Source organism: Natronomonas gomsonensis (genome assembly GCF_024300825.1).
Classification (GTDB): domain Archaea; phylum Halobacteriota; class Halobacteria; order Halobacteriales; family Haloarculaceae; genus Natronomonas; species Natronomonas gomsonensis.
In genome coordinates, this window is record NZ_CP101323.1 from 1,380,102 (window position 1) to 1,434,502 (window position 54,401).

At 63.9% G+C, this 54,401-nt stretch carries 60 protein-coding genes and 1 tRNA gene (2 of these 61 cut by a window edge); 23 read left to right on the plus strand and 38 right to left on the minus strand.

The window, feature by feature from the left end; all coding sequences use genetic code 11:
• From NMP98_RS07560 to cyoE, 5 genes are all read right to left on the minus strand, one after another.
• Positions 1–369, minus strand: partial view of an ABC transporter permease gene (locus NMP98_RS07560; protein WP_254860912.1) — the 5' end (the start) only. Its footprint begins 420 nt before the window's first position; 369 of the gene's 789 nt are visible here — the first part of the coding sequence; the start codon lies at positions 367–369; the stop codon falls past the left edge of the window.
• Entirely contained in the window at positions 366–1,286 is a 921-nt protein-coding gene (locus NMP98_RS07565; protein WP_254860913.1) for an ABC transporter ATP-binding protein, read from the minus strand. The genes NMP98_RS07560 and NMP98_RS07565 overlap by 4 nt, the downstream gene beginning before the upstream one ends.
• A 51-nt stretch (positions 1,287–1,337) precedes the next feature.
• Complete coding sequence (locus NMP98_RS07570) at positions 1,338–1,568, minus strand: Rdx family protein (RefSeq protein ID WP_254860914.1); 231 nt, start codon at positions 1,566–1,568, stop codon at positions 1,338–1,340.
• 69 nt (positions 1,569–1,637) lie between these two features.
• The gene (locus tag NMP98_RS07575) at positions 1,638–2,321 is read right to left on the minus strand and encodes a DUF7546 family protein (protein WP_254860915.1); all 684 of its coding nucleotides are present in this window, start codon (positions 2,319–2,321) and stop codon (positions 1,638–1,640) included.
• A gap of 1 nt (position 2,322) precedes the next feature.
• Positions 2,323–3,690 carry a heme o synthase gene (cyoE, locus tag NMP98_RS07580; RefSeq protein ID WP_254860916.1) on the minus strand — a complete coding sequence of 456 codons (1,368 nt, stop codon included), beginning with the start codon at positions 3,688–3,690 and terminating at the stop codon, positions 2,323–2,325.
• Positions 3,691–3,788: 98 nt separating this feature from the next.
• Between cyoE and coxB the strand changes: the two genes are divergently transcribed.
• From coxB to NMP98_RS07625, 9 genes are all read left to right on the plus strand, one after another.
• Positions 3,789–4,547, plus strand: a complete 759-nt coding sequence (gene coxB, locus NMP98_RS07585) for a cytochrome c oxidase subunit II (RefSeq protein WP_254860917.1) — start codon at positions 3,789–3,791, stop codon at positions 4,545–4,547.
• Positions 4,548–4,665: 118 nt separating this feature from the next.
• On the plus strand, positions 4,666–5,541 hold the full coding sequence (locus NMP98_RS07590) for a cytochrome c oxidase subunit 3 (protein ID WP_254860918.1): 876 nt from the start codon (positions 4,666–4,668) through the stop codon (positions 5,539–5,541).
• A gap of 298 nt (positions 5,542–5,839) precedes the next feature.
• A complete protein-coding gene (locus NMP98_RS07595) occupies positions 5,840–7,207 on the plus strand; it encodes a hypothetical protein (RefSeq protein WP_254860919.1) in 1,368 nt (455 codons plus the stop codon).
• Between the two features lie 3 nt (positions 7,208–7,210).
• Entirely contained in the window at positions 7,211–7,489 is a 279-nt protein-coding gene (locus NMP98_RS07600) for a DUF7410 domain-containing protein (protein ID WP_254860920.1), read from the plus strand.
• 52 nt (positions 7,490–7,541) lie between these two features.
• Complete coding sequence (locus NMP98_RS07605; RefSeq protein ID WP_254860921.1) at positions 7,542–7,949, plus strand: DUF7541 family protein; 408 nt, start codon at positions 7,542–7,544, stop codon at positions 7,947–7,949.
• Between the two features lie 32 nt (positions 7,950–7,981).
• Positions 7,982–8,290, plus strand: coding sequence for a DUF6684 family protein (locus tag NMP98_RS07610; RefSeq protein WP_254860922.1), 309 nt, complete (start codon positions 7,982–7,984; stop codon positions 8,288–8,290).
• A 136-nt stretch (positions 8,291–8,426) separates the two neighbouring features.
• On the plus strand, positions 8,427–10,226 hold the full coding sequence (ctaD, locus tag NMP98_RS07615; protein ID WP_254860923.1) for a cytochrome c oxidase subunit I: 1,800 nt from the start codon (positions 8,427–8,429) through the stop codon (positions 10,224–10,226).
• A 246-nt stretch (positions 10,227–10,472) separates the two neighbouring features.
• Positions 10,473–10,742 (plus strand): DUF7520 family protein, encoded by a 270-nt coding sequence (locus tag NMP98_RS07620; RefSeq protein ID WP_254860924.1) that lies wholly within the window; start codon positions 10,473–10,475, stop codon positions 10,740–10,742.
• Positions 10,743–10,801: 59 nt separating this feature from the next.
• Positions 10,802–11,197: a universal stress protein gene (locus NMP98_RS07625; RefSeq protein ID WP_254860925.1), complete on the plus strand. Its 396-nt coding sequence runs from the start codon at positions 10,802–10,804 to the stop codon at positions 11,195–11,197.
• Positions 11,198–11,204: 7 nt separating this feature from the next.
• Here the strand turns inward: NMP98_RS07625 and NMP98_RS07630 are convergent, their stop codons facing one another.
• From NMP98_RS07630 to NMP98_RS07680, 11 genes are all read right to left on the minus strand, one after another.
• Entirely contained in the window at positions 11,205–12,815 is a 1,611-nt protein-coding gene (locus tag NMP98_RS07630) for a long-chain-fatty-acid--CoA ligase (protein WP_254860926.1), read from the minus strand.
• Between the two features lie 80 nt (positions 12,816–12,895).
• Entirely contained in the window at positions 12,896–14,593 is a 1,698-nt protein-coding gene (locus NMP98_RS07635) for an acyl-CoA mutase large subunit family protein (RefSeq protein WP_254860927.1), read from the minus strand.
• 57 nt (positions 14,594–14,650) lie between these two features.
• Positions 14,651–15,469, minus strand: coding sequence for a CBS pair associated ParBc domain-containing protein (locus tag NMP98_RS07640; RefSeq protein ID WP_156709593.1), 819 nt, complete (start codon positions 15,467–15,469; stop codon positions 14,651–14,653).
• A gap of 33 nt (positions 15,470–15,502) precedes the next feature.
• The gene (locus NMP98_RS07645) at positions 15,503–16,960 is read right to left on the minus strand and encodes a DHHA1 domain-containing protein (RefSeq protein WP_254860928.1); all 1,458 of its coding nucleotides are present in this window, start codon (positions 16,958–16,960) and stop codon (positions 15,503–15,505) included.
• 64 nt (positions 16,961–17,024) lie between these two features.
• Positions 17,025–18,506 (minus strand): NADH-quinone oxidoreductase subunit N, encoded by a 1,482-nt coding sequence (locus NMP98_RS07650; RefSeq protein WP_254860929.1) that lies wholly within the window; start codon positions 18,504–18,506, stop codon positions 17,025–17,027.
• Positions 18,506–20,038 carry a complex I subunit 4 family protein gene (locus tag NMP98_RS07655; protein ID WP_254860930.1) on the minus strand — a complete coding sequence of 511 codons (1,533 nt, stop codon included), beginning with the start codon at positions 20,036–20,038 and terminating at the stop codon, positions 18,506–18,508. The genes NMP98_RS07650 and NMP98_RS07655 overlap by 1 nt, the downstream gene beginning before the upstream one ends.
• Entirely contained in the window at positions 20,039–22,081 is a 2,043-nt protein-coding gene (nuoL, locus tag NMP98_RS07660; protein ID WP_254860931.1) for an NADH-quinone oxidoreductase subunit L, read from the minus strand. It abuts the gene before it with no gap.
• Between the two features lie 2 nt (positions 22,082–22,083).
• On the minus strand, positions 22,084–22,398 hold the full coding sequence (gene nuoK, locus NMP98_RS07665) for an NADH-quinone oxidoreductase subunit NuoK (protein WP_156709589.1): 315 nt from the start codon (positions 22,396–22,398) through the stop codon (positions 22,084–22,086).
• Positions 22,398–22,691: a hypothetical protein gene (locus tag NMP98_RS07670; protein ID WP_254860932.1), complete on the minus strand. Its 294-nt coding sequence runs from the start codon at positions 22,689–22,691 to the stop codon at positions 22,398–22,400. The genes nuoK and NMP98_RS07670 overlap by 1 nt, the downstream gene beginning before the upstream one ends.
• A complete protein-coding gene (locus NMP98_RS07675; RefSeq protein ID WP_178916554.1) occupies positions 22,688–22,969 on the minus strand; it encodes an NADH-quinone oxidoreductase subunit J in 282 nt (93 codons plus the stop codon). Before NMP98_RS07675 ends, NMP98_RS07670 begins: the two co-directional genes overlap by 4 nt.
• 132 nt (positions 22,970–23,101) lie before the next feature.
• Positions 23,102–23,554, minus strand: a complete 453-nt coding sequence (locus tag NMP98_RS07680; protein WP_156709586.1) for a cupin domain-containing protein — start codon at positions 23,552–23,554, stop codon at positions 23,102–23,104.
• Between the two features lie 391 nt (positions 23,555–23,945).
• On the opposite strand from NMP98_RS07680, the gene NMP98_RS07685 reads away from it, so the two are divergent.
• Positions 23,946–24,638, plus strand: a complete 693-nt coding sequence (locus NMP98_RS07685; RefSeq protein ID WP_254860933.1) for a hypothetical protein — start codon at positions 23,946–23,948, stop codon at positions 24,636–24,638.
• Positions 24,635–24,826 carry a hypothetical protein gene (locus NMP98_RS07690; protein WP_254860934.1) on the plus strand — a complete coding sequence of 64 codons (192 nt, stop codon included), beginning with the start codon at positions 24,635–24,637 and terminating at the stop codon, positions 24,824–24,826. Before NMP98_RS07685 ends, NMP98_RS07690 begins: the two co-directional genes overlap by 4 nt.
• A gap of 309 nt (positions 24,827–25,135) precedes the next feature.
• Here NMP98_RS07690 and NMP98_RS07695 read toward each other — a convergent pair whose 3' ends face one another.
• The 6 genes from NMP98_RS07695 to purE form a co-directional block, all read right to left on the minus strand.
• A complete protein-coding gene (locus NMP98_RS07695; RefSeq protein WP_156709584.1) occupies positions 25,136–25,597 on the minus strand; it encodes a NuoI/complex I 23 kDa subunit family protein in 462 nt (153 codons plus the stop codon).
• 2 nt (positions 25,598–25,599) lie between these two features.
• Positions 25,600–26,667 carry a complex I subunit 1/NuoH family protein gene (locus NMP98_RS07700; protein WP_411911613.1) on the minus strand — a complete coding sequence of 356 codons (1,068 nt, stop codon included), beginning with the start codon at positions 26,665–26,667 and terminating at the stop codon, positions 25,600–25,602.
• The gene (locus NMP98_RS07705; RefSeq protein ID WP_254860935.1) at positions 26,664–28,343 is read right to left on the minus strand and encodes an NADH-quinone oxidoreductase subunit D; all 1,680 of its coding nucleotides are present in this window, start codon (positions 28,341–28,343) and stop codon (positions 26,664–26,666) included. The genes NMP98_RS07700 and NMP98_RS07705 overlap by 4 nt, the downstream gene beginning before the upstream one ends.
• On the minus strand, positions 28,340–29,026 hold the full coding sequence (locus NMP98_RS07710) for an NADH-quinone oxidoreductase subunit B (protein WP_254860936.1): 687 nt from the start codon (positions 29,024–29,026) through the stop codon (positions 28,340–28,342). The genes NMP98_RS07705 and NMP98_RS07710 overlap by 4 nt, the downstream gene beginning before the upstream one ends.
• The gene (locus NMP98_RS07715) at positions 29,023–29,427 is read right to left on the minus strand and encodes an NADH-quinone oxidoreductase subunit A (protein ID WP_254860937.1); all 405 of its coding nucleotides are present in this window, start codon (positions 29,425–29,427) and stop codon (positions 29,023–29,025) included. Before NMP98_RS07715 ends, NMP98_RS07710 begins: the two co-directional genes overlap by 4 nt.
• Before the next feature lie 70 nt (positions 29,428–29,497).
• Positions 29,498–30,121, minus strand: a complete 624-nt coding sequence (purE, locus tag NMP98_RS07720) for a 5-(carboxyamino)imidazole ribonucleotide mutase (RefSeq protein WP_254860938.1) — start codon at positions 30,119–30,121, stop codon at positions 29,498–29,500.
• 148 nt (positions 30,122–30,269) lie between these two features.
• Between purE and NMP98_RS07725 the strand changes: the two genes are divergently transcribed.
• Positions 30,270–31,580: a S8 family peptidase gene (locus tag NMP98_RS07725; protein ID WP_254860939.1), complete on the plus strand. Its 1,311-nt coding sequence runs from the start codon at positions 30,270–30,272 to the stop codon at positions 31,578–31,580.
• Here the strand turns inward: NMP98_RS07725 and NMP98_RS07730 are convergent, their stop codons facing one another.
• Together NMP98_RS07730 and NMP98_RS07735 are read right to left on the minus strand one after the other, a co-directional pair.
• A complete protein-coding gene (locus tag NMP98_RS07730; RefSeq protein ID WP_254860940.1) occupies positions 31,581–32,732 on the minus strand; it encodes a 5-(carboxyamino)imidazole ribonucleotide synthase in 1,152 nt (383 codons plus the stop codon). It abuts the gene before it with no gap.
• 52 nt (positions 32,733–32,784) lie between these two features.
• Positions 32,785–34,521, minus strand: a complete 1,737-nt coding sequence (locus tag NMP98_RS07735) for a flippase activity-associated protein Agl23 (RefSeq protein ID WP_254860941.1) — start codon at positions 34,519–34,521, stop codon at positions 32,785–32,787.
• A 125-nt stretch (positions 34,522–34,646) separates the two neighbouring features.
• Here NMP98_RS07735 and NMP98_RS07740 point away from each other — a divergent pair, with 125 nt between their 5' ends.
• The 3 genes from NMP98_RS07740 (at position 34,647) to NMP98_RS07750 (ending at position 37,008) form a co-directional block, all read left to right on the plus strand.
• Positions 34,647–35,363: a GNAT family N-acetyltransferase gene (locus NMP98_RS07740; RefSeq protein WP_254860942.1), complete on the plus strand. Its 717-nt coding sequence runs from the start codon at positions 34,647–34,649 to the stop codon at positions 35,361–35,363.
• A gap of 89 nt (positions 35,364–35,452) precedes the next feature.
• Positions 35,453–35,863, plus strand: a complete 411-nt coding sequence (ribH, locus tag NMP98_RS07745) for a 6,7-dimethyl-8-ribityllumazine synthase (protein WP_254860943.1) — start codon at positions 35,453–35,455, stop codon at positions 35,861–35,863.
• On the plus strand, positions 35,860–37,008 hold the full coding sequence (locus NMP98_RS07750; RefSeq protein ID WP_367997252.1) for a pyridoxal phosphate-dependent aminotransferase: 1,149 nt from the start codon (positions 35,860–35,862) through the stop codon (positions 37,006–37,008). The genes ribH and NMP98_RS07750 overlap by 4 nt, the downstream gene beginning before the upstream one ends.
• Positions 37,009–37,254: 246 nt before the next feature.
• Here NMP98_RS07750 and NMP98_RS07755 read toward each other — a convergent pair whose 3' ends face one another.
• The 5 genes from NMP98_RS07755 to NMP98_RS07775 all read right to left on the minus strand — a co-directional run bounded on the left by NMP98_RS07755 (position 37,255) and on the right by NMP98_RS07775 (position 41,471).
• Entirely contained in the window at positions 37,255–38,838 is a 1,584-nt protein-coding gene (locus tag NMP98_RS07755) for a bacterio-opsin activator domain-containing protein (protein WP_254860944.1), read from the minus strand.
• A gap of 62 nt (positions 38,839–38,900) precedes the next feature.
• Positions 38,901–39,335: a hypothetical protein gene (locus NMP98_RS07760; protein ID WP_254860945.1), complete on the minus strand. Its 435-nt coding sequence runs from the start codon at positions 39,333–39,335 to the stop codon at positions 38,901–38,903.
• A 44-nt stretch (positions 39,336–39,379) separates the two neighbouring features.
• Positions 39,380–39,655 (minus strand): DUF8060 family membrane protein, encoded by a 276-nt coding sequence (locus tag NMP98_RS07765; protein ID WP_254860946.1) that lies wholly within the window; start codon positions 39,653–39,655, stop codon positions 39,380–39,382.
• Positions 39,652–40,656, minus strand: a complete 1,005-nt coding sequence (locus NMP98_RS07770; RefSeq protein ID WP_254860947.1) for a DUF7490 domain-containing protein — start codon at positions 40,654–40,656, stop codon at positions 39,652–39,654. The genes NMP98_RS07765 and NMP98_RS07770 overlap by 4 nt, the downstream gene beginning before the upstream one ends.
• 47 nt (positions 40,657–40,703) lie before the next feature.
• Complete coding sequence (locus NMP98_RS07775; protein WP_254860948.1) at positions 40,704–41,471, minus strand: DUF2797 domain-containing protein; 768 nt, start codon at positions 41,469–41,471, stop codon at positions 40,704–40,706.
• Positions 41,472–41,546: 75 nt separating this feature from the next.
• On the opposite strand from NMP98_RS07775, the gene NMP98_RS07780 reads away from it, so the two are divergent.
• Complete coding sequence (locus NMP98_RS07780) at positions 41,547–41,882, plus strand: BsuPI-related putative proteinase inhibitor (protein WP_254860949.1); 336 nt, start codon at positions 41,547–41,549, stop codon at positions 41,880–41,882.
• Here NMP98_RS07780 and NMP98_RS07785 read toward each other — a convergent pair whose 3' ends face one another.
• Positions 41,883–42,818: an NAD-dependent epimerase/dehydratase family protein gene (locus NMP98_RS07785; RefSeq protein ID WP_254860950.1), complete on the minus strand. Its 936-nt coding sequence runs from the start codon at positions 42,816–42,818 to the stop codon at positions 41,883–41,885.
• Positions 42,819–42,905: 87 nt separating this feature from the next.
• Between NMP98_RS07785 and NMP98_RS07790 the strand changes: the two genes are divergently transcribed.
• The 6 genes from NMP98_RS07790 to NMP98_RS07815 all read left to right on the plus strand — a co-directional run bounded on the left by NMP98_RS07790 (position 42,906) and on the right by NMP98_RS07815 (position 47,548).
• Entirely contained in the window at positions 42,906–43,451 is a 546-nt protein-coding gene (locus NMP98_RS07790) for a tRNA (cytidine(56)-2'-O)-methyltransferase (RefSeq protein ID WP_254860951.1), read from the plus strand.
• 48 nt (positions 43,452–43,499) lie between these two features.
• Positions 43,500–44,039 carry a transcription factor E gene (gene tfe / locus NMP98_RS07795; protein ID WP_254860952.1) on the plus strand — a complete coding sequence of 180 codons (540 nt, stop codon included), beginning with the start codon at positions 43,500–43,502 and terminating at the stop codon, positions 44,037–44,039.
• A gap of 3 nt (positions 44,040–44,042) precedes the next feature.
• Entirely contained in the window at positions 44,043–44,720 is a 678-nt protein-coding gene (locus NMP98_RS07800) for a DUF2110 family protein (RefSeq protein WP_254860953.1), read from the plus strand.
• Between the two features lie 3 nt (positions 44,721–44,723).
• On the plus strand, positions 44,724–45,539 hold the full coding sequence (locus NMP98_RS07805) for a DUF5803 family protein (protein WP_254860954.1): 816 nt from the start codon (positions 44,724–44,726) through the stop codon (positions 45,537–45,539).
• Between the two features lie 30 nt (positions 45,540–45,569).
• The gene (locus NMP98_RS07810) at positions 45,570–46,262 is read left to right on the plus strand and encodes a competence/damage-inducible protein A (protein ID WP_254860955.1); all 693 of its coding nucleotides are present in this window, start codon (positions 45,570–45,572) and stop codon (positions 46,260–46,262) included.
• Positions 46,263–46,477: 215 nt separating this feature from the next.
• Complete coding sequence (locus tag NMP98_RS07815) at positions 46,478–47,548, plus strand: ATP-NAD kinase family protein (protein WP_254860956.1); 1,071 nt, start codon at positions 46,478–46,480, stop codon at positions 47,546–47,548.
• A gap of 3 nt (positions 47,549–47,551) precedes the next feature.
• Here NMP98_RS07815 and NMP98_RS07820 read toward each other — a convergent pair whose 3' ends face one another.
• From NMP98_RS07820 to NMP98_RS07840, 5 genes are all read right to left on the minus strand, one after another.
• Entirely contained in the window at positions 47,552–48,541 is a 990-nt protein-coding gene (locus NMP98_RS07820; protein WP_254860957.1) for a hypothetical protein, read from the minus strand.
• A 72-nt stretch (positions 48,542–48,613) separates the two neighbouring features.
• Positions 48,614–48,720, minus strand: a tRNA-Gln gene (locus NMP98_RS07825).
• A gap of 53 nt (positions 48,721–48,773) precedes the next feature.
• Entirely contained in the window at positions 48,774–49,451 is a 678-nt protein-coding gene (locus NMP98_RS19540; protein ID WP_367997253.1) for an HNH endonuclease, read from the minus strand.
• Positions 49,452–49,559: 108 nt separating this feature from the next.
• Positions 49,560–49,997, minus strand: coding sequence for a metal-dependent transcriptional regulator (locus tag NMP98_RS07835; RefSeq protein ID WP_254860958.1), 438 nt, complete (start codon positions 49,995–49,997; stop codon positions 49,560–49,562).
• Positions 49,994–50,479, minus strand: a complete 486-nt coding sequence (locus tag NMP98_RS07840) for a ferritin-like domain-containing protein (protein WP_254860959.1) — start codon at positions 50,477–50,479, stop codon at positions 49,994–49,996. Before NMP98_RS07840 ends, NMP98_RS07835 begins: the two co-directional genes overlap by 4 nt.
• Positions 50,480–50,596: 117 nt before the next feature.
• On the opposite strand from NMP98_RS07840, the gene NMP98_RS07845 reads away from it, so the two are divergent.
• Positions 50,597–51,586 (plus strand): DUF7972 family membrane protein, encoded by a 990-nt coding sequence (locus tag NMP98_RS07845; RefSeq protein ID WP_254860960.1) that lies wholly within the window; start codon positions 50,597–50,599, stop codon positions 51,584–51,586.
• Positions 51,587–51,622: 36 nt separating this feature from the next.
• On the opposite strand, the gene sufD is transcribed toward NMP98_RS07845, so the two are convergent.
• The 3 genes in view from sufD to NMP98_RS07860 are tightly spaced (at most 52 nt apart) and all read right to left on the minus strand, a layout consistent with a single transcriptional unit that may run on beyond the window.
• On the minus strand, positions 51,623–52,840 hold the full coding sequence (sufD, locus tag NMP98_RS07850) for a Fe-S cluster assembly protein SufD (RefSeq protein WP_254860961.1): 1,218 nt from the start codon (positions 52,838–52,840) through the stop codon (positions 51,623–51,625).
• Entirely contained in the window at positions 52,837–54,261 is a 1,425-nt protein-coding gene (sufB, locus tag NMP98_RS07855) for a Fe-S cluster assembly protein SufB (RefSeq protein ID WP_254860962.1), read from the minus strand. Before sufB ends, sufD begins: the two co-directional genes overlap by 4 nt.
• 52 nt (positions 54,262–54,313) lie before the next feature.
• On the minus strand, positions 54,314–54,401 hold the 3' end of the coding sequence (locus tag NMP98_RS07860; protein ID WP_254860963.1) for an ABC transporter ATP-binding protein. It continues 824 nt past the right edge of the window; 88 of the gene's 912 nt are visible here — the last part of the coding sequence; its start codon lies off the right edge, out of view; it ends in the stop codon at positions 54,314–54,316.

A 54,401-nucleotide genomic window follows, 5' to 3' on the forward strand; every position in this document is an offset into this window, starting at 1 on the left:
GAGGATGAGAATCGACGCCAACCCGATGACGACGACGTTGACGAGCGTCTGGGCGAGTAGCCACTCCGCGCGCGTCAGCGGCGTCGTCGCGAGTTTCTCGAAGCGGTTGCCGTCGCGGTGTCTGGCCACCTCGCTGCCGACGCGTGACAGCGGCGTAAAGAGGACGACGACGGCGAGATACCCCGCAATGTAGTAGCCCGCGGGTTCGGCGAACAGCCCCCCGCCGGTCGGTTCTGTCCCGACCAGCGCGCCGAAGATGAGGATGATGATGGCCGGGAAGAAGAACGTGAAGAACACCGCGGTCCGGCGGCGAGTGAAGGCGCGCCACGCCGCGGTCGTCTCGGCGGCGATACGGCCGAGACGGCTCACGACTGACCCTCCGTTATCGGGTCGCCGGTCGCGGTCACGTCAGTTCCCGTCAGGGCGACGTACACGTCGTCGAGACCCGGCTGTCGCCAGAGTAGCCCCTCGTAATCGACGCCGGCGTCGTCGAGGGCGTCGGCAAGGTCGGGGATGTCCCGTGGACCGGCCGCGACGGCGACGTGGGTTTCGTCCGGAAGGAGGTGATAGCCCGCTCGTTCTAAGGCCCGTGTGGCGCCGGCAGGGTCGTCGGCTTCGACGACGAGTCGGCTGTCGCCGCCGTGGCGCTCGATGAGTTCCTCGGGCGACCCGAGTTCGACGAGTTTCCCGTCGGCCAACAGGCCGACGCGGTCGGCCAGCGTCTCGGCTTCCTCCATGTAGTGAGTCGTCAACAGGACGGTCGTTCCGGTGTCGGCGAGCCCCTCGATGAGCGCCCACAGTTCGCGACGACCGTTCGGGTCGATGCCCGTCGTCGGTTCGTCGAGAATCAACACGTCTGGCGCGTTGACGAGGGCAGTGCCGACACAGACGCGTCGTTTCTGCCCGCCCGAGAGGTTCTCGTAGTGAGTGTCCGCACTGTCAGTCAGGCCCACGTCGGCCAAAACCGAGTCGGGGTCTCGCGATTCGTCGTAGAGACCGGCGTAGTAGGCGAGTAACTCGCGGGCGGTGAGCCGTTCGGCCGGCGAGAACTCCTGTGGCAGGAGGCCGATGCGGTGGCGGGCGGCGTCTTCGGGGGCGCCGCCCAACAGTTCGACGGTTCCCTCGGCTTGGGTCGTCCCCGTCAGCGCACGGATGAGCGTCGTCTTGCCGGCGCCGTTCGGCCCGATGAGGGCGAACACCTCGCCGCTCTCGACGGAAAACGAGACGCCGTCCAACGCCACCGTATCGCCGTAGCGGCGGCGGACGTTCTCGGCGCGAATGACCATATCGAGAAGGCGGTCGGCGCGGGCCTAAAGGCTACCCTTCGCCGCCGCCAGTTACATCGCCTCCCGAACGCGACGAGTGATTTCGTCGACATCGTAGTCGTCATCCGCCTTCCGGAATATGGCCTCGCCGTCGACCCGTACCTCGAAGACGCCGTGGTCGCCGGTGACCAACGCGACGCTTTCGAGGTCCGCACCGAACGTCGACAGCAGGTGTTCGGAGAGGTCAGAGGCGCGATTCAGGAAGCCACACGGGACGCAGTACTCGATTTCGACAGCAGACATGGGTGGGAGTAGACCCCGGAGACACAAAACCGTGGTCCGTCCCAAACGGTCATCCGGATGTCGACGGCGTCAGAGCCGCGTTCGGAGCCACACGAGACCCGGACGGTAGACGAGCAGGCCGACGGTAATCACGTACACGACGGTTCCGAGCGCGTAGGTCTGGGCGGAGGCCGCAGCGGCCAGCGCCGCGCCGCCACCGACGACGCCGCTCAACACCGACGCGACCACCGGAAGCGTACACGACACACAGGAGAACAGCCCGAGGACGCCGCCAGCGACGGCACTTTCGGCTTCGATGGCCGTCGCGTAGACGAGATACGACAGGACCGCGTAGCCGATGGCAGTGAAGGGGACGATTGCAAACTGGACGGTCCCACCCCCGTAGAGAACCGCCGGATTCCATCCCGGCGGGAGTTGGGTGAACTGAACGGTCAGCCCGGTTACCGGACCGGTAGCGGGGCCGAACAGGCCGCCGACAAAGCCCAGTATAACGAAGTACCCACCCGCGATGGCTCCGGCGATGAGTTTCGTTCGGCGCTCCGCCGGTGCCGGGTCGGTTCGAAACACCGCCCACGCGGCCGCCGTGAGCCATATCACCGGAAACGCCCAGTAGGTAGTCGGCGTACTGTCGGTGAAGTACGCGTACAGAAGCGAGAGGAGAACGAGGGTGTTCGCCATCGCAACCGTGTAGACGACGGTTCGCTGGCTGTCACCGTCGAGTGCACGGAAGTGCTGCGTTGCGGCGTCGAACATTTCAGATTGCCAGGGCGTCGACGACAACGGCGACGAGGACGAGTCCGAGATAGGCGTTTGAGGCGTGGAACGCCCGGAACGCCGCCGATTCGGTTTGCTCGCGGTGCAGTCGGACGACCGTATACAGGAACAGCGCTCCGAGAGCGACCGTCGTCACACCGTAGAGCCACCCGAGGTCAGCCAACTCAGCAAGGACGCCCGCGCTCAGAAGCGTCGCCCCGAGATACAGGAGGATGTGCTTGCGGGTCTCGGTCTCCCCACGGACGACGGGCATCATCGGGAAGCCGCCACGCTCGTAGTCGTCCTTGTAGGCCAACGCGAGGTTGTAGAAGTGCGCCGGCGTCCACAGGAAGATGACGCCCGCGAGCGTGAGGCCGACGGGGCCGACCGTTCCGGCGACGGCGGCGTAGCCGATAAGCGCCGGAAGCGCGCCGGCAGCGCCACCCAACACCGTGTTCTGGACGGTGTTCGGCTTCAACAGCAGAGTGTACACGACCGAGTAGAACATGATGGCGGCGAGGCCGAGCGCCGCGACCAGCAGATTCACCGAGAGAAACGCCGCCAGCGAGCCAACCGCCAACAGGCCACCGAAGGCCAGTGCGTTCCGGACCGGAACCTCGTGGGTCGCGACCGGTCGGTCGGCGGTCCGCTCCATCCGCTTGTCGATGTCGCGTTCGAGGACGTGATTGAACGTTCCGGAGGCGCCGATGGCGAGGACGCCGCCGCCGAGCGTGGCGAGAACCGTCCGAACGGTCGGCGTGCCCGCAAGCGCCATCCCGGCGCCGGCGACGAGACACAGCAGCCACATCAGCCGCGGTTTCATCAATTCGAAGTACGCCCACGCGGTCGCTTTCAGGCGCTCGACACCGGTCAGCGTCGGCGCGACCGAGCCGTCGTCGATTGGCTCCTCGGCGAGAGACGGTTCGGGCACCGCACCCGGAGCGTCGTCGGTTCCGGTCTCGGCTTCCAGTTGCCACGCCAACGCGAGGACGAGCGCGGCGAAGATACTCATCGCGACGGCGAGGTGGAGGCCGGCGAAGGTACCACCGGTCGCAACGAACGCGCCGACGGCGACCTGTGCCGGATAGAGGAGCAGCGCCACACCGAGGGCGGCCTTCACGCGACGGCCAACACGGTTCCAGCCGAGGACGGCCGAGGTGAGAACGAGCAGTCCGACGACGGCCGCGGCCGCACGGTGCAGCAGCGCGACGAGAACCGCCGGATTCGAGAGGTCGCCACCACAGAGCGGCCACCCAGAACACGCCGCGGCGGAATCGGAGAGTGCCGCCGTCGCGCCGACGACGACGAGGACGTACACACCGACGACCGCCGCCGCGAGCAGCGCGGTAATCGAAGGGCGGCGAATCATACGGGAATCTTGGTGTGGTCGTACTTAGGCCCCGCGCTTCCGGGGCCACGTACAGGAAGTCAGCAACTATTTAATCCGGTGTTCCTAACCGGCCGGTAATGAGAGTCACGCGCACCGTCACGGCGGCGCTCGCCGGGCTCGTGCTACTCGCCATCTCGGCTGACCCCGTGTTCGCACAGAGCCAAGGCGTAGAGCAGATAAACGGCCTCAACACGAAACTGCTCGCGGTGGCCATCCCCATCGCCATCCTCGTTGAGGTAATCCTCATCTACGCAGTTGTGAAGTTCAAGGGCAACGACGACCCCAAGCCGACCCACGAGAACCGCCGGCTGGAGATTACGTGGACGGTGGCGACCGCCATCGTGCTGCTGTTCGTCGGCTTCGCCTCCTACCAAGTGCTCGCCGTCGAGGAAGTCGGGAACCCCATCGACAGCGATGAACGCATCGAACCGCAGGTGTCCCAAGACCTCGAAGGCGCCGTCGGACCGCTGCAGTCCGAACAGAACGAGGCAGTCGAAATCGAAATCGAGGCGTTCCGCTACGGCTGGCGAGCGACCTACGAAGGGACCGACGTAACGACCAACAACGAGATACGCGTCCCAACAGACAGACCGGTGTACTTCCACATCACGTCGACCGACTGGCTCCACATGCTGTCGGTTCCGGACCTCGGTCTGAAGCAGACCGCCTTCCCCGGTGAGTACAACACCATCAAGACGATTCCCACCGAGACCGGTGAACACCAGTTCTACTGTACGGAGTACTGCGGCATCGGTCACTCCCAGATGAACGGGAAGTTCGTCGTCATGGACGGCGACGACTACGACGAGTGGCTGGCGAACCAGCAGTCCGAGTAACGGTCCGCACGTTCTTTTCGGCCCTACCCGGTTTTCCTGTCGATAGCGACCGCCCCAGTTTCAGGGATAGCCGTCGGCTTTGGGAGGGTTTTTACCCCTCGACTCGAATGACCCGCGTATGAGTGTCGACCACGACGACGGACATCACGGTGGCCACGAACACCACCTGCCCGCGGTCGAGGACTGGCCGCGCGGCTTCGGTGAAGCCTCCTGGTGGCCGTTCATCACCGCCCTCGGCGGCGCCGGGTTCTACATCGGCGCGGCCCTGTTCGTCCTTGGACGTCCCGAGTATGGCATCGTACCTTCGACGGTCGGACCGGCCGCCTTCGTCATCAGCACGTTCCTGTTCCTGACAGGCCTGTACGGCTGGCTGTATCACGCCTTCATCGTCAACTTCTGGGAGGGCGAAGCCGACGACTTCGGCTTCCCGCTGAAGCTCACGATGCTGTTGTTCCTCGGGACGGAGGTTGCGACGTTCGGCGCCGGCTTCATCTACTACTTCTTCATCCGCGGTGGCGAAGTGTGGACCGAAGAGGCACTGCCGGAACTCGTCGTCTCGGGTGACGTTCTCAGCTCGCTCGTCATCGTCAACACCCTCATCCTGATTGCCAGTTCGTTCACCATCCACTACGCCCACCACGCACTGCTGAAGGACAACCGCAAGCGCTTCGTTCGACTCCTCGGTGCGACGCTGGTCCTCGGACTCGTGTTCCTCGGCGGCCAGGTGTACGAGTACTACGAGTTCATCGTCCACGAGGGCTTCACCGTCACGCAGGGCGCCTACGGCTCTGCCTTCTACGGACTGACCGGCCTCCACGGCCTGCACGTCTCCCTCGGTGCCGTCCTCATCGGCATCCTCTTCATCCGGGCGCTGTTCGGACACTACTCCTCCGAGAAACACGTCTCGGTGTCGACCGTCTCGATGTACTGGCACTTCGTCGACGTGGTCTGGGTGTTCCTCGTCATCGTGCTGTACGCGGGCGCTATCGTCTAAACAGCGACCTTTTTCTGCGTCGGGTTTCCTCACGCCCTTCGGGCGCTGCGGGAACCGCGTGGCGGCTTCGCCGCCAAGACATATGGTTGCGGGCCATTGGCCCGCAACCCACTCCTTGAAAAACGTCGATGAAAAAAGCGCGAACGCGCCGACGGCGCGTTCGCGTGAACCGCGCTCCCTTCGGTCGCGCGGATGCTCTTTCGACACTGCTCCGGCCTTCTACGAACGCTTTGGTCCATCCATCGAACGACCCGCCGATTCCGGAAGGTTCTCCGGTACCCGACGACTACCGCCGACAATGACCGCCCGTCGTCGTTTGGCGTTCACGCTGTTCGGCGTTCTCCTCGGCGTCGTGGGGACCGCCGGCGCCCACGGTGCTGGATTGGCGAGCGCCTCCGGGCGGAGCCTCAACGTACCGACGTGGCTGTTCTTGCTCACCGGCGGCGGCGTCATCGGCGCGTCGTTTCTGCTCGCCTCGTTCGTCACCGATCGGACGTTCATCCGTCGTATCCACGGGTGGCGCCGCACCTTCTCGATCCCGGCGATTCGAGTGCTTACCGGAATCGGGCGAGTCGTCGGCATCGTCGGCCTCCTGTTCGTTCTGGTGGTCGGCTTCGTCGGACCACAGGAATCGCTGTACAACGCCGCTATCCTCGTCGTCTGGGCGGGGTGGTGGTCGGGGTACGCGATGACCACCTACCTCGTCGGGAACACCTGGCCGATTCTCAATCCGTGGCGCTCGATTGCGGCGGTGCTGCCCTCGTTGGAGCGGCCGTACCCGGACCGACTCGACGCGTGGCCGAGCGTCGTCGGCCTGCTCGCGTTGATTTGGCTGGAGGTCGTCAGCCCCGTCGCCGACCAACCGCGGTTCCTCGCGGGCATCGTCGCCGGCTATACCGTCGTCACGCTGGCCGGTGCGGTCGTCTTCGGCGAAGAGACGTGGTTCGGGATGGTCGACCCGGTGTCGCGGGTGTTCCGATACTTCGGTCGCGTCGCCCCGCTGTACGCCGACGACGGAATCAGCGTTCGGCTGCCTGGGGCGGGGTTGAGCGAGGCGAAACTCGTCACCTCCCGAGCGGAGGTGGGTTTCGTCGTCGCGGTGCTGTGGGTGACGACCTACGACGGCCTCGTCGCGACGCCGCTGTGGCGCCGCTATGCGGTCACAGTCGTCGAAAGCGGCGTCCCGCCAAACCTCCTGTACGCCGCTGCGCTCGTCGTCGGCTATCTCGTCTTCCTCGGTATCTACCGGGCGGCAGCGAAAGAGAGCAAGCGACGCGCCCGGACGTACGTCCCGGTCGAGACTCTCGCCCACCGGTTTGCGCCGCCGCTCGTCGCCATTGCGGCCGGTTACCACGTCGCACACTTCCTGGGATACTTCCTCGAGTTGTCCCCGACGCTGGTCGGGACGCTCCCCGCGCCGCTGTCGCCGCCGGAACCGGTCGCGCTCGTCTTGCCGGCGTGGTTCGGCGGCCTCGAACTGTCGTTCGTCATTCTGGGACATCTGTTGGCCATCTGGGTCGCCCACGCCGCAGCGTACGACGTCTTCCCCGGGAAACTGCAGGCCATCCGAAGCCAGTACCCGACCACCGCGGCGATGGTGTGTTACACCATCGTCAGTCTCTGGATAGTCTCCCAACCGTACGCAGTCCCACCGTACGTCTCCTGACCGATGACCGAACACACCAACCCTCGACAGACGCCACCGTCGGACCCGCCCGAGGAGCCAGCCACCTGTTCGTACTGCGGTGAGAAGTTCGTCGACGAGCAGTTGCTCGCGCTCCACCGCGGCATCGAACACGAGTCACGGCTCTCCGAGGCGGAAGCGGACGCCTATCGTGCGGCCCGCGACACCGAACGCGAGGACATCCGGCTGTTCCGACTGAAAGCACTGGCCGCGCTGCTCGCCATCTACTTCGGGTTCATCTTCGTGTACGCGTTCGTCGTGTAGAGTGCGAGCGAGACACCGACGGCCCTTTGTCTCGGCAGTTCTTACATGGAGTATGGAAGCGGAACCAGAGCCGGAATCGGCGCTCTCCGAGCAGTACGCCAAGTCCAGTCCCTGGCCGGTCGTCGTGGCGCTGGGACTCGTCATCAGCGAGATTGGCATCCTGTTCGGACTGTATCCCGTCGCCATCGCGGGGCTCGTCATGTTCGCCGGCAGCGTCTCGGGAATCGTCCACGAAGCGGGCTACGTGGCGAGCCCGTGGCGCCTGCTGTCCGGGTTGGGCGTCGCGCTCGTCGTCGTCGGGCTGGCCTTGGTCTCGACGCAGGTCGACGGCGGCGTGTCGGCGTACGTCGCACAGGCAAGCGTCGAAAACGGCGTCACGCTTCGCGGGTTCACCATCGCAGCGACGGGCGCCATCGTTGCAGTTGCCGGTATCGTCGTCCCCCGCGTCACGAATCAGTAACCTCTTTGTATCCGTGTTCGAATTCACGCCCAATGAGTAACCGCACGTTCGACCGGGAAACGTTGTTGGACCTGTCGGTCAACGTTATCCCCCTCGCGATACTCGCGTTCTTCGTCATCGTGTACGGCGTTATGGGTAATTATCCCGACGACCCGGTCGTTCTCGTCGTCCAGATGTCCATCATCATCGTCACGGGCATCGCCCTGACGCTGTTGACGTACTTCTCTGGGAAGGCCATCGCCGGCTCCGAAGAGGAAGACGAAATACCGCCGGGATACTCCGCCGAGGACGCGGCGGCCGCACCCGACCCCGAGGCAGAATCCACGGCCGAGGACGTATAGCCACGGTCTCGGTTTCGTTTTCGTCCCCGTCCTCGTTGATTTCCGGAGCTACAGGACCGACAGAAGAACCGACGGCAGTGGCGGCGGCAAGCGCAACCTTTCTTTACCAGTAGTCCTACCGCATTCCTAGAGACACATGGCTGCAGAACAGCTTGCGCTGACGGTTCTCATGGGGGTGCTCCTCATCGGGGTGTTCGCCCTCGTCGCCCGCATGGAGAACTGGCGCACGTACACTCCGCTCGCCAGTGGCGAAGCCGCTGGTGCGGCGGGTCACGGACACAAGCCACCGGGACTGACCCGCTGGCTGACCACGGTCGACCACAAAGACATCGGCATCCTCTACGGCACCTACGGCGTCATCGCGTTCATCTGGGGTGGCGTCGCCGTGATGCTCATGCGCATCGAGTTGACGACGCCGGGAACGGCGTTCCTCGAACCCTCGATGTACAACGCGCTGTTGACGAGTCACGGCATCACGATGCTGTTCCTGTTCGGGACGCCCATCATCGCGGCGTTCTCGAACTACTTCGTGCCGCTGCTCATCGGCGCCGACGACATGGCGTTCCCGCGCATCAACGCAATCGCCTTCTGGCTGTTGCCGCCGGGGGCGTTGCTCATCTGGGCTGGGTTCTTCTTCATCCCGTTCGGTGTCGGTATCGGCCCGGCCGAGACCTCCTGGACGATGTACGCGCCGCTGTCCATCGAACAGACCAACCCCGGCGTCGACCTGATGTTGCTCGGGCTCCACCTCACCGGCGTCTCGGCGACGATGGGGGCTATCAACTTCATCGCGACCATCTTCACCGAGCGTGGTGACGACGTGACGTGGGCGAACCTCGACATCTTCTCGTGGACCATCCTCACGCAGTCGGGGCTCATCCTGTTCGCGTTCCCGCTTCTGGGCAGTGCGCTCATCATGCTGCTGCTCGACCGTAACTTCGGGACGACGTTCTTCGCCATCGAAGGCGGCGGCCCAATCCTCTGGCAGCACCTGTTTTGGTTCTTCGGCCACCCCGAGGTGTACATCCTCGTCCTCCCGATGATGGGTATCGTCTCGTGGGTGCTCCCGAAGTTCGCCGGCCGGAAACTGTTCGGCTTCAAGTTCGTCGTCTACTCGACGCTCGCCATCGGTGTCCTCTCGTTCGGCGTGTGGGCTCACCACATGTTCGGCTCGGGAATGGACCCCCGAATCCGTGCGTCGTTCATGGCGACCTCACTGGCTATCGCGATACCATCGGCGGTGAAGACGTTCAACTGGATTACGACGCTGTGGAACGGTGAGGTGCGACTGACCGCACCGATGCTGTTCTGTCTCGGCTTCGTCTCGAACTTCGTGTTGGGCGGCATCACCGGCGTCTTCCTCGCGGCGATTCCGGTGAACCTCCTGCTTCACGAGACGTACTACGTCGTCGGGCACTTCCACTACGTCGTCATGGGGATGATTGCCTTCGCCGGCTTCGGTGGCGTCTACTACTGGTTCCCCATCGTCACCGGGAAGATGTACCAGCGCACGCTGGCGAAGTGGCACTTCTGGCTGTCGATGATTGGCGTCAACATCACGTTCTTCTCGATGTTGGTGCTCGGTTACCTCGAGATGCCGCGTCGCTACGCGACCTACGAGTTTGACCCCGTGTTGGCGCCGCTGGCACAGGTCCAACTGCTCCACCAGGCCGCGACCGTCGGCGCGTTCCTCATCGCCATCGGGACGGTCATCTGGCTGTGGAACATCGTCCAGTCGTGGCTCGAAGGCCCCGAAGTCACCGACCCCGACCCCTGGAACACCAAGGAGTACGGTCTCCACGGCCGTGAGTTCGCGTGGTTCGAGGACCGACTCTCGACGGAGGGTAAACTCGCGACGACTGACGGCGGCGAAGAAGACGTTGCGGCCGACGGCGGCGAGGACGTCGCCACGGACGGCGGCAGCGTCGACGAGTAACCGAAACGCTCGTTTCTCGAATTACGTTCCTATTCAGTTACTTCTCAGATAGACGTGAGGACGAGGATTAGCCCGGTCACCGCCATCAACACGGCGACACCGACGAGAACGACGAGCAGATACTCCTTTTCCGTGAACCGACGAGATGTTTCAGACATATGCCCACTTGGGAGTAGACCGGCAAAAGGGTTTCAGAAGGGTCGCTGTTTCACAAAACTAATCGCCCGGCCCACCGTATCGGTTCCTGTGACCGACACCGAAGGGGCGAGCCCACGGGGCGGCAACCGAATCATCATCGCGCTGTATCTCATCGTCGTCGCCGTCGCCGGACTGATGGGTGGCGTCATCGGAAGCATCGGGCTTCGGGACCTGGAAGCCGTCTCGTTTCTCGGTTTAGTCACCTTCCAGCCGACGCCGCTCGGACTCGCGCTGTTCGGGATGTTGACCATCGGAACGATGCTCGGCGTGTTGCTGTTGCTCGTCGTCTTCGTCTCCCGGCGCTACGCGGACGGCTGAACGGAGCGACCGATTCGGGAAGGGAAAGCACTTAGTTCAGCACCACCGACCGAAAACCGATGTATCACGTCGTCGTCGGTGTCGCCACGGCGGACGAACAGCTATCGCATAAGGTCGAGGCCGTCACGGAGTTGCCGACCTCGGCCGATGAACTCCGCGTGACGCTCGTCCACGTCCACAACGGCGAGGAGTCGGTTGAGTCGATTCCAGCCGTCGAGGAGGCAGTGGAGTCCTTCGCAACCGCCGGTATCGACGCCGAGATTCACGGCATCGTCGACGACGACGCCCCTCGCGGACTGGTCGAGGCGGCCGCGACGCTGGATGCTGACCTGCTCTGTATCGGTGGTCGGCGCCGCTCGCCGGCCGGAAAACGGCAGTTGAAACCCGGTGCGCAGGAAGTGCTGTTGCACGCCGACCAGCCCGTGGTCGTCGCCGGGCAACTCGGGTCGGAGTAAGGTAGCGTTATCCCTGTCCGACCATCCGGTCTTCGTCGTCCCACTCCTCGGTCCGCAGTTCGTACTTCTGTACCTTTCCGGTCGCCGTCGTCGGGAGTTCCTCGACGAACTCGATTCGACGGACCGTCTTGTAACTCGCGAGGTGTTCGCGAGTGAACGCGACGAGTTCGTCGCTGGTGATACCGGGGTTCTCGGGGTCACCGTTGGCCGGAACGACGAACGCCTTCGGCGTCTCACCCCACTCGTCGCTCGGCGAGGGGATGACGGCCACGTCGTCGACCGCCTCGTGTTCGAACAGCGTGTCCTCCAGTTCGATGCTGGAGATGTTCTCGCCGCCTGAGATGATGATGTCCTTCTTGCGGTCCTGAATCGAAATCATCCCGTGTTCGTCGATGGTGGCGAGGTCACCCATGTGGTAGTACCCCTCGATGCGGTCGGAAAAGGCCTCCTCGGTCGCCTCGGGGTTCTCCCAGTAGCCCTCCATCACCTGATTCCCTCGAACGACGATTTCGCCGATGGAGTTGCCGTCGCGTGCCACGTCGTTGCCGTCCTCGTCGACGACGCGGACTTCGGTGCCGAGATAGCCGATACCCTGTTTCTTCTTCACCGCGAATCGGTCGGCGGAGTCGTCGTCGAACAGTCGCCGGGCGTCGGAGGTGGTGATGAGCGGCCCCGTCTCGGTCGCGCCGTAGACGTGTTTGAGATACCAGCCGAAATCGTCTTCGACGGTCCGGATGGTGGCCTCCGGCGGCGCGCTGCCGGCAGTCGCGACCCGAACGTCGTTTTCGCCGGTCGTCGCGGGGTCGTTTTCCTCGTAATAGCTCATCAGTTGGTTGAGGACAGTCGGTGCCGCACACAGATACGACACGTCCTCGGTCGTGATGGCGTCGAAGATGCCGCCGGCGTCGACGCCGCGCGTACAGACGTGTTTCGCACCGATGCCCGTGACGGCGTAGATGTGCCCCCAGCCGTTGACGTGGAACATCGGCAGCGTCCACAGGTAGATGTCGTCGTCGGTGAGTTCCTGATGGATAGTTATCAGGTGGGCGTGAATCGTCTCCGAGCGGTGGGTTCGCATCACGCCCTTCGGGTCGCCCGTCGTCCCCGAGGTGTAGTTGATGGTGATGACCTCGTCTTCGGCCATCTCCGGGCGGTCGAAGGCGCCGTCGTTGTCGAGCCACGATTCGAAGTCGTCCCACTCGCCGTCGACGGCGTCGGGGTCGTTCGTGACGAACAACTCGGTCGAGACGTCGTCTCGAATCGCCTCGATTTTCTCGGCGTACTCGTAGTCGGCGAACACCGCTTTCACGCCGGCGTCCTCGAGGATGTACTCGAAGTCCGACGGGGTGAGTCGGTAGTTCAGCGGCGTGTGGACTGCCCCGATTTGCATCGACCCGTAGGCCGCCTCCAGATGGAAGTGGGTGTTCGGGTCGAGGACGGCGACGCGGTCGCCCTTCTCGACGCCGCGAGCCTGCAGTGCGGCCGAAAACCGGTCCGCGCGGTCGCCCAGCTCGGCGTAGCTGTAGCGTTCGCCGGTCGTCGCGACCACCGCCTCCTCGTCTGCGTAGTGATTCCGTGCACGGTCGAGAAAGTCCGTCACCAGCAGTGGCTTGTGCATACACAACTCCTTACAACGAGTCGAACGTTAATTGTTCGGTAACTGTCCCACACAGCGGGATTCGGCGTCGTGACCCTCCCTCAGGCGAGGCCGATTTTCTCCTGGTAGGCGCCGTAGTGCTCCTCGAAGACCTCCATAATCTCGCCCATCGTCACGTAGGCTTTCACCGCGTCGATGATGTAGGGCATCACGTTCTCGCCGTCGTCGATAGCATCGGAGAGCGCCTCGAGCGTCGCCTCGACTTCGGCGTCGTCGCGTTCCTCCTTGGTGCGCTCCAGTCGGTCGAGTTGGCGGTCCCGCGTCTCGGGGTCGATTTTCAGGATGTCGGGGTCCGGTTCCTCGTCGATGGTGTACTGATTGACGCCGACGACGACCTCCTCGCCGGCGTCGACGCGTTTCTGGTACTCGTAGGAGGCGTCCTGAATCTCCCGGTGGAAGTACCCCTGCTCGATACCCTCGAGGACGCCGTCGCGCACGGACCCCTCACCGATGTCGCGTATCTCCTCGATGTACTCCATGATTTCGGCCTCCATCTCGTCGGTGAGTGTCTCGATGGCGAAACTGCCGCCCATCGGGTCGACGATGTCGGCGGCGCCCGATTCCTCGGCGATTATCTGCTGGGTCCGAAGTGCCACCCGAACCGCTTCCTCGCTCGGCAGGGCGAGTGCCTCGTCGTAGCTGTTGGTGTGCAGCGACTGGGTGCCGCCGAGGACACCGGCCAGCGCCTGAATCGTCGTCCGGACGACGTTGTTCAGTGGCTGTTGGGCCGTCAGCGATTGCCCCGCCGTCTGGGTGTGGAACTTCAGGCGTTTCGACTCGTCGGCCTCGGCGCCGTACCACTCGGCCATCACGCGGGCGTACACGCGGCGGGAGGCGCGGAACTTCGCGACTTCCTCGAAGATGGAGTTGTGGGAGTTGAAGAAGAAGGAAAGTAGCGGCGCGAACTCGTCGATTTCGAGGCCGCGGTCCAGACAGTCCTCGACGTAGGCGAAGCCGTCTGCGAGCGTGAACGCCGCCTCCTGGGCGGCGGTCGACCCCGCCTCGCGGATGTGATACCCCGACACCGAAATCGGGTGGAACTTCGGCGTCTCCTCGACGGCGAACTCGACGGTGTCGGTGACGACGTCGAGGGAGGGTTCCGGCGGGATGACCCACTCCTTCTGGGCGATGAACTCCTTGAGCATGTCGTTCTGGAGGGTGCCGCGGACCTCCTTTCGGTCGACGCCCTGCTGGTCGGCCAACGCGATGTACATCGCGTAGATAACGGCCGCACTGGGGTTGATAGTGAAACTCGTCGAGATTTCGCTGATGTCGATGCCGTCGAACAGCACCTCCATGTCCCGAAGCGTGTCGACGGCGACACCCTCCTTGCCGACCTCGCCCTCGCTCATCGGGTGGTCCGAATCGATACCCATCAGCGTCGGCATGTCGAAGGCCGTCGACAGGCCCGTCTGGCCCTCGTCGATGAGGTAGTGGAACCGCTCGTTGGTTTCCTCGGCGGTGCCGAAGCCGGCGAACTGCCGCATCGTCCACGTTCGACCGCGGTACATCGTCGGGTATGGCCCTCGGGTGTACGGCGGTTCGCCCGGGTAGCCGAGGTCCTCATCGTAGTCGATGTCCGCGACGTCCTCGGGGGTGTACAGTCGGTCGACCTCGTGGTTGGAGACGGTGACGAACTCGTCTTTCCGCTCTCCCTTCTCCAGGAACGGCTCAAGCGTCTCGGATTCCCAGCGCTCACGCTCGGCGCGTATCTCCGCTAAATCCTCCTCGTCGAACATACACCCGTTTCGGTAGGCGCAAGTATGAAGGTTGGCGTCGAACCGGGGGTCGTCGGCTTACTCCGGTTCCTGGAGTCGCTTCGTCGTCTCGACGAGGGGGTGGTGTGCGTAATCGACCTCCTGGATGTCGGAGATGGAGTTCAGGTTCGACTTCCGTGCGGTTTCGGCCATCCCGAGACTGACGCGTTCGTCCAACACGATGACGTAGGCGTCCATCTCCTCGATGTCGAGGCGGTCGGCTGCCTTCACCCGGTGGTGGCCATCGGCGAGGAGCAGCTGTCCGCCGTTGTCGATGACCACGAGCGGTTCGGCGAGTCCGTTTTCGAGTTCGTAGGACCGACCTTCGAGTTCGTCGGTGTACACCTTCGTCTGTGTCGGCGTCAAGTCGGAGAGTTTCACGGTTCGGCGCTCCTCGCTCGTGCCGACGCCGTGGATGCTTTCCAGCGTCTGCTGGAGTTTGCCGACCTTCTCCGGCGTCGCACGCTCGATTTGGGAGCGGATTACATCCGCATTCGAGATGATGCCGACGAGGTTGCCGGCGTCGTCGACGACCGGAAGCCGCTGAATGCCCGACCGGAGGATGACGCGCGCGGCGTCGGTGATCTTCATCTCCGGATGCGCGACGATGATGTCCTGGGTCATCACCTTGAAAATCGGGTCGGAGTCCCCGGCCAACAGCAAATCGCGCGCACTGATGAACCCCTCGACGTGGCGGCCGTCACACACCGGAAAGCCACTGTGTGCGTCGCTGTCGGCGATTCGTTTCGACACCTCGAGGACCGTATCGTCGGGGGAGACTGTCGCCACGTCGCGAGTCATGTAGTCTTTCACTCGCGGTTTGTCCTGGTACAGCGTGTTCTCGGGGTCATCGGCCATTACCCGGAGTGTGGGGGCGACGACGCAAAAACCTCACTCAAGCCCGTCGACGCCAATGAAGTCGGCGTAGACGGACGCCGCCGCGCGGTTCAGCGAGATACCGAGCGTCTCGAAGAACCGCTCGGAGATGGTCTCCTCGATGACGTCGCCGCGATCGGCCTCGTCGCTTTCCTCCAACAGCATGCCGACGGGAATCTGTGCGCCGGCCATCTCCGCGTGGCCTCCCGCGCTACCGATTTGGCTGAAAGCGTTGCGAAGCACTTCCCCGAGGTCGATATTGTCGTCCCTGGAGCGTGCCGAAACGAACACCATCTCGTCGGTGTAGCCGAAGACGAGCGTCGTCGAGACACCGTTCATCTCAAGCAGTTTGTCCGCAGCCTGTGGTAATGCGTCCCTGTCAGCGAGTTTGCCCACGCAGGACGTGAGAACGTCTTTCTGCCGTCGTCGATTGACGATGGCGTTGGCGATGATGTCCAACGTTTCGCCGGTCGTACTCGGCGATTCGATGCGTTGGATGGCGCTTCCGTCGACGAACTCGACGAGGTGGGCGGCGGCCTCGAAATCCGCTTCGGCCACTTCGCGACTGAACGCCTTCGTGTCGGTCCGGACGCCGTACAGCAATCCCGTGGCGAGCGCCGCGTCGGGGTCGATGTCGAGATGGTCGAGATAGCCGAGTATCAGCGTACTCGTCGAGCCGACATTGCTCCGCAAGTCGACGAACCGCGCCTCGATGGGCGCCCGCGTCGGGTGGTGGTCGACGACGATGTCGATGTCGGTGTCCTCGGGAAGGCCGTCGTTGACACCGGGTCGGGAGTGGTCGACCAGCGCGAAGCCGTCGAACTCCGAGAGGTCCGACTCCGGCGTGAGGTTCCGAAGGTCGTACTCGAGGAGGTTCACGAGCGCTCGGTTCTCCTGGTGGTTGATGTTGCCGTAGTAACACGCTTCGGCGTCGGTGCCGGCGGCCTCCGCGATTCGCTTGAGACCCACCGCCGACGCGATGGCGTCGGGGTCGGGGTTGTCGTGGGCGACGACCGCAAGCGTGCCGTCGATGTTCCGGAGAACGCGCTGGAGTCGGCGTGTCCTGATACCCTCATCGCCGGCACGGTCGAAGAGGAACTCCGTCGTCGGGTCGGTGAACGTCACGACTCGGTCGGCACGCGCCTCGATGGCGTCGGTAGCGTCGTCGGTTGCGTTGGGGCCGACACACGCGAGAACGAACGCCTCCGGGTAGGCAGCCCGAGCGACACCGACGAAGTTCCGGGTCTGCTCGGGGTCGTCGGGCGCGACGATTACCGACTCAACTGCGCCCGCGACGGTCCGAACCGCGTCCGCGTCGGTTGCATCGACGTCTCGGGCGTCGATGCCCCCATCACGGAGCGTCTTCGCGCGGCGCTCGTCGGCGACCAACACCAAAAGCGACCCTGCCCGGTCGAGCAGTCGTTCGACGAGTGAGAGCCCGACCGAGCCACACCCCAACACCAGCCGGTCCATATCGGTGCTGGGTAGCCAACGGTCTAAAGCGTGCTGGGACGACCGCGAAAAAGAGCGACCCGAGTTACAGGAGCGCGGCCGCGGCGTCGAAGGCCGCGTTGTCGAAGATGAGGATACCGGGCAGCAACACCACGGTCACGACGGCGGCCGTGACGACCGCGGCGTACAGCGCCGTGGGGTACCCCTCGATGTCGCGCGGTTCGTCGGGTTCGTCAATCCACATCGCCTTGACGACCCGGCTGTAGTAGAACAGGCTCAAGGCGCTGTTGACGGCACCGACCAACGCGAGCCACCAGAATCCGGCACCGACCGCGCCGGCGAAGAGGTAGTACTTCGAGATAAAGCCCCCGCCGACCGGCAGTCCCGCAAGCGAGAACATGAACACGGTCATGGCGACACACGCCACCGGTGCCTCCTTTGCGAGTCCGTTGTAGTCACGGAAGGTGCGGCCGACATCCCAGTACTCCGCGAGGGCGATGAACAGGAACGCGCCCGTGTTCATGAAGCCGTAGACGAGCAGGTGAATCATCCCCGAGCCGAGGACGAGTCCCTCGGTCCCCGGCGAGAACGCCGCCAGCGCGATGAGGACGTAGCCGGCGTGGCCGATACTCGAGTACGCGAGCATCCGCTTGACGTTCTCCTGTGTCGCGGCCGCGAAGTTACCGAGCGTCATCGTCACGACGGCGAGAATCTGGAATGCGAGCACCCAGTCGACGCTTGCCGCCACCGTGTCGATGGGGAAGGCAACGACGAACACGCGGAACGCGACGACGAACCCAGCGGCTTTCGAAGCCGACGACAGGAACGCCGAAATCGGGGCGGGCGCGCCCTCGTAGGCCTCCGGCGCCCAGAAGTGGAACGGGACGGAGGCGGTCTTGAACGCGAAGCCAGCCAGCACCATCAGGATGCCGACGCCGAAGACGCCGGCGTAGAGGTCGGTCGCCTCGCCTGCGGCCGCGGCGACATCGGGCAACAGCAGGCTCCCGGTCGCGGCGTACACCAGCGAGATACCGTAGGCGAGTATCGACGACGACAGCGCGCCGACGAGGAAGTACTTCAACGCCGCCTCGACGGAGCCACGGTTCGTCTTCAGATACGCCACCAACGCGTACGACGGCAGCGAGGCCAGCTCCAAGGCGACGAACACGACGGCGAGGCTGTTGGCGGAGGCCATCAGCGACATCCCCGTCGCCGCAAGCAGGACGAGCAGGTAGTACTCGGCTTTGTGCGGGAGGTCCTCGATGTAGTCCGCCGAGGCCAGCCCGACCAGTGCGGTCACGCTCCCGAAGATGAACGTGAAGATGAGGCTCATCCCGTCGACGACGAGTTGACCGCCGAACAGTTCGACGCCGGGGTCGGCCACACCCGACAGCAGCAGGGCCGCCGAGACGACCATCGCGACGGTCGCACCCGCCGTCGTGACCGCCGCGAGCAGCGTGTCGTGTTTGCTCTCGGGGTCGAACGAGTCGATGACGAACAACAGCATCGCCGAGACGACGAACGCCCCAGCGGGTGCCAACAGGAGCCAATTACTGACGTGTTCCATCAGATACCACCTCCGAGGGTAGCGACGATGTCAAGCGTTGCGTCCTGAATCGACTCGAAGAACACCATCGGTGCCGAGCCGAGCAGGATGATGAGCAGTACGAGCGTCACGAGCGGCACCACGTCGTGAAGGGCCGCCGGCCCGATTTCGTAGTCGGTTTCGAGCCGGAACGGACCGAACAGCGACCGCTGCATCGCCCACAGCAGGTAGCCGGCGACGATGACGATGCCGAACATCGCAACTGCCGTGAACAGCGGTGCGTACGGGAGCACCGTCGACTCGAAGGCGCCGAGGAAGATGAACAGCTCGGCGGCGAAGCCGGCCATCAGCGGCAGGCCCATGTAGGCGAAGGCACCGGCGACGAACACGCCCGCGGTGACGGGCATCTTCTCGGCCATCCCGGCCATGTCGCCGACCATCCGCGTGTGGGTCGTGTTGTAGATGACGCCGACCGTCATGAACAGCAGCCCCGAGATGAGGCCGTGGGCGACCATCTGGAACGTTGCCCCACCGACGCCGTAGACGGTGTAGGCGATGAGACCCAGGATGACGTAGCCCATCGAGGACACCGACGAGTAAGCGACGATGCGCTTGAGGTCCGACTGTGCCAACGCGAGCAGGGCACCGTAGATGATGGAGATGACCGCGATGACGGCGATGGGAATCGCCAGTATCTCGGCCTGTCCGGGCAGCATCGTGAAGTTGAACCGGAGCAGGGCGTAGGTCCCCATCTTCAGCAGGACGCCAGCCAACATCACCGACGCCGGGGTCGGCGCCTCGACGTGGGCGTCCGGCAGCCACGTGTGGAACGGGACGACCGGCACCTTCACCGCAAACCCGAGGAACATCGCCACGAACGCACCCAACGCGAGTGCGTCCGGGCCGATGATGCCGAGGCTACCGAGTTGGCCGGCCCGCAACGCCTGTGCGATTTCGGGTAGTCCCGTCGAGGACACCGAATCACCCAGTCCGAACACCAGCGCGAAGTAGCCGATGAACATCACGATGGACGCGATGTTGGTGTAGACGAAGAACTTGATAGCGGCGTACTTCCGGCGCGGACCGCCCCAGATGCCGATGAGGAAGTACATCGGGATGAGAACGGCCTCCCAGAAGACGAACCAGAGCAGGAAATCGAGCGCCCCGAAGACGCCGATGAGGCTGGCTTCGAGGAACAACATCAGTCCGTAGAACTGACTCTGCCGTTCGTCGATGGGCGTCCACGCGCTCAGGATGGCCAGCGTCGTCAGAATCGTCGAGAGGACGACCAGCGGCAGCGAGATGCCGTCCAGTCCCATGTGGTAGTTGACCGTGTAGGAGCCCAACTGGAGCCACTGGGCGAACGTCTCGTAGGCGATATCGCCGCCGAGTAAGGCGTTACCGCTGCCATCGAAGGCGAAGTACATGTACAGCGAGATGACCAGCGGCGGGAGGCTGAATCCGACCGCGAGTTTGTGCGCGAATCGGTTGGGGGCGAGGAAGACGACCGCCGCACCAACGAGACACAGCGCGATGAGGGCTTCTATCAGCATCTAGAACCACCCCCCGAGCGCCGCGAAGGCACCCAGAAGCACCAACAGGCTGAGAACGATGAGCGCCGCGTAGTTGGTCACGATACCCGTCTGGAGCCGACGCAGGCGGTCGCCGGAGAACAGACTCACGCTGGAGACGCCGTTGACGACGCCGTCGATGACGCCCTGGTCGAAGGTGTCGGCGGCTCCCGAGAGCCGCAGCGTGAGGCCTTCGGCGAGCCACACCTGGTATTCGTCTTGGTAGTAGTTGTGCATGAGCAGCGTCTGCAGACCGCCGAGTTTCTCGGTGTGTCGAGTCGGTTCTGCCCCACGATACAGCGCGAAGGCGAGTCCCGCACCCAACAGCGCCAAGCCGAGACTGACGCCGGCGCCGGCGAGCATCGTCACCGTCTCGCCGCCACCGATGGTGCCGACCGAGTAGCCGGCGTAGTCGTGTGTGAGGTCGCCGTAGTGGTGTGAGCTCGTCAACAGCGCCTCGGGGCCGGAATCGAGGAACTGATGGAGGAAGTCGACCTCCAGTCCGGTGAGTTTCTTGATCGGAAGCGGGTTCAGGAAGCCGATGACCGCCGCGAGAACGCCCAGCACGGCCAGCGGGAGCTTGACGTTCCAGCGGACGCCGTGGGGGTCTTCGGCGGTATCGGAGCGGGCCTCACCGTGGAAGGTGAGAAGCACCATCCGGATGGTGTAAAAGCCCGTCAGGAAGACGGCTGCCAGCCCCATCGCGTAGGCACCGAGCAACAGGGGACTGCCGCCGAGGCCGTGGACGAGCGCCTCGTACAGCACCTCGTCTTTCGACCAGAAGCCCGAGAACGGGAAGATGCCAGCCAGCGCGAGCGACCCCGAGAGGAACGCGAGGTACGTCACGCGCATGTGGTCTTTGAGGCCGCCCATGTCCCACATGTTCTCGTTGTGGTGCATCGCGATGATGACCGACCCGGCGCCGAGGAACAGCAGCGCCTTGAACACCGCGTGGGTCGTCAGGTGGAAGAACGCGGCGACGTAGCCGCCGGTCCCGAGTGCGAGCATGATGTAGCCGTACTGGCTAATCGTCGAGTACGCCAGCACCTGCTTGATTTCGTTCTTGACGACGCCCATCGTCGCCGCGAACAGCGCGGTGAACCCGCCGACGAAGGCGATGACCGCGAGCACCGTCGGGAGCAGCGCGTAGAAGCCGTACATCCGTGCGACGAGGAAGACGCCGGCGGCGACCATCGTCGCGGCGTGAATCAAAGCCGAGACGGGGGTCGGGCCCTCCATGGCGTCCGGCAGCCACGTGTGGAACGGGAACTGGGCGGATTTGCCCATCACGCCACCCAACACGAGTAGTCCGAGAATCGCGAACCACGTCGCCGGCTCGAAGCCGAAGGTGTTGACCGCTTGGGTCGTCGTTTCGGGGTTCAGGACCGTCTCTGCCAGCGCCGGGAAGCCCTCTTCACCGGCGAACTGTGCGGTGCCGAACGTCGTCAGGACGCCGACGACGGCGACGAGGAAGAAGTAGTCACCGAATCGGGTGACGAGGAACGCCTTCTTGGCCGCCGACGGCGGGCCCGCACGGCGGAACCAGAAGCCGATGAGGAGGTACGAACACAGCCCCACCAGCTCGAAGAACATGAACGCCATCAGCAGGTTATCCGAGAAGACGAAGGCGAGCATGCTCGCGGTGAACAGACCGAGGCTAGCGTAGTACCGTGGCAGCCCCGTCTCGCCCTCGTCGTTCATGTAGCCGAGCGAGAAGACGTGAACGAGGAAGGCGATGAGCGAGACGATGACCAACATCGCCGCCGACAGCGGGTCGAGAAGCAGTCCGAACGTCAACTCGAACGGCACGTCGCCGCCGACGAACGTGTACAGCGTCTCGTTGTACGTCTCGCCGAGGAAAACGGTGACGAGGACGGCAATCGAGAGGCCGAGCGACCCTGCGGTCGCGATGATGCCCGCGAGGGCGCCCTTCTTCGGCATGTACTTGCCTGCCAACAGTGCGACGACGAACGACACGAACGGGAGCGCGGCGATAGCCGGCGCGTATGCGAATACTCCTGCCATAATTACCACTTGAGAGTCGTTGCTTCCGTCACGTCGACGCTATCGAAGTTGCGGTACAACACGAGGATGATGCCGATGCCGATGGCGACCTCGGCGGCGGCTAGCGCCATCACGAACAGTCCGAACACCTGCCCGGTGAGGTTCCCCCAGTAGAACGCGAACGCGATGAGGTTGATGTTCGCCGCGTTGAGCATCAACTCGACGCTCATCAGGAAGATGAGCGCGTTCTCACGGGTCAGGATGCCGAAGATGCCGACACAGAAGACGGCGGCCGACAGCACGAGGTAGTACTCGGCCGGAACGGCTCCGAGCACCATCAGGAATCACCCTCCTCGTCTCTCTTTGCGAGCATGACGGCGCCGTCCAGTGCCGCGTCCAACACGATTGCGATGGTGATGAACGACACGAGGAAGCCCTCGCTGGCGAAGTCACCGGCATCGAGGTTGAACATCGCATAGCCGATGGAGCGAGTTATCGACCCTTCGGCGAACCCGGTAGCGGTGCCGAACCCCGAGGTGAGGAACACCGCTGCGAGGAAGCCGAACAGGGCGACGGCGAGGATGCCGGCGGCCTTGCTCGTTTCGGTGTGGAGCTGTGGGCGCGTCGTCATTGTGCCACCTCCTCGGCTTCGGGAGCGGGGTCCCGACGAACCAACATGACGGCGAAGGTGATCAGGATGAGCACCCCACCGACGTACACGAGCACCTGCATCGCTGCAAGGAACTCGGCGCGTAACATCACGTAGTGGACCGCGACGGATAGCAACGCTACACCCAACAGTAGCGCGGAGTGCCACACGTCACGGACCAACACGACGCCCAGACTCGCTCCGACGGTCAACAGAGCGAACAACAGGAACGCCAGTGTCTCATACGGTACTACAGCCATTGTTTACCTCTGCAGTCGGGTTCCCTTTGAAGATTTCCGTTTCCGCCCACGTATCTCCGTACGAGCGCGCACGCGAGGGGCGAACGAGGTTCTCCGATATCCGTCCTATAAAAAGAGTCGCCGTGGGCCGGCCTACATCTCGACGACGTTACCACAATCCGGACACGTGAGCGTCACGCCCGACTCGTCGACCTCGGTGACGTGGTAGTCGGCGCCGCATTCGGCACACGGGAGCTTCGCGCGCGTCTCCCCCATCCCCTTGGGCGCACCGAGCGCCAGCGCGCGCACCCGGTCGTCGCTCTCGTTGCGACCCTCTTGATACTCGCCGGGGCCGAACCGGACGACCTCGTCGGGGCCGACCTCGTAGTCCTCGTCCGGCGTCTGGAACGTCGCCGTCCCGTCCATCACGTAGAACACCTCCTCTTGGTCCATGTGGGTGTGCATCCCGCCGGAGAAGGACTCTCCCGGCGCCAACTCGTAGTAGTTCAGCGCCATATCCGAGAGCCCGAGGGGCTCGGTGGCGTGTTTCTGTACGTCCGCGACGCGTGGGTCGTTGTCCAGCTCGTCGATGGATACCTTCTCCATTGTGAACGGACGCTGTACATCTTGGATGGTAAGCCTTGACATTTCACGCTGCATTTGCCGCGGTCGCCATCAGGGTACAGTATTACGGCGTTTTCTATGCCGGTCGAGTCCTGAAACTCGCGGCCACTGTAGACTAAGCAGTTATCGGTGTGCATCAGTCTCAGCAGAAAGACGTGGCCGACCGTCTGCTCATGCAACAATCAACGACTCTCGTCAAGCGATGATGCGCGATGGGCATTACGTCAGTATTGAGTGAGTAATTACCCATTGTTGTGGGACGAGAGTAGACGCAGTAATGTTAACTAACAATTAGTAATGTGTTGTGACTTTCTGAACGTCGATTTAACTATCTGCGCGTTATTTATCTTTCAATATTGTAACTAAAATCGGGGTGAGGGCTACAATGACAAAGCCAAAAAATCGCGGCCGGAGAATCAATCGGAGAACTGTACTGAGGGGTGCAGCCACGGGAACCGGTATCGGAGTCGTTGGTCTATCGGGATTCAGTGGCACAGTTGGTGCGAACGGCAGGGGGAAAGCTGCTTCCGAACCGTGTGATGATTGTGGCGCCCTGCTCGCGAAGTACGAGTGGGATGACGGCGAGTTCGTGTTCAAGAAGGGGCGTGAGTCGCTCGATATCGACGGCTCCGACTTCGACCTCACTGTCACGGATGCCAACGACGACGGCGAGCCGCTCGCGTTCGATTGGTCGTCGGACGACGGCATCTACGACGCGACGTGTCTCACTGTCAAAACCGGCGAGGATACGTTCAAGCAGGAGGGTGATTGGCGTACGAGCGGTTCGTTCCACGCCACTGAGTACGACGAGAACAGTCCCGTCCAGGCCATCAGTTACGTCGCTCTCTGTATCGAGTGTGCGTTCTGGCAGGTCGATTTCGGCACAGGAACCGTCCCAACCCTCTACACCGAGGGGAGGAACAACGCGACACGTACGGGAACTCCGACGAACGGACCTTGCTTGCAGCCGCGACACACGGACGGTACGGGGGCGGCTGTGGTTCCGTCAACAAGACGATGTGGGAAGGCCGAAAGCCCCACGTTGTTATCAGTTCCTTCGAGGTGACCCCTGGTGATCAGGCAACCGTCGAGTTCGAGGTAACGGAGACGGAGCACGTTCACTTCGGGGTCTGGGAGATGCCCGGCCCGTTCGACAAGAGCGAAATTCCATGGGGGGTGCGATACGACCTCATCAACGAGGAATCGCTGGAGCCAGGTACGTACAGTTGGAACCTCAGCCTGCCATCGGTGTAACACCCGAGCAACTACATTTTTGACCGAGGTGTAGCACCGAACCAGTTGGAGGCCATCCGCTGGAGTACTGCGCTGCAACAGTGAGTCGAACCACTATCCATCACAAAATTCCTCGGAGTGAGATTCCGATGTAGTCGCCCGAAAAGCACAGTGGGTATTTCGGGATGACCAGAGAGCGACGCACGCTCGAATCACCCATCAGAACTCGACGGTTCCGGAGGACGTCTTTGTCGGTTGTAGAAAACGCCTGTCGAAAAGGGGTCGACAGGTGGAGCAGGTCAAGTACCTCGGGTCAATCCCCGAAGCAGTTCACTGGTAGTCGACTTCCCCTTCGCCTTCCCCAATCCAAGCACCACGGTCGGGTTCGCGCGAGGCGAGCGGGTCGATGTCCTTGAACCACGGGACGTTCTTCAGCTGCTCTTTGTTGTAGGCGAGGTCGTCCTTCGTGTCGCCCGTGAACTCGAAGTTCTGGGTGAGCAAAATGGCGTCGACGGGGCAGACCTCCTCACACAGTCGGCAGTAGATACACTGGCCGATGTGGAGGTTGTACTCCTCGCCGTTGCGCTGGTCGTCCGTGATAATCTGGATGGTGTCGTTCGGACAGACGTTCTCACACTGTCGACACCAGATGCAGCGCTCCTGGGAGAACTTGTGGACGCCGCGGAACCGCGGCGACACGTCGGGGGTCTCCTCGGGGTACTGGACGGTGAACTTCTCGCCGTCCAAGGCGTGTTTCATCGTCGTTGCCATCGATTTGAGCATTCCAATCATGGTTAGGCAATCACCCCCACGATAACGGCGGTGAGGACGAGGTTCGCGAGTGCGAGCACGAGCATGCCCTTCCAGCCCACCTCGATGAGCTGGTCGATTCGGAGCCGCGGCAGCGCCGAGCGCGCCCACTGCGTGAACAGGAAGACGGCCCAGATTTTGATGATGAACCACAGGATGCCCGGCAGCACCGGTCCGGCGGGGCCACCGAGGAACAGCGTCGCGATGATGGCGCCGCCGAGGAAGATGTGGATGAACTCACCGAGGTAGATGAGCACGAAGTACGCACTCGAGTACTCGGTCTGGTAGCCGGCGACGATTTCGGTCGGCGCCTCCGGGATGTCGAAGGGGTTGCGGCCGACCTCCATCAGGTTCGCGACCATGAACAGCACGAACGCGAAGGGGTTGACGAAGACGTACCACGACGGAATCGCGACGCCGCCGAGGGAGACGAGCGTCTCGGCCTGTGCGGCGACGATTTCGCTCATCTGAAGCGAGCCGGCAAAGAGGACGACCGACGCCGCGATGAGCACCAGCGGAATCTCGTAGGCGAGGTTCTGTGCGACCGCGCGCAGACCGCCGAGCATCGAGAACTTGTTGTTCGACGCGTAGCCGGCCATCACCAGACCGACCGAGGCGATGGAGGCGACGGCGAAGACGTAGACCAGTCCCGCTTCGGGGTCAGCGAGGTGGATGCCGTTGCCCATCGGGATGACAGCGAAACCGAGCAGTGCGGAACTCGCGATGACGATGGGTGCGAGGTCCCACGCCGGGCGGTCGACGCCCTCGGGGACGATGAGTTCCTTCGACAGCAGTCGGACCGCGTCGGCGACAATGATGAGCAATCCGGCGGGACCGATGCGATTGACCGCATAGCGGTCCGTGAACGCGGCGGTAATCTTCCGCTTGGCCCACGGGCCGGCCAGTGCCGTCATCGTCAGCATCAGCGTGCCGACGAGCGCCGCGCCGATGAACGACGCGATGAACGTCTCGCCGGGACCCATCTCGGTGCCGAACCCGAGTAGGTCGCCGATGATGTCGGGCAGCGGCGTCTGGGTCTGGGCCGGAATCATCGGTCCACCTCACCCAGGACGATGTCGAGGCTGCCCAGCGACGCGATGAGGTCCGGAATGTACTCGCCTTCGGTCATCTCTCGCAGCGTGTGCAGGTTACAGAAGCACGGACTGCGAATCTTGAACCGGGCGGGCTTGTCGGTGCCGTCCGAGCGCATGTAGATGCCGAGTTCGCCCTTCGCGGCCTCGACGCCGCGGTAAATCTCGGTGTCGGGGTCGGGCTTGAGCGTCCGCGGGACGTTGGCCTGAATCGTCCGTTCCTCTTCGGGCCACTCTTCGAGCAGGTCGACACACTGCTCGATAATCTTCGCGGATTCCTCGACTTCGCGCATCCGGACGAGGACGCGGCTGTAGTTGTCACAGCCGTCCTCGGTGATGACGTCCCAGTCGAGTTCCTCGTAGTAGCCGTAGGGGTCGTCACGGCGCAGGTCGATGTCGACGCCGGAGCCACGGGCGACCGGACCGGTGGCGCCGTACTGTTTTGCGACCTCCGGCGGGAGTTCGCCGGTGTTGACACACCGGAGCTGGAAGATTTCGTTCGACGTGATGAGGTTGTGATACTCCTGGGTCTTCTTCGGGAGCCCGTCGAGGAAGTCACGGACCTTCTCGAAGAACTCCTCTCGGGGTTCGGGAATGTCCCAAGCGACGCCGCCGAGACGGAGGTAGTTGAACATCAGTCGCTGACCGGTGAGGTCTTCGAGGATGTCCTGGACGACCTCGCGGTCGCGGAAGGCATATTGGAAGACGGCCGTGAAGTCACCGAAGACGTCCAGCGCGAACGTCCCCAGCGCGAGCATGTGACTCGCGATTCGGCACAGTTCCGCGGACATCGTCCGGATGACCTGTGCGTACTCCGGCACCTCGATGTCCGCCATGTCCTCGGCCGCGCGGGCGTAGGCCCACTCGTTGAGGATGCCGGCGGAAACGTAGTCCCAGCGGTCGGGGTACGGCATAATCTGGTGCCGATAGGTCGACTGCTGGCACATCTGCTCCTCACAGCGGTGGAGGTAGCCGATGTCGGGTTCCACGTCGGCGATTTGCTCGCCGTCGAGCACCGTCTCGACGTGCAGGACGCCGTGGGTGGCGGGGTGGTGCGGTCCGATGTTGATGAACATCGTATCGGACTCCGCCCCGTCACCGCGCTGGTCCGGCTCTAGGGGATTGGCGTTTTCTCGGAACGGGACGACCTGCGGCTTCTCGGGATTGTAGTCCTTTCCGAGGGGGTGTCCTTGCCAGGTCTCCGGTAGCAGGATGCGGCGCAGGTCGGGGTGGTCGGCGTACTCGATGCCGACGAGGTCGTAGGCCTCCCGCTCGTGCCAGTCGGCCGTTCGGTACACCGCTTCGCCGGACTGACTAATCGGTTCGTCGCGCGTCGTGGGGACGACGACGCCGACCTCCTGTGTCGGGTCGTCGTACTTCTTCAGGTGGTAGATGGACTCATACCGGTCCTCGTACTCCTGGGCAGTGACGCACGAACAGTAGTCGAAGCCCGCCTCCTCGCGGAGCGCACCGAGAGCTTCCTGCACCTCGTCGGGACGGACGACGAACGCCGGCGCGTTGACGTGTTCTTCTCGTCCGATGACGGCGTCGCCGAGCAGCGCCTCGAGTTCGGCGTAGTCGACGGTTCCGTCGGGCGCTTCACCGACGTCCGTGGCTTTTGGTTCTTCCAGACTCATGGTGAATTCGCCCAGTTGTACCGCATGACGAGATCCTCCTCATCGATTTCGTCTGCGAGGTGCTGTACCAACTCGTCGCGTTCGAGGTCGCCGAACTGTTCGAGTTCGTACGGTTTGACCGTCACCGGCGAGGTCTCACCGTTTGCGACTCGCTCCTGCAGTTTGGCGATGCCGTAGATGAGCGCCTCGGGACGCGGCGGACAGCCGGGGACGTGAATGTCGACCGGGATGACCTCCTCTGCACCCTTGATGACGTTGTACCCTTCCTGGAACGGACCGCCGGAGATGGTACACGACCCCATGCCGACGACGAACTTCGGTTCGGGCATCTGGTCGTAGACGCGCTTCATCCGCGGGGCGAACTTCGAGACGATAGTCCCCGGGACGATAATCACGTCGGCCTGTCGCGGGGAGGCCCGCGGCACACCCGCACCGAAGCGGTCGAGGTCGTGCTTGATGGCGTAGGTGTGAATCATCTCGATGCTGCAGCACGCAATACCGAACTGCAGCATGAACATCGACGACCCCCGGACCCAGTTCATGAACTTGTCGAACTTGGTGAGGATGAACGGCGAGGAGCCGAAGGCCTCCCGAAGTTTCGAATTGAACCGGTTGTCGACGCCGTCGCCCATCCGGGCTTCCTGCGTCGAGACTGTGTCGTGGATTTCCTGTTCGCTACTCATAGTTCACTCTTGATTTCCGCACGTCCGCTCTTGACCCAGCGAACGGCACCGTTGCGCCACGCCCACCCGAGTCCGATAACGAGAATCGCGAGGAAGACGAGCATCGGGCCCAACACCGGAGTCAGTCCGAACTCGGCTACTGCGTCGCTGTAAATCAGTGCCCACGGGAAGATGAGCACCGTCTCGATGTCGAAGACGACGAACAGCAGCGCGACCAGGTAGTACTGGATGTTGAACCGAATGCGCGTATCGCCCGTCGGAATCTCGCCGGATTCGTAGGTGGCGCGTTTACCTTGTTCGGGCACGCTCGGCCGGAGGAGACTCGATATCCCGATCATCGAGAGGGGTATCGCGACTCCCACCAACGCCAGCGCCCCGACGGCGATCCATGGATTGCTCATCGCTTCTGTATCGTATGACGGTTAGGAACACCGATACATAAGAGTTGATTTGTCCGCCGGCGGGGCCGGCTCACTGTCGATTTGCGCGGAACATCTCGGTTCCGTCGCGATGGAGCGCCAAAGACACCTCTCCGACACCGTCTTGGAGGTCGTCGTGATACGCTTCCAGTCGGTCTTCGAGTTCGGGGTGTGCACGCGAGAGCGTCTGGACTGCCGACAGCGCCGCGTTGAAGGACTTGCCCGCATCGACAGCGACGATTGGGGCGCCCGTCGGCATCCCGATGACCGAGTCGACGGACTTCTCTTGGACCGGGACGCCGACGACCGGAATCGGGTAGGCGATGGAGGCGGTCATGTTCGGGAGGTCGGCGGACTTCCCGCCCGCACCGGCGATGATGACATCGAGTCCGCGCTCCTTGGCCGTCTCGCCGTAGACGTACATCAGTTCGGGCGTCCGATGAGCGGAGACGACGAACGTCTCGAAGGTGAACCGCGATTCCGGCGGGTCGTCGTAGTCGGTCACTTCCTCGAAGCCGAGTTCCGTTAGGGCCTCGTAGGCCCCGTACATGGTGTCGAGGTCCGAATCCGACCCCATGATGATGCCCACGTCGGGCGTCTCCTCGTCGGAGCGGTCGGCCTCGGCTTCGGCCTCCAGCAGGTCGATGACTTCCTGAACCTCCGTAGAGCGTGTCATGGGTGTGTTCCCGAACGGGTAGCGCTTTGTCGTTGTGGTTGACAGCGGCCCCCGGCAAACCTCATTTGTCAGACCACCGAAAACACAAAAACCGCCACACATCGACGGCGGTAAAATTACGACAGTTGAGCCGCCGAATGCAATCGGAATGCATCGCAGACGGAGGTTTCTGAAAGGCGCTGGAATCGTCGGGGCGGCCGGCATCGTCGGGGTCGGCAGCGTGGCGGCGACGACCGCGACTCGAATCGACGACACCCTCGACCTCACCGGCGGGATACAGGACGGGATTGCCGTACTTGACGCCGAGGCGGCGGTCGAGGGAATCGCCGACGCAATAACTGGCCTCGATGTCGACGCCGAGAGTCGAGCGTTCGAGGTGCTGCCGCTCGTGTACTTCCGAGCGCCGGGACTCGTCATCGAGGCGGTCGCCGAACTCGACGGCGTTCGCTACGTCGCCGCCAACCGCGAGTTGGAGTATTACAACGACGACGCCGCGGACGTGACCGACGTGGACGCCGCGCGGTCGAGTCGGAACGTCGACGGGTCTGGAACTCACGTCGCCGTCATCGACAGCGGTATCGACGCTCTCCACCCCGATTTGACCGTCGAGAACAACTACCAGTGGGTAGGCAATCCCCTCGGGTCGCCGACGCTGTGGGTGCCGGCCCACGACCTCGACACCGACGAACTCGGCCACGGGACGCACTGCTCGGGAACCGTCGCCGGACGGGGCGACACCGACAGTGGGATGGCCCCCGGTGCGTCGCTGACGGGCTATTCGACCGGCGCGGCCGTCTCCGTGTTGAAGTCGGCCGCGGCCTTCGACCACCTGCTCGCGAATCACGCCGCCGCCGTCGACGTGGTCTCGAACTCCTACGGTGCGGCCTCGGGCGCTGATTTCGACCCGAATGCGCCGCTGAACGTCGCCACCGAGACAGCGACGTTCGAAGAGAATATCGTCTGTGTCTTCGCCGCCGGCAACGACGGCCCGAGTTCGAACACGCTGAACGACTACGCGAAGGCGCCGTGGGTGCTCGGCGTCGCCGCGACGAACGACGACAAGGCGCTGATGGACTTCTCTTCGCGCGGGCGACCCGGCGGAAAACACGACCGCTCGGCCGCTCTCGAGGACGAGACGGGCATCTACCGCCCCGGCGTCGCCGCCCCCGGCAACCAAATCAACAGCACGATGTCGCCGACCGACATCCTGCAGGCGACTTCGCCCGACACCGACCCGTTCTACGCCGCGATTTCGGGCACGTCGATGGCGTGTCCGGTCGTCTCCGGCGTCGCCGCGCTCATGCTGGAGGCCGCAAGCGGCACGCCCGACGCTCTCGAAGTCATCAAAACCATCGAGGCCACCGCCGACGACATCGGCTTCGACCCCTACGAGACCGGCCGCGGGTTCGTCGACGCCGACGCCGCCGTCGACCGCGCCGCCGCCGGCGACTGGGCCTGACTACTCGAAGGTCAGCCCGTCGCGCAGTTCTCGCGTTTCTTCCAGCAGCGCCGAACAGTCCATCGCCTCGTCGTCGACCAACGTGACGTGGCCCATCTTCCGGAGCGGCCGGACCTCGCGTTTCCCGTACCAGTGTAGCGACGCTTTCGGCGATTCGAGGACCGAATCGGTTCCCGACAGGGTCGCGCTTTCGGGTTCGTCGACGTCGCCGAGCAGGTTCGTCGTCACGCTCGGGCCGCGGCGCTCGGCCGACCCGAGAGGCCACCCCAACACCGCTCGGACGTGCTGTTCGAACTGCGAGGTGCGTGCGCCCTCGATGGTCCAGTGCCCGGAGTTGTGCGGCCGGGGAGCGATTTCGTTGACGAGTATCTCGCCGTCGACTTCGAACAGCTCGATACCGTAGACACCGCGGCCGTCGAGGGTCTCCAGTACCTCGAAAGCAACCTCGCGGGCGCGCTCTCTGGTTTCAGGGTCGGTACGTGCCGGAGACGCCGTCTCTCGGAGAATCTCTTCTTCGTGAATCGTCTCGGTAACCGGATAGGCACGGACCTCCTCGGCCCCTTTCACGCCCATCACCGCGAGTTCGCGCTCGAAGTCGACCATCTCCTCGGCCAGAGCGGGGCCGCCGAGGGCGTCCAAAACCTCTTCGGCCGCCTCGGGACCTTCCGCTGGCATGTTCCCGCGACCGTCGTAGCCGCCCTTTCGGGCCTTACACATCAGCGGCCAGCCCAGTTCCTCGCCGGCCGCCAGCAGGTCCTCTGCGTCGTCGACCTGTCGGAACTCGGGAACCGGAATCCCGGCGTCGGCGAGCGCTCGGTTCTGGACGAGTTTGTCCTGAATCGTACGCAAGGTGTCGGGGTCGGGATGGACCGGCGTGTCCGTCTCCTCGCTGACCCGCTGCATCTCGTCGGGGTCCGCGAGTTCGATTTCGAAAGTGAGTACGTCGACGCGCTCTGCGAGTTCTCGAATCGCGTCGTAGTCGTCGAAGTCGCCGACGATTTGCTCGCGGACGACCGGTGCGGCCGGACAGTCCGGCGTCGGGTCCGAGACGACCAACTCGACGCCCAGCGGGCCGGCGGCCTCGCCCATCATCCGTCCGAGTTGTCCGCCGCCGACGACGCCCAGCGTCGCGGCTGGCGTGGTGTGGTTCATATGTACCTCCGGGCGGCCACTGGCCGAGAAAGTTGCTATCTGGAGCGACCGGTCACTCCAGTCGCGATTCGTCGACGTAGAAGACGAACGGCGTATCGAAGGTCCGCATCAGGTGGACGCGAGCCTCGTAGCGGTCGTCGATGCGCTCGTCGACGGCGCCGCGTTCGTCGGCGTGGACGATGACGACCGGCGGGTTCTCCGCCAGCGCCGATTCGAGCGTCCCGTTGTCGGGCGCACAGTCGACGTTCATCTCGCCAGCCTCGAAGTACCACGGCAACGGTAGCGAATTGAACCAGTTCGAACACGTCGGCCGCCGCTCTAACTCCTCGTCGCCGGTCGGGTTGTGGAGGTGTTCGCCGTACAACACCACGTCCGTTCCCTCGTTTTCGTCGGCCAGCGTACGCATATCGGTCAGCGTCGGTTTCACGTCGCCGGAGGGTTGGGCGTACTGAACGAGGGGGTTGTCGTCGGACTTCGGGTCGGCGAAACTCGTCGCATAGCCCGTCCAGGCCATCGACCCGACGAGGACGACGCCGAGGAGGACGACCAAGGCGACGCTGACGGTGTCGTCGTCGAGTTGGGCGTCCCGGCCCCATCGGTAAAGCAAACCGAGGCCGTAGGCGGCCGGAATCGCAAGCGGCAGGACGATGTGGACGACGAGCCACGCCGAGCCGCCGATGTCGGTGATGAAAGGGTAACCGACGAGCGAGGCGGCCCCCCAGTAGAAGCTAAAGGAAACGAGGTCGTCGGGGCGGTCGGCGGCGTACAGCGTGACGGCGAAACCGACCAGCGCCAGTGCGACGAGCGCAGTCGAGGACTCGGCGGTGATGAGCGCCATCTCGCCGAGGTATTCGAGGTAGGGGTTGGGGTCGTCGGCTCGGGGCGTAATCCACTGACAGCCGTACAGTTCGGCTGTCGACCCGAGCGTGAACGCGACGAGATGCGGGAGTTCGAGCGGGTTCGCGAGCGCCTCCCAGAGCGTCGGCGCAGCGCCCACGTCGAAGTAACCATCGTAGCCACTACAGGAGCGGTAGTACAGCCCCCGTGAGGGGAGGCTACCGCGCGGTGCGTACACGTACGTGACGGTTACGAGGAACAGCGCGACGCTGCCGGCGATGGAGCGAGCGTGGCGGACGACGCTTCCGAGCGCCCACGCGAGATACTGCCGAAGAACTGCCGTCGGGGACTGCTCGCTGAACCGGGCAAACAGCAGTCGGTGATGGAGAAGCAGGACGGTCGCGCCGACGAACGCCAGCAGGTACGCCAGCACGTTCTCCTTGGCACCGAAACCGATGGCGAGGGCAAACGTCGCCCCGTAGAGATAGCGGCCGTCGTCGAAGTCGACCGCACGAACGAAGCAGGCGAAGGCGAGAAACGAGAAGGTGGCCGCGAGGATGTCGCTCCGCATGAACCGCGAGAAGTACAGCAACACGGGGTTCAACGCGAGCAACAGCGCCAGCGAGACGACGGTCTCATCACGCAGTCGGTGTCGGAACAGCAGCGCGACGAGCGGCAGGAGGCCGCCGACCAAGGCGGGAAACAGCCGCATCACGAAGTCGGTCGCACCGAGCAACTCGAACAGCGGTGCGTTGACGAGATGCAACAGCGGGCCGTGGATGATGGGGCGGTAGAACGTCACCCCCGAGGCGGCGTAGTCAGCAATCCAGTAGGCGACGCGGCCCTCGTCCCAGTGGGCGACGCGGCTGCCGAGGAAGGCGATACGGAGGGCGAGCGAGACGACAGTGAGACCGAAAACAGCGAGCAGCGTTCTGTCGCGACGAACGTTCATCGCCGGTACCCAGACGCCCGGGGATTAGAATCCTTCTGGTCTACAGATAGTTGGGTGGTAACACGCAACAAGACTCAAGTCGGTCCGGGTTCAATACTTTCGGGACCATGTCGAGCGAACGGCCCATGTTCGAAACCCGGGACCGAAGAGAGTTGTACGAGTTTATCGACTCACGCGGCGAGGTGACCTATGACGACCTCATCGAGTCGGACCTTCTGACCGACCCCGACCGGTATCGACAACTGGTCGCGGTGATGAAACGGGACGGCATTCTGGAGGAACACGACGGCACGCTCCGGCCGGCGTTGGACGCCGGAACCGAAGAGACACACCACATCGACGGGACGGAGGTAACCATCCGACCGGCGAGACAGGAGGACATCTCCGGCATCCTCGGCGTGATGCGGCAGGTGGCTGAGGAGAAACGCTACATCGTCGCCGAAGACGTAGCCGAGCAACTATCGAGCGACAGCGCACTCGTCCGCGATGACCTCGAAGACCAGCGGTTCTTCGTCGCCACGATAAACGACGAGGTCGTCGGGTGGTGTGCCGTCGAGACGCCCAAGCTCGACAAACTCGCCCACACCGGCGAACTCACCCTCGGCGTCTTAGAGGAGTACCGGGGACGGGACATCGGCAGTCACCTGATACAGCGGGCGCTGTCGTGGGCCTCGAAAGCCGGCTTCCATAAGGTGTACAACAGCATCCCGGCGACGAACGCAGCAGGCATCGAGTTCCTCGAGGAACACGGCTGGAACACCGAAGCCATCCGCCGGGATCACTACCGCATCGACGGGGAGTTCGTCGACGAAGTGATGATGGCACTGCAGTTGAACGACTGACGCGACTCGGCACGACGGTTCGTATAACGACCCCGGCAGTCGACGGTCGTTCCGGCAGTTCTTTTAGGCGGCCTACCCCAGCGACAGACATGGTAGCGCTCGGGCTGGTGGTCGCGCAGTTCAACAAGGAGCGGCCGATTACCCACGAGATGGAGGACCGCGGACGGGCGGCCGCCGACGACGCCGGTGCCGACATCGTCGAAACTATCGAGGTACCAGGGGCCTACGACACGCCGCTGGCCGCCGACCGACTGGCACGCCGAGATGATATCGACGCCGTCGCCGTCCTTGGTGCCATCATCACCGGCGACACCGACCACGACCAGGTCATCGCCGACGCCGCCGCACAGGGGTTGACCGACGTGTCCCTACAGCGGGACACACCGGTCGCCTTCGGCGTTATCGGCCCCGGAATGAGCCAGGCGGAGGCCGAAGAGCGAATCGAATACGGGGCGACCACCGTCCGGAGCGCTATTGAACTCGCAGAGGAACTACAATGACAATGGATTTCGCAGACCGCCTCGAGCGCGTCGAACCGAGTGCAACGCTCGCTATCAGCAACCTCGCATCGCAACTCGAAGCCGACGGCGTCGACGTCGTCGACCTCTCGGTGGGTGAGCCCGACTTCCCGACGCCGGCGAACATCGTCGACGCGGGCAAGCAGGCCATCGACGACGGCCACACTGGCTACGCACCTTCCAACGGGATTCCCCCGCTGAAGGAAGCCATCGTCGAGAAACTCGACGGCGACGGCCTCGACTATTCGACCGACGAAGTCATCGTCACCCCCGGCGCCAAACAGGCGCTGTACGAGACGTTTCAGGCGCTCATCGAGGAGGGCGATGAGGTCGTCCTCTTGGACCCCGCGTGGGTGAGTTACGAAGCGATGGCGAAGATGGCCGGCGCCGACATCTCCCGTGTCGACCTCTCGAAGCACGGCTTCCAGTTGGCGCCGGCACTCGAGGAACTGGCGGCGACGGTTTCGGACGACACCGAACTGCTCGTCGTCAACTCGCCGTCGAACCCCTCCGGGGCGGTGTTCGGCGACGACGCCCTCGAGGGCGTCCGCGACCTCGCCGTCGACCACGACATCACCGTCATCTCCGACGAGATTTACGACGCCATCACCTACGACACCGACCAGACCTCGCTGGGTTCCCTCAGCGGAATGGGCGAGCGCACGGTGACCATCAACGGCTTCTCGAAGGCCTACTCGATGACCGGCTGGCGACTCGGCTACCTCGCCGCGCCCGAAGCCCTCGTCGAGCAGGCGTCGAAACTCCACAGCCACTCGGTGTCGTGTGCGACGCACTTCGTCCAGTACGCTGGTGTCGAGGCGCTGGAGAACACCGACGACGCCGTCGTCGAGATGCGCGATGCCTTCGAGGACCGCCGTGACATGCTCGTCGACCTCTTCGCCGAACACGGCAAGGACGTCCCGGTTCCGGACGGCGCGTTCTACATGATGCTGCCGGTCGACTCCGACGACCAGGCGTGGTGCGAGGGTGCCATCGAGGAGGCCCACGTTGCCACCGTTCCGGGGAGCGCCTTCGGAACGCCCGGCTACGCGCGACTCTCGTATGCGGCCAGCGAAGAGCGACTCCGCGAGGGCGTCGAACGATTGGCCGACGCCGGCTACCTGTAGTCGAATCGGTTACGACATCGAGACCTTTCTCGGAGAGAGACGTCCGCGGCTCAAAACGGAGACGTTCAGGGGCGGCGGTAAAGTGCATCCCCACCCCATCCCCCACCGCCGGCGAATCGAAGACCTCGATAGAGGGCGACGGCCGTCTTTTGCGGCCGCGACGGGCTCGGCGACCACCCCCCGCCGCCGAGTCCCGAGTGAGGTCTCCACCTACGTCTGGCACCCACTGCAGTATGAACGGTTCTTCTAGTCCTCTAGATGCTGGAGGTACGCCTCGACGAGCGCCTGCTGTGCGTGGCGGAGGTGGTAGTGGAACGTCGGGGAACTGATGTCCATCGTGTCGGCGATATCCTCGGCGGTGGCGTCCCGTGGCCACGAGAAGTAGCCGCCGAAGAAGGCGTGTCTGAGCGCCGCCAACTGTTTGTCAGTCAGTCGGTCCTCGACGCCGTCTTGGTACGCCTCGACGGTCCGAACCGGCCGTTCGACCTCGTGTTTCGATACCAACTCGGCGTCGTAGAACTCCTTGGCCGCCTCGACTATCGGGCGAGGGTCCGCATCACCCGGAACTTCCGCGACGAAGGTCGTCTCTCCGTCCCGAGCGACGAGGGAGACCGGCGACGCGCCGGCCTCCAGCAGTCGACGGATGAGGGAGTCGGTCGTCACGACCTCGAAGACGCCATCGTCGCCGTTGGAGCTGACGTACTCCGCGGATTCGACCGTCTGCGTCTCCTCGGCAATCGCCTCGACCCGCTCCGGTGGGAGCCCCGAGACCGTGATGTAGTGGCGATACCGGTCGGCACCCGCCGGCGTACTCCACTCGTGTCGACAGGGACCGTCAGCGAGCGTCGACACGGACGCGAGGAACGCGTCGGGACTCTCGATGCGGAAGGTGAGTCGCGTCGCGCTGTCGGAGAGAAGCAGGCGTTCGGTCTGGACGGCGTTGATGGCGAACCCGACGATTTCTCCGAGGCGTCGGAACGCCGCCTGCTCGCGGTCGTTGAACGCCTCCGACCGCGAGGAGTACACGACGAGGACGCCCAGGGCGTTCCCCCGGTGGACCAACGGAACGGCGACGCCGGATTCGATACCGCGCTCGATGGCCACCTCCCGAACGGGGTCAGGGAACTGCAACTCCGGAATCCTCTGTGTCGCCTGTGACTCGCCGGTATCGAGCGCTTTCTGTGCCGGCCGGGTCCACTCGAACTCGTTGAGTTCCTCCATTGCGTCGACGAAGTCCTCGTCGACGCCGATACCGGTCTCCGGGATGACCGTCTCTTCGGGCGTGTTCCGTCCGACCCACACCGCCCGATACAGTTCGGAGGCGGCGAGTCGTTCACACACCGTGGATTCGATTTCCTCCCGGCTCGCGGCGTCGACGACACCGCGAATGACCCCGTGAACCGTCTCGCTGATTCGGTTCATCGTGTCGAGTTCGTCGCGCTGTCGCCGGAGGGCAGCCTCCCGGTCGTGTCGAAGCGAGATGTCGCGTGCGATGCTCACGACCACCGTCTCGTCGGCAACCTCCAAGACGGTGCTGTTGAACTCGTGGGGGATTCGTCTACCGTCCGTCGTTAGAACGTCGAACTCCATCGTATAGCCCGGCGGGAGCGACTCGAAATCGCCGAGAGCCTCTTTCGCGTCGACGCGCTGCTCGGACGGGAGGAGGTCGAAGCCGTCCATCCCGGATAGTTCATCATCGTCGTACCCCGTCACCTCCCGGACCCGGTCGTTCCACCACAGGAGCCGGCCATCGAGGCCGAAGATGTACACGGGGTCCGGAAGCGATTCCAACAGTTTCGCCGTCGACGCGTCGATATCGAAGTCCGACATATCCCACCCTACCTTCAACTCTCAACGCTGAAACAAAAAACAGCCGACTGGGGGTTCGATAGTCAGTCGTCGAGTGCGTCGGCGACGCGCTCGAGTTCGCGTCGGATGTCGTGGAGTTCGTCGCGGACCTTCCGGACCTCGCGGACGAGCTCTTCGTTGTCCTCGCTTTCGCCGCGGGCGCCGGGGCCGCCGGGGCCACCGCCCATGCCGCCGGGGGCGCCACCGGGACCGCCGCCGCCCATCATGCCGCCCATCATCTGTGCGAAGGGGCTGCCGCCACCGCCGCCCATGCCGCCGGGGGCACCGCCGGGACCGCCGCCGCCCATCATCTCTTCGAGTTTCTCCTCGCGGCTCAGGCCCTCGCCCTCGCCACCCTCGCCTTCGCGCTCTTCGGCTCGCTGTTGGCGAATCTCCTCGACTCGCTCGCGGAAGGACTTCTCCTCGCCGCCTTCCTCGCCGCCCTCTGCTTCGTCGGACGCGTCGTCGTTGTCCGTCATGACCCCCTCTTTCGTCTCACCGCAGAAAAGTCCACAGGTCTCGGCTATCGGACGCGGCGCAACAGTGCGACCATTCCGGCGATAGAAACACACAGTACGGCGAAGTTGAGTCCGATTCGCGCGAACGGCTGGAAGCGGTCGGCGACCCACACGTCGATGACCGCCGAGAGGCTCGTGTAGAGGCCGATACCGGCGACGACCGCGAGGATGCCGAGCGCGACGAGTCCGCCCCACGACAGATACGCGAGCACCGTCTGGACGTCGACGTTCGGACCCTTCGAGGCATCCTCCCCGGTGGCCCCTTCGGAGTCGTCGCTCACACCGACCACCTCCGGGCGGCGAACAGCGAACCGAATAGCGCAACGATGGCGACGACCGGGCCGAATCCGGGTTGGCCCTCTCCTGCTGTCGGTGACTCCCGGTCGGGACGGCCAACACCACCGTCACCCGTCTCGAAGTCGCTGGCTTCGAAGGCGACTGGACGGCGCGTTTCGTTGGCCGCGAGTGTCTCCTCGGGGTCGAGGTTCGCGACCGACCGCGTCGAGTCGAGAATCACGCCGTCGCGCCACAGCGTCACATCGAGGTAGTAGTTGTAGTTCTCCGGGACCGACAACTCGACGCTGGGCGTCGCGGTTCGACCCGGTTCGATGGCTCCGACGGTCGTCTCGGTGCGTGCGGCGACGACGTTCGAGTCGGACTGGCGTGCGGTGACGACGAGACGGAGCCCCGATTCGGGAGCATCGCCGCCGTTGGTGAGATAGCTCGTCACGTCGAGCGTCGTCGTCTCGCCGTCGCTGGATTGGATGGTGTACTCGACGGCCGGCTGGGCGGCGAAGCGATGGAAGGCGACGCTGGTTTCGGCGTACGGCGGCGTCAGCGCCGAGACGCCGCTGACGCTCGCCCGTGCGGCGTCGACCCGCTGGCCGTCGACGTACAACAGCGCGGATATCTCGTAGCCACCTTCGCGTGGGACGGTCACCGAGACGGGCGCCTCGTGTTCGGTTTCGCCGTCGACCGAACCGAGGTCCGTTCGGGCGGTGTCGGCGACGAGGCCGCTGTCGGCGTCGGTCGCGCGAACGACGACGGTCACGTTGTCGGCGGGGCCGCCGCGGTGGGAGAGGTACGTGGTCACGTCGAGCGTCGCCGTCTCTCCGGTCACCTCTCCGACGGCGAGCGTCGTCTCGGAGACATCCAATCGGGCTGGCGGTGCGTCCCGTTCGGGCGTCGGGTCGCTGACGAACCCGGGGACCAGCGCGGCGATAGCCACCATCGCGAGGAGGGCGACGATGGCAACGCCGGCGAGGAGGGCATCAGTTCGCATGTAAACGACTGACAGAGCCTTGGATAAAGGTCTTCTGTGGCCGGAACTCAGCCGAACGCGCCGAGACTCGACTGCAACTGCCGTGCGGAGGAACCCTCCCGGAGTTCGTAGCCGACGAGGTCACGCATGTCGACGGCGAAGGTCCCCCCATCCCGTTCGAGGAGGAGTACACGGCCTTTCGTCCCGAGAACCGTCCCCGAGGCGAGCGTCTCGGCGACCGGCGCGGCCTCGAGGGCCAGTCCGTACTCGAAGGCATAGGTTCCCTGTACGTCGAACTCCGAGAGCAGACGGGTCCAGGCGGCCTCGTCGACGGTCCGTCCCATCCCATCGATTTTCGTCGGCACGCGGACGGCGTCGGGAATCGGGAGGTCGGCGGCGAGTTCCGCCTCGATTTCCCGCGCGATACGGCCGTTTTCGACGGTGTAGAGGTGAGCACCGCGGTCGGCGCCCTGCTCGCGGAAGCGGGTCTCAAGCCGGCGCAGTTTCGTCACGCCGACCTTGAACGTCTTCGGCGCGAACGCCGCGAAGTAGACGGCATGCCTCTGATAGCAGTCCATCTCTGCCTTCAGACACGTGCCGGTACAGCGGGCACACACCCACGTCGAGTCGTGGGCCTCACAGTACGGCGCCGTGGGGTTCTCACAGGCGAGGTGGTCGGTTCCGTCGACGGTACCGGCACAGCGGCGCTTCCCGAGGGACCACTGGAGTTGCCGGCCCGCTTCCAGCGATTCCCGCTCGACGACGCCGTCGGTGGCGACCAACAGCGCGGCCGCTGTCTCCCGGCCCGCACCCGACTCGTAGCCGACGACTTGCACGCCTCCACGTAGTCCGGGCGCGGCTTTAGGCGTTTCTTCGCGGATTCGTGACAACCCTTTTATGAAGGAGAACGAATGGAGTCCATGCTCGATGCGGCGCTGGAGGTGACCGTCGGCGACGGCGTCCGCTTTACGTTCACCGTCGTCAATCCCGGGAACACCCCGCTCGAAGTGACGTTTCGGGACGCCTGTCGGGCCGACTTCACCGTCTACGAGGACGACACGGAGGTGTGGCGCTACAGCGACGGCGAGGCCTTCGCACAGGTCCTCACCTCGGCGGACCTCCAGCCCGGCGAAGCGGCCACCTTCGAGGAGACATGGCCGGACCCAAAGCCCGGTGACTACACCGCCGAGGCGACGCTCCGAATCCTGGAGGATGACGTGTCGGCGCGCACCCCGTTTTCGGTGTAGCTACTCGAAGTCGGCCGCAAGCAATTCTCGAACCGCCCGCCGGACGGCGTCGTCGGACGAACCCTCCGGTTTCCATCCGAGGCCGGCGAGTTTCTCGACGGAGAGTCTCATTCGTGGCACGTCGCCGACCCACCCGCGGTCGCCGCCGGTGAAGGAGTAGGCGGGGTCGAGGTCCATCTCCGCGGCGACGATGTCGGCGATGGTGCGCACCGAGGTCGTCGTCCGCGTTCCGAGGTTGTAGGTGTTCATCGCCGTGTCGGCATTATTAACGACGTAACACATCGCGTCGATGCAGTCGTCGATGTGCATGTAGGATTTCTCCTGTCTCCCGTCGCCGAGGATTTCTAATTCGGAGGAGTCCTCTCGGAGTTTGTGGATGAAGTCGGGGATGACCGCGCCGAGTTGGAGCCGCGGGCCGACGATATTGGCGAATCGGAAGTTCCACACCTGGAAGCCGTAGCTGTTGGCGTACACCGACAACAGCGACTCCTCGGCCAACTTCGCGGCGCCGTACATGCTGATGGGTTCAAGCGGTGCGTAGTCCTCGGGCGTCGGGCGCGGGGCCTCGCCGTACACCGTCGAGGAGGACGTGAAGGCGACGTGCTCGCAGCCGACCGACCGCATCCGTTCGAGGACGGTCGCGGTCAACTCCGTGTTCAGCCGGAACTGTTCGTTGGGGGCGTCGCTGTCGACCGCCTTGTCGGCGGCGAAGTGAAACACCGCGTCGGTGTCTTCGTCGATGGCTCTGGCGACGACCGAGTCTTCACGCAGGTCGCCTTCGACGAACTCGGCGTCGTCGGGGACCCACTCGCGGCGGCCGTTGCCAAGGCGGTCGACGACGACGACTTCGTTGTCGGCGACGAGACGGTCGGCGAGGTGTGAGCCGACGAAACCCGCGCCACCGGTGATACAGAGCCGCTTGCCGGAGAGGTTCATTGGCGGCGCTGGGAGTGGCGAGCGTAAGTCGGTTTCGAGAGCGGCCGTTCCGAAACCCCCTAAGCCGTCGACCGGAAAGCAACGGGCATGCAACAGGGAAACGAGGTGTGCGTCCTCCGTCTCGGCCACCGCCCGGGCCGGGACAACCGGATGACCACCCACGTCGGACTCACCGCGCGGGCGCTCGGCGCCGACCGGGTGGTCATTTCGGGCGACGCCTCGCAATCGGCCGAGACCATCGCGGACATCACCGACCGCTTCGGTGGTCCCTTCGAGGTGGAGTTGACCGACAGCCACCGGAAACTCCTCCGGGAGTTCGACGGCATCGTCGTCCACCTCACGATGTACGGCCTGCCGGTACAGGACGTGGAGGCCGACGTTCGAGCCGACTTCGAGGAGGGACCGGTTCTCGTCGTCGTCGGCGCCGAGAAAGTCTCCTTCGACGTCTACGAGGCCGCCGACTACAACGTCGGCGTGACGAACCAGCCCCACTCGGAGGTGGCCGGACTGGCGGTGTTTCTCGACCGACTGTTCGAGGGGCGGGAACTCGACCGCGAGTGGGTCGGCGCCAGCCACGAAGTCGTTCCGAAGGCCACGGGGAAGCAGGTCGAGCCGGTCGACGAGGAGGAGTAGAATCCGGGAGCGGAGCTTTTAAACGACTCGCTGGCGCACGTTTACACAATGGCTTTTGACGAACTGTTGAACGACCCCGTGATTCAGAAGTACCTCCACGAACTCGTGGGGCCGACGGGGATGCCGGTCGCGGCCGCACCGCCGGACGGCGAGGTGACAGACGAGGAACTCGCCGAGGAGCTCGGCCTTGAGCTCAACGACGTTCGTCGGGCGCTGTTCATTCTCTACGAGAACGACCTCGCGACGTACCGCCGGCTCCGCGACGAGGACTCCGGGTGGCTCACCTATCTGTGGACCTTCGAGTACGAGAACATCCCCGAACAGCTCGAAGAGGAGATGCACCGGCTGTTGGAGTCGCTCGAAGAGCGCCGCAGCTACGAACAGGACAACGAGTTCTACCTCTGTAACAACTGCCAACTCCGCTTCGAGTTCGGCGAAGCAATGGAGTTCGGCTTCGAATGTCCCGACTGTGGCGGCCCGCTGGAGACGATGGACAACCAGCGGCTCGTCGACGCGATGGACCGACGCATCGAGGAGTTGCGCGAGGAACTACACATAGACGAAGGGACCGACGGGGCGGAAGCGTAGTCGATGGTCGTTCTCGCAACGAAACTGTACGTCGGCGGCGATGCAAAGCAGCGGTCGTTGGACTCACTGACGTCGCTCGTCGAAAACGACCTCGCGGACCTCGACGTCGAATTCACCGTCGGGCTTCGAGACGACGGCTTCCCGTCGGTGACGATTACCGGCGAGGACGCACCCGTGGCACGGAACCTGTTGGCCGAGGAGTGGGGTGCAGTCACGCCACACCGCGACGCCAGCGAAACGTACGTCGGCACGCTGGAATCGTGGGATGACGAAGGGTTCATCCTCGATGCGGGCGAACCGGTCCGGATTCCGGCCGACGAACTCGGCTTGGGACAGGGCAATCCCGACCAGATTCGCAGGCGGTTCGGCCTCGTCCAGCACATGCCGCTTCGGTTCGTCGAGGGCGAAGCGGACGAACCGGCCCGCCTCGCCGACGACGAGCGGGACCGACTGTACGAGTGGACGCGCGGAACCGACCGCGTGAACGTCAACAGCGCGACGCGTGCGGAGGTTCGGGCGACCGTCAACCGGTCTGGCCACGCCGAGGACATCGTCACCGTCGAGCGCCTCGGTCTGCTCGAACAGAGCATCATCTGCCGTGAGGAAACCGACGGCCCGGGACTGCTCTCCGACATCGGCCCGCACCTCCGCTCGGAGTTACTCGTCGTCGTCACCGACTGAGCCATGAACCGACGCCTCCTCGCCGCCGTCGCCCTCGTCTGTTTCCTCGGATTATCCGGCTGTACGGCCATCTTCGGCGCCAACGTCGACGACCCCGAGGCGCTGTCGGCCGATGCCAACTACGACTACGACACCGACTACGACGCCTCACTCGTCCTCAACCGCGACAACTACACCGCCGTCTACAACGTCTCACGGAAGACGGTCGGTGACGAGGGCGAAATCGAGTTGTACACCACCGACGCGCTGGCGGTCGAGCGGCCCTTGGAGCTACGCGGCCTGCAGTTCCGCTACCCCAACGGGACGGTGTTGCGCTACACCAGCGACGGCGATGTCGTCCGCACAGACACCGGTGAAACCGTCGACACACTCGAAGTCGACAGCACCCGACAGCGCTCAATCGTGGAGTTGCCGGCCGAGGAGGGCCAACTTGCCTTCACGACGCCCCGGAACGGAAAACAGCTAACCGTCGAAACACCCGTCAACGGCAGTTACGAGGTCGCGCTGCCCCCGAACACGGACGCCTCGATTCCGCTGTTGTCACAGGTTCGCCCCGAAAACGACGACCGCCGCGAAGTCGGCGACCGCGTCGTCCTGACCTGGGAGAACCTCGATAGCTCGGTGCTCGTCCTGCGGTGGTACCTCAACCGCGACATCTGGCTGTTCGGCGGACTGGCTGCCATCGGGACCCTCATCGGCCTCGTTGGCGGCGTCTACTACTACCTGCAGATACAGCGAGCGAAGGAACGCCGCCAGGAGGAGGGCATCGACATCGAGTACGACGACGACGGCGACGGGCCACCGCCGGGAATGCGTTGAGGTTTACCGGGTGGCTCACCTACGCCGTGTATGAACATCGCTGTGGTGTGTGTCGGCGACGAACTGCTCTCCGGTGACACCGTCAACACGAACGCCGCGTGGCTCGGCGAACGACTCACCGAACGTGGTGTAACCGTCGAGCGGACGACGGTCGTCCCCGACCGCATCGCCGACATCGCACGCGTCGTCAACGAGTACCGAGCGGAGTACGACGCCGTCGTCACGACGGGCGGTCTCGGCCCGACGCACGACGACATGACGATGGATGGCGTCGCCGCCGCCTTCGGCCGGAGCGTCGAGACGAACGAGGCGGCACTCGAGTGGCTCGACGCCGAGGGCGGTTACCACGCCGCGGACCTCGCGGCGGGGACGGCCGACCTTCCGGTCGGTTCGGAGCCGATACACAACCCCGAAGGCGTCGCACCCGGCTGTGTCATCGAGAACGTCTACGTCCTGCCGGGCGTTCCCACGGAGATGAAAGCGATGTTCGAGGCGATAAAAGACGACTTCGAAGGCGAGCGACGCCACGTCACCGAAGTCGTCGTCGACGAACCCGAAAGCGCCCTCGTCGAGCGATTCAACGAGTTACAGGAGCGCTTCGGCGTGAAAGTCGGAAGCTATCCCGGCGAGTTCGTCCGGGTGAAAATCGAGAGTACCGACGAGGCAGCCATCGAAGCGGCCGAAGCGTGGCTCCGGGAGCGAGCCGACGCGGTCGAGGCCTGATTATCGGTAGAGATACCACAGCCAGCCGACGGTGATGAGCAGACAGGCAGCGAAGACGAGCCAGCCGGAGGCGTTGATAGCGAGTTCGTTGACGTTCTCCTGCAGTGGGATGTACATGCCGTTTCGTTGCCGGGGGCCGCTCTTAATAAATTCCCTTTCGAGCGGTGGGGTTGACGGACCGCGTCGTTTTTGGCCGGGGCGGCCCGTGCTCCGGTATGCGACGCATCGGGCTCGTGGTCAACCCAATCGCGGGGATGGGCGGCCGCGTCGGGCTGAAAGGTACCGACAACAAGGTCGAGGAGGCCCGCCGCCGCGGCGCCGAACCGCGGGCACCGACCCGCGCTCGACAGGCGCTGGAACACCTGCGCGAACAGCCCGTCGAGGTCGAGTTGTACACCTACGGCGGTGTGATGGGCGAAGACGAGGCCGTCGCCGCCGGGTTCGACCCCGTCGTCGTCGGCGACTCCGAAACGGACGAGACCGCCTCGGCCGACACCCGCGAGGCCGTTCGGCGACTCGTCGAGGCCGGCGTCGACCTCGTGTTGTTCGTCGGCGGCGACGGGACTGCCGTCGACGTGGCCGAGGCCCTCGAAGACATCGACGGTGAGGTTCCGGTGCTCGGCGTCCCCGGTGGCGTGAAGGTGTACTCGTCGGTGTTCGCGGTCACTCCCCGGGCCGCCGGCCGCATCGCCACCACCTTCGAGCGAACCGAAACCCGCGAGGTCAACGACATCGACGAGGACGCCTACCGCGGCGGCGACGTGAACACCGAACTGAAAGCGCTCGTCGAAGTCCCCGTCGGCGACGAGATACAGTCCTCGAAGCAAATCGGCGGCGGTACCGTCGAAGCGCTCGCGGCCGCCGTCGCCGGCGACATCCGCGACGACGACGCGACCTACGTGCTCGGGCCCGGCTCTACGGTCGACGCCGTCAAGACCGAACTCGGGTTCAACGGGTCGCCACTGGGCGTCGACGTGTGGCGCGGGGATAGCGTTCTCGCGGCCGACGCCAGCGAGTCCGACATCCTCGCTTCCCTCGGCGAGCGCAACGTCATCGTCGTCTCCCCCATCGGCGGACAGGGGTTCATTTTCGGCCGTGGCAACGACCAAATCTCCCCCGAAGTTATCCAGCGCTCGGATATCGAAGTCATCGCCTCCAAACAGAAACTCGACGATATCGGCGTCCTCCGGGTCGACACGGGCGACCCCGAACTCGACGAGGCGTTGCGGGGCTGGCAGCGCGTCCGCGTCGGGAAGTTCGAACGCCGCCTGCTGAAAGTCGTCTGACCGTCAGTCCCACTCGGGGAGATACTCGCCCTCGATTGGTGGGTCGGTGCTGACCCACTCCGCGCGGGCGGCGTCGCTCGTTATCGTCGTCGCCGGGCCGCCGTCGAGGCTGTAGGTGAGTGTCACATCCGACAGCGAGCAGTGTGCGTTGTACCGGAGGGCGTCGTCCGGCGCCATGTACGACACCGTCTGCCAGTGGTCGGTGTCGGCCTCAACGGTCGCCTGTAGTTCGATGCCTTCGCCCTCGCCGCGGAACCGCCAGTGACCCGGTTCGTCGTGGAGGGTTCGGTTCGCCGAGGGACTCCACGGGACGACGTGTTTCACGCGATTGAGTGGGTACACCTCGCCGTCGATGCGGAAACACAGCGAGAGGTTGTCGTCGAGTCGGAGCGCCTCCAGGACGGCCGTCTCGTCTTCGGCGAAATCGTTACACTGCACCCACGTCCATTGCTCGGGAGGGTCACTCGACAGCGTGTGCCCCTGATGGCCCGGCGCGTCTTCGAGTTCGATGGTCCGGTCGCCGACCGTAATCTCGCCGGACATGAACACGGATTGGTTCCGACTCCAGTGTTTGCCCGTCCCGATGGTCTTCGACAACACGTCGGTGAGTCGCTCGCTCCGCAGTGGCGTGAACGCGTAGGTGTCTGGGTCGTATTCGAGGTCCCACGACACCTCATCGACACTGCCACTCGCCGACGAAGAGGTGAGGACGCCGTCGCCGATGGTCAACTCGAAGGGGTCGCTGTCGGGCCAGACCTCCTCGAAGGCGAACGCCTTCGAGACGAACGTCGAGTTCTCGGGCGTCTCGCGGTCGGTCAGTGCCGCCCACAGCCGACCCTCCTGTCGACCGCTTTCGGTCGACAACAGCGTGTAGCGATACCAGAAGGCGACCGAAGCGTCCCGCGAGCTCACCAGCGAGTACCACACCTCACGACCGGGGTCGCCGACGGCGAGGGGCCACTCCATCACCGGCTCGTTGGGGTCGGGGTTCATGTGTTGGGTTCCCGAAAGGAGAGGAGTTATAGATTGGTGGTCGGACCGTATAAAGTGTAAGATATAGTATAGTAGTCCCGGGCAGATTCGAACTGCCGTCATGGGCTATCTTCTAGATTCTGACATAAGTCAGAAATCTATCCAAAGGCCCATATGATTGGCCACTACACCACGGGACTCCACCCGCGTCTATTCGCTGGCCGTACAATAGAGTTACTCTTTCAGTCACCACTCACTTGGTGTTGTTCTCAACGATGGCGTGACACCGACGACAAAGACAAACGAGATTCAGTAGACGATGGGCATCTTGTGGGTCGTCAAACGAGCGAACGGGAATCAGGTGGTGGACATCAGGGTTTCGTCCCATCTCTTCTTTCGTTTTTCCACATCGTTGGCACTCGTAGTCGTCTCGTTTCAGCGCCTCTCGTCTAACTGACCGCCATTTTCCAGTGTAATCCGCGGTGCCACCTTCCCATTGATGATGGTTCTCCCCCCGCCAGTTTTCAGACATCCACTCGGAAAGGCACTCTTCACTACAGAATCGCTGTTGTCCGCGCTCTACGTCGGATTTCAGCACCATACGAATCTCGCCACAGTAATCGCATTCGCTCTCCACTCGCTCGCCCCGTCGCCAGAAGCGAGTGCCCTCGAACGTCCCCTCCATTTCGACACATTTCGAGCAAAAATGGCCGTTTTTGTCGGATGGGTAATACGCGAATTCTGTCCCGCATGCCTCACAGGTGGTGGTCTCCTTCGCATCCTTCCAGTTGCCGTTGTGTTCGCCGGCGTTCGGATTACAACCATCACAAAAGACGCGCCGTGCCTTCTCGTCGTAGAACTCCGTTCCACATCCTTTGCACTCCCGGTTCGGGAGCGGGTCTCCGTGGACTTTGGTGTGGTGCTGGCGCATTCCTCGTTTCGTGCTCAATGCTTTCCCACAAGTCGGACACGCGTGGCTCACAGACAGACCGAGTAGGTGGGATAAATTAAACCGAATCCAGCCGGATTGAAAGTGAAACTAATCCGCCGCCTCTGACTCCAACGCAACGTCCAGCAGTTCGCAGGCGTCGGTTTCGGCGTCGAAGCAGTCCGGACAGCAGTCCTGCCGGTCGATGATGGTGTCGAGTCGCTCTGCGACCGTCTCGTCGATGACGCTTTCGAGCTGTTTGGCTTCCGTGCGGAACTCCTCGACTTCGAGGACTTCCCAGAGGAACCGCTCGATGATGCAGTACGTCTGGAGGGCGTCCCGCGCTCGAACGATACCCTCGTCGGTCAGCGAGACGCCCTTGTACTTCTCGTGGTCAGCGAGGCCGTGGCCTTCGAGTTTGCCGATCATTTCGTTGGCGCTGGCGGGACTGACCTCCAGGAGGTCCGCGATTGCGCCGGTCGAGGCGGGGCCGTCCTCCTGTTCCTGTACGAGGTAGATGGCCTTCAGATACTGGTCCTGTGTGTTCATGTTCGCGTCTCCATGAGTTCCGTCACTTCCTCGACGCCCTCTTTTTCCTCTTCACGAATACTGCGGAGGGTCTCGAGCAGCCGTTCGCGGTCGACGGTAAACTGTACGTCCGAACTCTCGATGGCCTCGATGAGGTCGTCGTAGAACTTGTAGGCGGTTTCCTCGTTGCACAACTGGTCGTAGAGCACGCCGTCGAAGTCGGTGTCCGACTCGTAGCGGGCGGCGACCAACTGCTCAATTTCGTCGTACGCCACGGGGTCGGCGTCGAGTTCGTCGACGAGCGTTTCGAGGCGTTTGCGGTGCTCGGCGGACTCCTCTGCGGCGTGTTCCAGAAGCGAGACGATGTCGGGGTCGAGTTCCGCGTCGTCGAGCGTCTCGTAGTGTTTGTGTGCCCGGGCCTCGACGACCTCTTCGAGGACCATCCCGATTTGCAGCAGGCGCGCGAGTTGGTGGTCCGACGCGACCGGGTAGGTGAGACTCATCGTTCCACCTCGCGGTTTGTGAACGGTGCGCCGGTCATACTCACGCGTCGGCACCGCGGCGACTTAAGGGGTTCCCTTGACCCCGGCTTTTTATCCCTGTTTCGAGAACGAACACCCATGGGAGACGGCAACGGCGGGCCAGCCGACCGAATGCGGGAACGCTCCGGCGGCCACACTGCACTCCTGTATCTCCTCCTCGATGTCGAGCGACGACTCGTCGCCAGCGGCATCCTCGCGTTCGTTTTCCTCGGCATCGTGGCCGCCTCCCTCGTCATCCCGGACGCGAGTGTGGCACTGCGTACCGACGACCCCGTCGAGACGGCGTTCCAAGCGTTCATCGGCGCGACGGTCACCGGCGTCACCGTCGTCCTCACGTTGAACCAACTCGTCCTCTCACAGGAACTCGGCGCCGTCGGCGACCAGCGCGAACGGATGGACGGGGCGATGTCGTTCCGCGACGACGTGGCCGAACTCCTCGGTGAGACGCCACCCGCCGAACCGTCGGCGTTCCTCCGAGCGTTAATCGAGGAAATCGCCGACAGAGCGGAGGCCGTTCGGTCGAGTGACCCGCCCGATGACCTCGAAGCGATGCTCGACAGCACCACGCGGAATGCCGACACCGTCGCCGACCGACTCGACGGTGCGACCTTCGGCGAGTTCGACGTCGTCCGCTCGGCACTGGATTTCAACTACTCCTGGAAACTCTACGTCGCACAGCGGACACTGGCGGACGTGTCGTCGGAAACCCGAGACCCCCTCGAAAACCTCATCGACGCCCTGCGACTGTTCGGGCCGGCCCGCGAGCACTTCAAGACGCTGTACTTCCAAGCCGAACTCATCGACCTCTCGCGGACGGTAACTTACACCGCCGTCCCTTCGCTCATCGTCAGCGTCGCCGTCCTGTTGTTCGTCGACCTCGAATCGTACACGGGGACGCTGGCAGGGGTGGACGTGGGCGTGATACTCGTCAGCGGCGCCGTCGCGGTGTCGGTCGCACCGTTCGCCGTTCTCCTCGCCTACGTGTTGCGCATCGCGACGGTGACCGGACGGACGCTCTCAATCGGCCCGTTCATCCTCCGCGAGACCGACCGCGACACCGACGGCTGAGCGTCGCTGGAAAACCCGAAAACGAACGGTACCGCGTTACTCTCGTGCCTGCAGTCGGTCGCGGATGCGACCTTCGAAGTCCTCGCGGAGTTCCTCGACCTCGATTTCCTCGAGGACGGGGACGTAGAACCCCTCGACGAGCATGTTCTTCGCCAGCCGCTCGGGGACGCCACGGGAGGTCATGTAGAACATGTCCTCGGCACTGACCTGCCCGACCGTCGCGCTGTGGGAGGCCTCGGTGTCGTGGTTGTTGATGATGAGTTTCGGGGAGGCGTCGGCCTCGCTCTCGTCGCTCAACATCAGGGTGTTCTCCCGCTGGTAGGAGTTGGTGTCCCAGGCTTCGCGGCCGACGTTCTGGACGCCCTCGTACACCGAGCGAGCCTCGTCATCGATGACGCCGCGAGTGACGAGGTCCGCCGTCGTGTGCTCGGCGTTGTGCCACACGCGGGCGTCGATGTCGAAGTGCTGGTCGTTGTGACCGTAGAACGCACCGACGATTTTCGACTCCGAGGAGTCGCCGTCGAGGTGGCTCTCGACGGAGGACTTCGTGAGATGCGACCCGACGTTGCAGTCGATCCAGTCGACCGTCCCGTAGGTGTCGATGGTTGCCTCCTTCAGGGTGTAGGTGTAGGTCGTCTCGTCGAGGTCCTGAAGGTTGCCGAACTGGATGTAGCTGTTCTCGGCGGCGGCGACTTCGACGATGCCGCTGTAGTAGCGGTTGCCCTCCACTTCGTCACCGGTCTCCTGTCGTTCAAGAATCGTCACCGAGGACGATTCCTCGGCGACGACGAGGGTGTAGTTGAACAGCGACCGGGAGTTCATCGTCGTCCGGATGGTCACGTCCTCGGCGTCGACGCCCTCCGGGACGTAGATGACCGTACCGGTCGTGAACAGCGCCGTCGACAGCGCAGTCAGGTAGTTCGTCTGGGGGTCGACGACGCTGCCGAAGCGCTCTTCGAGGAGGTCGCCGTGTTCCTCGACTGCCTCGGCGAAGGGGAGTACCTCCACGTCGTCGGGACCGACCTGGTCTTTCTCTTCGGCCGCATCGAGGGGGTCGACGAGGCTCTCGTAGTCGAGTCCTTCGAGGTTCGTCCACTTGCGACCGGGTGTCTGGATGACATCGGGGAACGCGGTGTCGTCGAGGGCCTCGAGGGCCTCGAGGCGCGTCTCCAGCAACCATTCCGGCTCGTCGAGTTCATCGGAAATCTGCCGAACCGTCGCTTCGTCGATGGATGCGTGTACCTGCGTGCTCATCCGAGCGACCCCTCCATTTCGAGTTCGATGAGGCGGTTGAGTTCGACCGCGTACTCGATGGGTAGTTCTTCCGTAATCGGCTCGATGAAGCCGGCGACAATCATCTGCTTTGCGTCGTCGTCGTCCAGTCCGCGCGACTGGAGGTAGAAGACGTCCTCGTCGCCGATTTTGCCGACGGTCGCCTCGTGGGCCACGTCGACTTTCGACTCCTCGATTTCCATGTACGGCATCGTGTCGCTGGTCGACTCGTTGTCGAACATCAGCGCGTCACACTCGACGGACGTCGAGGAGTTCTCGGCGCCGTCGGCGATGTGGACGAGACCGCGGTAGTTCGTTCGGCCGCCGTCTTTGCTGATGGATTTGGACTCGATGGTCGACTTCGTGTTCGGCGCGTTGTGATACACCTTCGCGCCGGTGTCGATGTTCTGTCCTTCGCCTGCGAAGGCGATGGTGATGTGGTTGTCCGTCGCGCCGGGGCCTTTGAGGATGGTGCTCGGATACAGCATCGTCGCCTTCGAGCCCATCGAACCGGAGACCCACTCCATCGTGGCGTCCTTCTCGGCGATGGCGCGTTTGGTGTTGAGGTTGTAGGTGTTCTTCGACCAGTTCTGGACGGTCGAGTACTGAACGTGGGCGCCTTCCTTGACGAACACTTCCACGCCGCCGGAGTGGAGGTTGAACGCCGAGTACTTCGGCGCGGAACAGCCCTCGATGTAGTGGACTTCGGAGTTTTCCTCGGCGATGATGAGCGTGTGCTCAAACTGGCCCATCCCCTCGCTATTCATCCGGAAGTACGCCTGGACCGGCATGTTGACCGTGGTGTCCTCCGGGATGTAGACGAACGAGCCGCCGGACCAGATGGCGCCGTGTAGCGCGGCGAACTTGTTGTCACTCGGGGGAACGCACTTCGTCATGAAGTACTCGCGGACGATTTCTTCGTGTTCCTGGACGGCCTTGTCCATGTCACAGAAGATGACGCCCTTTTCCTCCCACTGCTCCTGCATGTTCTGGTAGACGATTTCGGACTCATACTGGGCGCCGACGCCCGAGAGGGCGTTCTTTTCGGCTTCCGGGATGCCCAGTTTGTCGAAGGTGTCCTGAATCTCCTCGGGGAGGTCCTCCCAGCTCTCGGCGCCGCCGCGTGCCTCGATGTCCGGTCGGATGTATGGGACGATTTCGTCGATGTCGACCTCGCTGAGGTCCGGCTGGCCGGGCCAGTCAGTCGGCATCGGCATCTCCTGGAACTGCTCGAGGGCACGGAGCCGCCGTTCGAGCATCCACTCCGGTTCGTCTTTGTCCTCCGAGATGACCCTAACGGTCTCCTCGGTGAGACCCTTCTCGGTCTGGAAGGCGGAACTCTCCTCCTTCTTGAACTCGAATCGGGCCTCGGTGTCGGTGTCTTGTAGGTCTTCGGAACTCATTGTGTGGTGTTTACGTCTGTGTTCATATGAGGCTATGCGTTACCGAAACCGGTTACGCGGTCTCGTAGACTTCCTCGCGGACCCAGTCGTAGCCCTTGTCCTCGAGTTTCTCGGCGAGGCTGGCGTCGCCGCTCTTGGCG

What these genes read in the sequence shown, in the direction of transcription:
- NMP98_RS07650 (WP_254860929.1), bottom strand. Translation starts at nt 18,506, where the DNA reads ATGGAACACGTCAGTAATTGGCTCCTGTTGGCACCCGCTGGGGCGTTC.
- NMP98_RS07575 (WP_254860915.1), bottom strand. Translation starts at nt 2,321, where the DNA reads ATGTTCGACGCCGCAACGCAGCACTTCCGTGCACTCGACGGTGACAGC.
- nuoK (WP_156709589.1), bottom strand. Translation starts at nt 22,398, where the DNA reads ATGGTGCTCGGAGCCGTTCCGGCCGAGTACTACCTCGTGCTGTCGGCC.
- NMP98_RS07810 (WP_254860955.1), top strand. Translation starts at nt 45,570, where the DNA reads ATGAACATCGCTGTGGTGTGTGTCGGCGACGAACTGCTCTCCGGTGAC.
- NMP98_RS07675 (WP_178916554.1), bottom strand. Translation starts at nt 22,969, where the DNA reads ATGGCTGTAGTACCGTATGAGACACTGGCGTTCCTGTTGTTCGCTCTG.
- coxB (WP_254860917.1), top strand. Translation starts at nt 3,789, where the DNA reads ATGAGAGTCACGCGCACCGTCACGGCGGCGCTCGCCGGGCTCGTGCTA.
- NMP98_RS07600 (WP_254860920.1), top strand. Translation starts at nt 7,211, where the DNA reads ATGACCGAACACACCAACCCTCGACAGACGCCACCGTCGGACCCGCCC.
- ctaD (WP_254860923.1), top strand. Translation starts at nt 8,427, where the DNA reads ATGGCTGCAGAACAGCTTGCGCTGACGGTTCTCATGGGGGTGCTCCTC.
- cyoE (WP_254860916.1), bottom strand. Translation starts at nt 3,690, where the DNA reads ATGATTCGCCGCCCTTCGATTACCGCGCTGCTCGCGGCGGCGGTCGTC.
- NMP98_RS07750 (WP_367997252.1), top strand. Translation starts at nt 35,860, where the DNA reads ATGACAATGGATTTCGCAGACCGCCTCGAGCGCGTCGAACCGAGTGCA.
- NMP98_RS19540 (WP_367997253.1), bottom strand. Translation starts at nt 49,451, where the DNA reads ATGCGCCAGCACCACACCAAAGTCCACGGAGACCCGCTCCCGAACCGG.
- NMP98_RS07590 (WP_254860918.1), top strand. Translation starts at nt 4,666, where the DNA reads ATGAGTGTCGACCACGACGACGGACATCACGGTGGCCACGAACACCAC.
- NMP98_RS07845 (WP_254860960.1), top strand. Translation starts at nt 50,597, where the DNA reads ATGGGAGACGGCAACGGCGGGCCAGCCGACCGAATGCGGGAACGCTCC.
- NMP98_RS07700 (WP_411911613.1), bottom strand. Translation starts at nt 26,667, where the DNA reads ATGATTCCGGCCCAGACCCAGACGCCGCTGCCCGACATCATCGGCGAC.
- NMP98_RS07705 (WP_254860935.1), bottom strand. Translation starts at nt 28,343, where the DNA reads ATGAGTCTGGAAGAACCAAAAGCCACGGACGTCGGTGAAGCGCCCGAC.
- NMP98_RS07655 (WP_254860930.1), bottom strand. Translation starts at nt 20,038, where the DNA reads ATGCTGATAGAAGCCCTCATCGCGCTGTGTCTCGTTGGTGCGGCGGTC.
- NMP98_RS07595 (WP_254860919.1), top strand. Translation starts at nt 5,840, where the DNA reads ATGACCGCCCGTCGTCGTTTGGCGTTCACGCTGTTCGGCGTTCTCCTC.
- sufD (WP_254860961.1), bottom strand. Translation starts at nt 52,840, where the DNA reads ATGAGCACGCAGGTACACGCATCCATCGACGAAGCGACGGTTCGGCAG.
- NMP98_RS07800 (WP_254860953.1), top strand. Translation starts at nt 44,043, where the DNA reads ATGGTCGTTCTCGCAACGAAACTGTACGTCGGCGGCGATGCAAAGCAG.
- NMP98_RS07565 (WP_254860913.1), bottom strand. Translation starts at nt 1,286, where the DNA reads ATGGTCATTCGCGCCGAGAACGTCCGCCGCCGCTACGGCGATACGGTG.
- NMP98_RS07695 (WP_156709584.1), bottom strand. Translation starts at nt 25,597, where the DNA reads ATGATTGGAATGCTCAAATCGATGGCAACGACGATGAAACACGCCTTG.
- NMP98_RS07640 (WP_156709593.1), bottom strand. Translation starts at nt 15,469, where the DNA reads ATGGCCGATGACCCCGAGAACACGCTGTACCAGGACAAACCGCGAGTG.
- NMP98_RS07680 (WP_156709586.1), bottom strand. Translation starts at nt 23,554, where the DNA reads ATGGAGAAGGTATCCATCGACGAGCTGGACAACGACCCACGCGTCGCG.
- NMP98_RS07760 (WP_254860945.1), bottom strand. Translation starts at nt 39,335, where the DNA reads ATGACGGACAACGACGACGCGTCCGACGAAGCAGAGGGCGGCGAGGAA.
- NMP98_RS07790 (WP_254860951.1), top strand. Translation starts at nt 42,906, where the DNA reads ATGCAACAGGGAAACGAGGTGTGCGTCCTCCGTCTCGGCCACCGCCCG.
- NMP98_RS07605 (WP_254860921.1), top strand. Translation starts at nt 7,542, where the DNA reads ATGGAAGCGGAACCAGAGCCGGAATCGGCGCTCTCCGAGCAGTACGCC.
- NMP98_RS07755 (WP_254860944.1), bottom strand. Translation starts at nt 38,838, where the DNA reads ATGTCGGACTTCGATATCGACGCGTCGACGGCGAAACTGTTGGAATCG.
- NMP98_RS07645 (WP_254860928.1), bottom strand. Translation starts at nt 16,960, where the DNA reads ATGGACCGGCTGGTGTTGGGGTGTGGCTCGGTCGGGCTCTCACTCGTC.
- NMP98_RS07815 (WP_254860956.1), top strand. Translation starts at nt 46,478, where the DNA reads ATGCGACGCATCGGGCTCGTGGTCAACCCAATCGCGGGGATGGGCGGC.
- NMP98_RS07610 (WP_254860922.1), top strand. Translation starts at nt 7,982, where the DNA reads ATGAGTAACCGCACGTTCGACCGGGAAACGTTGTTGGACCTGTCGGTC.
- ribH (WP_254860943.1), top strand. Translation starts at nt 35,453, where the DNA reads ATGGTAGCGCTCGGGCTGGTGGTCGCGCAGTTCAACAAGGAGCGGCCG.
- NMP98_RS07725 (WP_254860939.1), top strand. Translation starts at nt 30,270, where the DNA reads ATGCATCGCAGACGGAGGTTTCTGAAAGGCGCTGGAATCGTCGGGGCG.
- NMP98_RS07780 (WP_254860949.1), top strand. Translation starts at nt 41,547, where the DNA reads ATGGAGTCCATGCTCGATGCGGCGCTGGAGGTGACCGTCGGCGACGGC.
- nuoL (WP_254860931.1), bottom strand. Translation starts at nt 22,081, where the DNA reads ATGGCAGGAGTATTCGCATACGCGCCGGCTATCGCCGCGCTCCCGTTC.
- NMP98_RS07835 (WP_254860958.1), bottom strand. Translation starts at nt 49,997, where the DNA reads ATGAACACACAGGACCAGTATCTGAAGGCCATCTACCTCGTACAGGAA.
- NMP98_RS07570 (WP_254860914.1), bottom strand. Translation starts at nt 1,568, where the DNA reads ATGTCTGCTGTCGAAATCGAGTACTGCGTCCCGTGTGGCTTCCTGAAT.
- NMP98_RS07635 (WP_254860927.1), bottom strand. Translation starts at nt 14,593, where the DNA reads ATGTTCGACGAGGAGGATTTAGCGGAGATACGCGCCGAGCGTGAGCGC.
- NMP98_RS07805 (WP_254860954.1), top strand. Translation starts at nt 44,724, where the DNA reads ATGAACCGACGCCTCCTCGCCGCCGTCGCCCTCGTCTGTTTCCTCGGA.
- NMP98_RS07715 (WP_254860937.1), bottom strand. Translation starts at nt 29,427, where the DNA reads ATGAGCAATCCATGGATCGCCGTCGGGGCGCTGGCGTTGGTGGGAGTC.
- sufB (WP_254860962.1), bottom strand. Translation starts at nt 54,261, where the DNA reads ATGAGTTCCGAAGACCTACAAGACACCGACACCGAGGCCCGATTCGAG.
- NMP98_RS07740 (WP_254860942.1), top strand. Translation starts at nt 34,647, where the DNA reads ATGTTCGAAACCCGGGACCGAAGAGAGTTGTACGAGTTTATCGACTCA.
- NMP98_RS07770 (WP_254860947.1), bottom strand. Translation starts at nt 40,656, where the DNA reads ATGCGAACTGATGCCCTCCTCGCCGGCGTTGCCATCGTCGCCCTCCTC.
- NMP98_RS07840 (WP_254860959.1), bottom strand. Translation starts at nt 50,479, where the DNA reads ATGAGTCTCACCTACCCGGTCGCGTCGGACCACCAACTCGCGCGCCTG.
- NMP98_RS07710 (WP_254860936.1), bottom strand. Translation starts at nt 29,026, where the DNA reads ATGAGTAGCGAACAGGAAATCCACGACACAGTCTCGACGCAGGAAGCC.
- NMP98_RS07820 (WP_254860957.1), bottom strand. Translation starts at nt 48,541, where the DNA reads ATGAACCCCGACCCCAACGAGCCGGTGATGGAGTGGCCCCTCGCCGTC.
- tfe (WP_254860952.1), top strand. Translation starts at nt 43,500, where the DNA reads ATGGCTTTTGACGAACTGTTGAACGACCCCGTGATTCAGAAGTACCTC.
- purE (WP_254860938.1), bottom strand. Translation starts at nt 30,121, where the DNA reads ATGACACGCTCTACGGAGGTTCAGGAAGTCATCGACCTGCTGGAGGCC.
- NMP98_RS07670 (WP_254860932.1), bottom strand. Translation starts at nt 22,691, where the DNA reads ATGACGACGCGCCCACAGCTCCACACCGAAACGAGCAAGGCCGCCGGC.
- NMP98_RS07630 (WP_254860926.1), bottom strand. Translation starts at nt 12,815, where the DNA reads ATGCACAAGCCACTGCTGGTGACGGACTTTCTCGACCGTGCACGGAAT.
- NMP98_RS07625 (WP_254860925.1), top strand. Translation starts at nt 10,802, where the DNA reads ATGTATCACGTCGTCGTCGGTGTCGCCACGGCGGACGAACAGCTATCG.
- NMP98_RS07785 (WP_254860950.1), bottom strand. Translation starts at nt 42,818, where the DNA reads ATGAACCTCTCCGGCAAGCGGCTCTGTATCACCGGTGGCGCGGGTTTC.
- NMP98_RS07730 (WP_254860940.1), bottom strand. Translation starts at nt 32,732, where the DNA reads ATGAACCACACCACGCCAGCCGCGACGCTGGGCGTCGTCGGCGGCGGA.
- NMP98_RS07735 (WP_254860941.1), bottom strand. Translation starts at nt 34,521, where the DNA reads ATGAACGTTCGTCGCGACAGAACGCTGCTCGCTGTTTTCGGTCTCACT.